The 57,671-nt window shown below is 47.0% G+C and carries 43 protein-coding genes (1 of these 43 only partly in view); 16 read left to right on the forward strand and 27 right to left on the reverse strand.

The window, feature by feature from the left end; all coding sequences use genetic code 11:
• The first annotated feature begins 273 nt into the window (after window positions 1-273).
• From DXD25_RS01965 to DXD25_RS01980, 4 genes are all read left to right on the forward strand, one after another.
• Entirely contained in the window at window positions 274-780 is a 507-nt protein-coding gene (locus DXD25_RS01965; RefSeq protein ID WP_117661557.1) for a very short patch repair endonuclease, read from the forward strand.
• A 27-nt stretch (window positions 781-807) separates the two neighbouring features.
• Window positions 808-1,260 carry a hypothetical protein gene (locus DXD25_RS01970; protein WP_147327820.1) on the forward strand — a complete coding sequence of 151 codons (453 nt, stop codon included), beginning with the start codon at window positions 808-810 and terminating at the stop codon, window positions 1,258-1,260.
• Window positions 1,261-1,349: 89 nt separating this feature from the next.
• Window positions 1,350-1,712: a type II toxin-antitoxin system HigA family antitoxin gene (locus DXD25_RS01975; RefSeq protein ID WP_117661559.1), complete on the forward strand. Its 363-nt coding sequence runs from the start codon at window positions 1,350-1,352 to the stop codon at window positions 1,710-1,712.
• A gap of 10 nt (window positions 1,713-1,722) precedes the next feature.
• Window positions 1,723-2,229, forward strand: a complete 507-nt coding sequence (locus tag DXD25_RS01980; protein WP_117661560.1) for a very short patch repair endonuclease — start codon at window positions 1,723-1,725, stop codon at window positions 2,227-2,229.
• On the opposite strand, the gene DXD25_RS01985 is transcribed toward DXD25_RS01980, so the two are convergent.
• From DXD25_RS01985 to DXD25_RS02000, 4 genes are all read right to left on the reverse strand, one after another.
• Window positions 2,226-2,477, reverse strand: a complete 252-nt coding sequence (locus tag DXD25_RS01985; protein WP_117661561.1) for a hypothetical protein — start codon at window positions 2,475-2,477, stop codon at window positions 2,226-2,228. The genes DXD25_RS01980 and DXD25_RS01985 overlap by 4 nt on opposite strands.
• Complete coding sequence (locus DXD25_RS01990; protein ID WP_117661562.1) at window positions 2,458-2,946, reverse strand: DUF3990 domain-containing protein; 489 nt, start codon at window positions 2,944-2,946, stop codon at window positions 2,458-2,460. Before DXD25_RS01990 ends, DXD25_RS01985 begins: the two co-directional genes overlap by 20 nt.
• Window positions 2,946-3,191 carry a DUF3791 domain-containing protein gene (locus DXD25_RS01995; protein ID WP_117661563.1) on the reverse strand — a complete coding sequence of 82 codons (246 nt, stop codon included), beginning with the start codon at window positions 3,189-3,191 and terminating at the stop codon, window positions 2,946-2,948. The genes DXD25_RS01990 and DXD25_RS01995 overlap by 1 nt, the downstream gene beginning before the upstream one ends.
• A gap of 244 nt (window positions 3,192-3,435) precedes the next feature.
• Window positions 3,436-4,188 carry a NigD-like protein gene (locus tag DXD25_RS02000; protein WP_117661564.1) on the reverse strand — a complete coding sequence of 251 codons (753 nt, stop codon included), beginning with the start codon at window positions 4,186-4,188 and terminating at the stop codon, window positions 3,436-3,438.
• Between the two features lie 196 nt (window positions 4,189-4,384).
• Here DXD25_RS02000 and DXD25_RS02005 point away from each other — a divergent pair, with 196 nt between their 5' ends.
• Together DXD25_RS02005 and DXD25_RS02010 are read left to right on the forward strand one after the other, a co-directional pair.
• A complete protein-coding gene (locus DXD25_RS02005) occupies window positions 4,385-5,521 on the forward strand; it encodes a metallophosphoesterase (RefSeq protein ID WP_117661565.1) in 1,137 nt (378 codons plus the stop codon).
• A gap of 349 nt (window positions 5,522-5,870) precedes the next feature.
• On the forward strand, window positions 5,871-6,476 hold the full coding sequence (locus tag DXD25_RS02010) for an epoxyqueuosine reductase QueH (RefSeq protein ID WP_187360414.1): 606 nt from the start codon (window positions 5,871-5,873) through the stop codon (window positions 6,474-6,476).
• A gap of 127 nt (window positions 6,477-6,603) precedes the next feature.
• Here the strand turns inward: DXD25_RS02010 and DXD25_RS02015 are convergent, their stop codons facing one another.
• The 7 genes from DXD25_RS02015 to DXD25_RS02045 form a co-directional block, all read right to left on the reverse strand.
• Window positions 6,604-8,268, reverse strand: a complete 1,665-nt coding sequence (locus tag DXD25_RS02015) for a formate--tetrahydrofolate ligase (RefSeq protein WP_089542867.1) — start codon at window positions 8,266-8,268, stop codon at window positions 6,604-6,606.
• 296 nt (window positions 8,269-8,564) lie between these two features.
• Window positions 8,565-10,931, reverse strand: coding sequence for a beta-galactosidase (locus DXD25_RS02020; protein WP_117661566.1), 2,367 nt, complete (start codon window positions 10,929-10,931; stop codon window positions 8,565-8,567).
• 119 nt (window positions 10,932-11,050) lie between these two features.
• Complete coding sequence (locus DXD25_RS02025; protein ID WP_187360418.1) at window positions 11,051-12,610, reverse strand: glycoside hydrolase; 1,560 nt, start codon at window positions 12,608-12,610, stop codon at window positions 11,051-11,053.
• Between the two features lie 69 nt (window positions 12,611-12,679).
• Window positions 12,680-14,434, reverse strand: coding sequence for a glycoside hydrolase (locus DXD25_RS02030; RefSeq protein ID WP_117661568.1), 1,755 nt, complete (start codon window positions 14,432-14,434; stop codon window positions 12,680-12,682).
• A 97-nt stretch (window positions 14,435-14,531) separates the two neighbouring features.
• Window positions 14,532-16,148, reverse strand: coding sequence for a RagB/SusD family nutrient uptake outer membrane protein (locus DXD25_RS02035; RefSeq protein WP_117661569.1), 1,617 nt, complete (start codon window positions 16,146-16,148; stop codon window positions 14,532-14,534).
• A 57-nt stretch (window positions 16,149-16,205) separates the two neighbouring features.
• The gene (locus DXD25_RS02040; protein WP_117661570.1) at window positions 16,206-19,223 is read right to left on the reverse strand and encodes a TonB-dependent receptor; all 3,018 of its coding nucleotides are present in this window, start codon (window positions 19,221-19,223) and stop codon (window positions 16,206-16,208) included.
• A 50-nt stretch (window positions 19,224-19,273) separates the two neighbouring features.
• Window positions 19,274-20,740, reverse strand: a complete 1,467-nt coding sequence (locus DXD25_RS02045; RefSeq protein WP_233522163.1) for a hypothetical protein — start codon at window positions 20,738-20,740, stop codon at window positions 19,274-19,276.
• A 281-nt stretch (window positions 20,741-21,021) separates the two neighbouring features.
• Here DXD25_RS02045 and DXD25_RS02050 point away from each other — a divergent pair, with 281 nt between their 5' ends.
• The 3 genes from DXD25_RS02050 to pflA all read left to right on the forward strand — a co-directional run bounded on the left by DXD25_RS02050 (window position 21,022) and on the right by pflA (window position 28,531).
• On the forward strand, window positions 21,022-25,077 hold the full coding sequence (locus DXD25_RS02050) for a two-component regulator propeller domain-containing protein (protein ID WP_233522164.1): 4,056 nt from the start codon (window positions 21,022-21,024) through the stop codon (window positions 25,075-25,077).
• A 400-nt stretch (window positions 25,078-25,477) separates the two neighbouring features.
• Window positions 25,478-27,724 carry a formate C-acetyltransferase gene (gene pflB / locus DXD25_RS02060; RefSeq protein WP_117661663.1) on the forward strand — a complete coding sequence of 749 codons (2,247 nt, stop codon included), beginning with the start codon at window positions 25,478-25,480 and terminating at the stop codon, window positions 27,722-27,724.
• Between the two features lie 75 nt (window positions 27,725-27,799).
• Complete coding sequence (pflA, locus tag DXD25_RS02065) at window positions 27,800-28,531, forward strand: pyruvate formate-lyase-activating protein (RefSeq protein WP_117661572.1); 732 nt, start codon at window positions 27,800-27,802, stop codon at window positions 28,529-28,531.
• Between the two features lie 41 nt (window positions 28,532-28,572).
• Here pflA and DXD25_RS02070 read toward each other — a convergent pair whose 3' ends face one another.
• The 10 genes from DXD25_RS02070 to DXD25_RS02110 all read right to left on the reverse strand — a co-directional run bounded on the left by DXD25_RS02070 (window position 28,573) and on the right by DXD25_RS02110 (window position 41,830).
• A complete protein-coding gene (locus DXD25_RS02070; RefSeq protein WP_117661573.1) occupies window positions 28,573-29,031 on the reverse strand; it encodes a two-component system response regulator in 459 nt (152 codons plus the stop codon).
• A 24-nt stretch (window positions 29,032-29,055) separates the two neighbouring features.
• Window positions 29,056-30,312: a nucleotide sugar dehydrogenase gene (locus tag DXD25_RS02075; protein WP_117661574.1), complete on the reverse strand. Its 1,257-nt coding sequence runs from the start codon at window positions 30,310-30,312 to the stop codon at window positions 29,056-29,058.
• Between the two features lie 57 nt (window positions 30,313-30,369).
• A complete protein-coding gene (locus DXD25_RS02080; protein WP_117661575.1) occupies window positions 30,370-31,686 on the reverse strand; it encodes a glycosyltransferase in 1,317 nt (438 codons plus the stop codon).
• Window positions 31,687-31,708: 22 nt separating this feature from the next.
• The gene (locus DXD25_RS02085; protein ID WP_147327821.1) at window positions 31,709-33,319 is read right to left on the reverse strand and encodes a hypothetical protein; all 1,611 of its coding nucleotides are present in this window, start codon (window positions 33,317-33,319) and stop codon (window positions 31,709-31,711) included.
• A 13-nt stretch (window positions 33,320-33,332) separates the two neighbouring features.
• Window positions 33,333-34,502: a multidrug transporter gene (locus DXD25_RS02090; protein WP_117661577.1), complete on the reverse strand. Its 1,170-nt coding sequence runs from the start codon at window positions 34,500-34,502 to the stop codon at window positions 33,333-33,335.
• Window positions 34,499-35,911, reverse strand: a complete 1,413-nt coding sequence (locus DXD25_RS02095) for a hypothetical protein (protein WP_147327822.1) — start codon at window positions 35,909-35,911, stop codon at window positions 34,499-34,501. Before DXD25_RS02095 ends, DXD25_RS02090 begins: the two co-directional genes overlap by 4 nt.
• A 129-nt stretch (window positions 35,912-36,040) precedes the next feature.
• Window positions 36,041-38,491: a DUF5074 domain-containing protein gene (locus DXD25_RS02100; RefSeq protein ID WP_147327823.1), complete on the reverse strand. Its 2,451-nt coding sequence runs from the start codon at window positions 38,489-38,491 to the stop codon at window positions 36,041-36,043.
• A 141-nt stretch (window positions 38,492-38,632) separates the two neighbouring features.
• Window positions 38,633-41,053 carry a hypothetical protein gene (locus tag DXD25_RS02105; RefSeq protein WP_117661580.1) on the reverse strand — a complete coding sequence of 807 codons (2,421 nt, stop codon included), beginning with the start codon at window positions 41,051-41,053 and terminating at the stop codon, window positions 38,633-38,635.
• A 390-nt stretch (window positions 41,054-41,443) separates the two neighbouring features.
• Window positions 41,444-41,575: a PIN domain-containing protein gene (locus DXD25_RS17505; protein ID WP_367379911.1), complete on the reverse strand. Its 132-nt coding sequence runs from the start codon at window positions 41,573-41,575 to the stop codon at window positions 41,444-41,446.
• A gap of 6 nt (window positions 41,576-41,581) precedes the next feature.
• Complete coding sequence (locus DXD25_RS02110) at window positions 41,582-41,830, reverse strand: hypothetical protein (RefSeq protein ID WP_117661581.1); 249 nt, start codon at window positions 41,828-41,830, stop codon at window positions 41,582-41,584.
• A gap of 315 nt (window positions 41,831-42,145) precedes the next feature.
• On the opposite strand from DXD25_RS02110, the gene DXD25_RS02115 reads away from it, so the two are divergent.
• Window positions 42,146-43,015, forward strand: coding sequence for a GIN domain-containing protein (locus DXD25_RS02115; RefSeq protein ID WP_117661582.1), 870 nt, complete (start codon window positions 42,146-42,148; stop codon window positions 43,013-43,015).
• 177 nt (window positions 43,016-43,192) lie between these two features.
• On the opposite strand, the gene DXD25_RS02120 is transcribed toward DXD25_RS02115, so the two are convergent.
• The 4 genes from DXD25_RS02120 to pyrB form a co-directional block, all read right to left on the reverse strand.
• Window positions 43,193-43,939 (reverse strand): DUF5020 family protein, encoded by a 747-nt coding sequence (locus tag DXD25_RS02120; RefSeq protein WP_117661583.1) that lies wholly within the window; start codon window positions 43,937-43,939, stop codon window positions 43,193-43,195.
• A 145-nt stretch (window positions 43,940-44,084) separates the two neighbouring features.
• Window positions 44,085-45,365: a serine hydroxymethyltransferase gene (gene glyA / locus DXD25_RS02125; protein WP_117661584.1), complete on the reverse strand. Its 1,281-nt coding sequence runs from the start codon at window positions 45,363-45,365 to the stop codon at window positions 44,085-44,087.
• A gap of 25 nt (window positions 45,366-45,390) precedes the next feature.
• The gene (gene pyrI / locus DXD25_RS02130; RefSeq protein ID WP_089542855.1) at window positions 45,391-45,855 is read right to left on the reverse strand and encodes an aspartate carbamoyltransferase regulatory subunit; all 465 of its coding nucleotides are present in this window, start codon (window positions 45,853-45,855) and stop codon (window positions 45,391-45,393) included.
• A 30-nt stretch (window positions 45,856-45,885) separates the two neighbouring features.
• Complete coding sequence (gene pyrB, locus DXD25_RS02135) at window positions 45,886-46,833, reverse strand: aspartate carbamoyltransferase (protein ID WP_117661585.1); 948 nt, start codon at window positions 46,831-46,833, stop codon at window positions 45,886-45,888.
• Between the two features lie 115 nt (window positions 46,834-46,948).
• Between pyrB and DXD25_RS02140 the strand changes: the two genes are divergently transcribed.
• The 4 genes from DXD25_RS02140 to DXD25_RS02155 all read left to right on the forward strand — a co-directional run bounded on the left by DXD25_RS02140 (window position 46,949) and on the right by DXD25_RS02155 (window position 53,061).
• Window positions 46,949-49,279 carry a penicillin-binding protein 1A gene (locus DXD25_RS02140; protein WP_117661586.1) on the forward strand — a complete coding sequence of 777 codons (2,331 nt, stop codon included), beginning with the start codon at window positions 46,949-46,951 and terminating at the stop codon, window positions 49,277-49,279.
• A gap of 214 nt (window positions 49,280-49,493) precedes the next feature.
• The gene (gene pheT / locus DXD25_RS02145; RefSeq protein WP_117661587.1) at window positions 49,494-51,962 is read left to right on the forward strand and encodes a phenylalanine--tRNA ligase subunit beta; all 2,469 of its coding nucleotides are present in this window, start codon (window positions 49,494-49,496) and stop codon (window positions 51,960-51,962) included.
• 74 nt (window positions 51,963-52,036) lie between these two features.
• A complete protein-coding gene (locus DXD25_RS02150; protein ID WP_117661588.1) occupies window positions 52,037-52,780 on the forward strand; it encodes a YebC/PmpR family DNA-binding transcriptional regulator in 744 nt (247 codons plus the stop codon).
• A 2-nt stretch (window positions 52,781-52,782) separates the two neighbouring features.
• Window positions 52,783-53,061: a TIGR03905 family TSCPD domain-containing protein gene (locus DXD25_RS02155; protein WP_089542850.1), complete on the forward strand. Its 279-nt coding sequence runs from the start codon at window positions 52,783-52,785 to the stop codon at window positions 53,059-53,061.
• A 92-nt stretch (window positions 53,062-53,153) separates the two neighbouring features.
• Here the strand turns inward: DXD25_RS02155 and DXD25_RS02160 are convergent, their stop codons facing one another.
• Entirely contained in the window at window positions 53,154-53,540 is a 387-nt protein-coding gene (locus DXD25_RS02160) for a hypothetical protein (protein WP_117661589.1), read from the reverse strand.
• Between the two features lie 69 nt (window positions 53,541-53,609).
• Here DXD25_RS02160 and lepA point away from each other — a divergent pair, with 69 nt between their 5' ends.
• Together lepA and DXD25_RS02170 are read left to right on the forward strand one after the other, a co-directional pair.
• The gene (lepA, locus tag DXD25_RS02165; RefSeq protein ID WP_117661590.1) at window positions 53,610-55,403 is read left to right on the forward strand and encodes a translation elongation factor 4; all 1,794 of its coding nucleotides are present in this window, start codon (window positions 53,610-53,612) and stop codon (window positions 55,401-55,403) included.
• Window positions 55,404-55,448: 45 nt separating this feature from the next.
• Window positions 55,449-56,048 carry a Crp/Fnr family transcriptional regulator gene (locus DXD25_RS02170; RefSeq protein WP_117661591.1) on the forward strand — a complete coding sequence of 200 codons (600 nt, stop codon included), beginning with the start codon at window positions 55,449-55,451 and terminating at the stop codon, window positions 56,046-56,048.
• Between the two features lie 85 nt (window positions 56,049-56,133).
• On the opposite strand, the gene DXD25_RS02175 is transcribed toward DXD25_RS02170, so the two are convergent.
• Window positions 56,134-57,671 carry the 3' portion of an AMP-binding protein gene (locus DXD25_RS02175; RefSeq protein WP_117661592.1) on the reverse strand. The gene runs 127 nt beyond the window's last position, so the window shows 1,538 of its 1,665 coding nt (coding positions 128-1,665); its start codon lies off the right edge, out of view; it ends in the stop codon at window positions 56,134-56,136.

Raw genomic sequence — 57,671 nt, forward strand, 5'->3', positions numbered from 1 at the left:
GTCGTAAGTAAGTCACTTAGGGGTCGTAAGTAAGTTACTTCTTCAGAAAAAGACGTGAAAATCCGTGAGAAATCGTGAGAAACCGTGAATGGCGGATTCTGAATGTTGTATCTTTGCATTGTGATGTTTTCCACGAGTCTGACTGGGGTTAGCCGATGGCTTACTTTTATGCAAGTTTTTGGGGAATTTCTTTTGTGGTTTCATGAGAAAAGATTAATTTTGTATCGAATGGTGTGATTAGATTAGAAAAAGATGTCTTAATAAATAAAGCGTATGCCAGATAAAATGACCATAGAACAGCGCCACAACAATATGGCGGCAATCAGAGGCAAGGATACCAAACCGGGGATTCTTGTCAGGAAGTTCCTGTGGGCTAGGGGATTCAGGTATCGGCTCAATCATCCTCGGTTGCCGGGAAAACCGGATATTGTGCTGAGGAAGTATCGTACCTGCATTCTAGTGAATGGGTGCTTCTGGCATGGACATGAAGGATGCAAGTATTATGTGGTGCCGAAATCGAACACCCAGTTCTGGCAGGATAAGATCAGGAGAAACCGAGAGAGGGACCATGAGGTGCTGCATCGGTTGGCAGAAATGGGATGGCATACTATTGTAATATGGGAATGCGAACTGAAACCGGCTGTCAGGGAGAAGACTCTGGAGTCGCTAGCCTTTACACTGAACCATATCTTCCTGGAAGATCATCATATCAGGAGGTATGAATTGCCGGAAGAAAAGCCGGCAATGGTGGCGGAGCCGGATCCAAGGCATCGGGATTAGTAACTACTATTATTGGGAATAAGGCTTATGAAAGATATGGATAAATATTGGAAGAACGTGGATTCACTTTTCGATTCTAAAGATACTCGGAAAGTGATTTGGGTAAGTTATGCAGTTGGTCTTGTATTGGTTACTGCTTCCATATTCAGGCTATGCCTTAGGTTATTAAGGCATGAAGAATTTACTTTTGGGAGAATATCTTCATTAATTATAGTGTTAATGGTAGGTCTTTCTTTGGTTTGTTTCCTTTTTTATAGGAAGAAAATATCGATTAAAATTAAGTTTTACCTGTTGTGTCTAATTTTTGTGTGTGGTGGTATCAATATGTTTCTTCATCCAAGAGTTTCAAGAAGAATTTCATCTGAAACATATTGTCAGGTGGTGGGAATAGTGGGCTGTCTCTTCTTTGGGGGAGGCGGTTTGTGGGTATTGTATAATGATTGCAAGTGGCATAGGAGGCGTAGAGACGAGGAGGAATAAAGTGTACCGATGCGCAGACCTTGCGGAACTGTCGGGACACATAGTGAATATGACAAAATTGATTGTTCCACCATTTAATAAAAGCTATTATGGAAAGAATTACCAAAGAACAATATGAGTTTGCACTCAACAGAATTGAAGAACTCCTGCCATTGGTAACGGATGCTACTCCTGCCAATGATAAGAATGCCATAGAACTGACTTTAATGTCGGACATTGTAGAGTCATACGAAAAAAAGCATTACCCAATAGGAAAGCCTTCTGTTTCTGAACTTATTGAATTTTCATTAAATGAAAAAGAAATGACTCAGAAACAATTGGCTTCAGAAATTGGAGTAAGTCCTTCACGTATTAACGATTATGTCACAGGACGTTCGGAACCTACTTTAAAAATTGCAAGATTGTTATGTAAGGTTCTGAACATAACTCCTGCCGCAATGTTGCAATGCTAAGCGGAAACAAATGTCAGATCGCTTAACCATAGAACAGCGCCACAACAATATGGCGGCAATCAGAGGCAAGGATACCAAACCGGAGATTCTTGTCAGGAAGTTCCTGTGGGCTAGGGGATTCAGGTATCGGCTCAATCATCCACGGTTGCCGGGGAAACCGGATATTGTGCTGAGGAAGTATCGTACCTGCATTCTGGTGAATGGCTGCTTCTGGCATGGACATGAGGGATGCAAGTATTACGTGGTTCCGAAATCGAATACCCAGTTCTGGCAGGATAAAATCAGGAGAAACCGGGAGAGGGACCATGAGGTGCTGCATCGGTTGGCAGAAATGGGATGGCATACCATCGTCATCTGGGAATGCGAGCTGAAACCGGCTGTCAGGGAGAAGACTCTGGAGTCGCTTGCCTTTACCCTTAACCATATTTTTCTGGAAGATCATCATATCAGGAGATATGAGTTGCCGGACGAAAAGCCGGCAATGGCGGCGGAGCCGGACCCAAGGCATCGTGATTAATACCCTCTCTGTTTCTCGTAAATGAAATCGTCGGCGATGTATCCATTGCTCATAAGATACAAGCCGGTGCGCTTATCGTGGAGCTGGGCACAGGTCTTGCTGCGATAGAAAAGATCAAGAGCCATAGCTGGAGATATTTTCAGGCGTTTTGATAATTCGTAAGCAACGCCACCTATCTGATAGCTGAGAATCATTTCTTGAATCTCAGGAGTCTTGGTATTTATCTGGTTATATTTTTTCTGTACCATTATAGATTAAGTATTTATTGATGAGATCTTGATTGAGTAAACAAATCTGATTGTTGGGCTTATGAAAAGTTAACTGCTGTAGAGCTGATTCTGTATCGTAAAAGCCTGTCATATATAGGTTTACGGTATCAATCACTCTGTCGTTTGCTATGCCGCCTTCCACATAGTCGTAATCTTTGGCTGGATTTTTTCCTCGTCTGTTGGCTACAATGAAGTCTAGCCAGTCTTTATCGTATGCGGTGAATATCTTGCTGCGAGCCTCGGCGAGAATTGCATCCCTATCCAAGGAATAGATATTGAGTAGGGGTTCTGCTGCTCTTTTATCTGCAATGGTTTTAGCCCATTTTATAGCCTGTTCCTTTAAATCAGTTACGTAGAAACCTTGACCAAAGTCTAACCTTGGTCTTCCTACATGATAAAGTGGAGCTTCTATAATTTCTGTGGCTCCATGATAGACTGTTATTTTCATCAGTTTTTCTTCTCCCAATTAGTTAGACACTCTATGACATCTTCTATAAGATACTCTCTACTTTCGGTATGGAGTGTATCATAATGGGGCAGAATGAACTTGTTGATTAAATCAACCTTTCTCATTCTTTCGTATATTTCAATATATGGCACCCCGAGCTTTCTAGCGGCTCCCTCAACGCATGATGCAGCAAAAGCGAGCTTGATTTCTTCTAGGGGTAATTGTATTCTGTTGTTTTTTTCCATTTTTTCGTACTTTCCTCTTAATTCCTACAAAGATAATGCAAAAATAAGAAATATTTCTCTTTTATGCAAGTTTTTGGGGGATTTCTTTTGTGGTTTCGTGAGAAAAGATTTTTTTGTATCGAATGGGGGCTCTAATGAAATTATTGAAGAGTATGTGGAGATAATGCAAAAACTGATAAAAAATCCCCTGATGGATTCTCTGAAGAGAAGCATCAGGGGATAGGCGTTTTACTTTATCAATCTTTTACTTTATAGCCTTACTTGTCTGGCTGTAGCCGTCCAGCTGCTTGGCATTGGTGATTGCCTTGCGCGAACAGTAGTTGAAATCCACCTTCTTGTCACCATTGCTAGACTTCCAGCGGATGGTGAGCTTCACAGTCTTGCCATTGGTGTCTGGCAGGGCATTGTTGAGGTTGAAGGCTACCAGGGCATCGCCTACACGATACTTGGCATCACCATTCTGATTGTGACGAAGCTCTACCTCGTATGGATTCTCTGGGTTCACACCGGTGAGAAGGTTGATGATGTGTGGCTTCTGACCGCCCCAGAGAGCACGGAAGCGGAGAGTGAGATAACCATCCTCTGCTACTGTTACCCAATCGCGAACGATATCTACCTCATCATTGCCATACTTCGCATCGTTCTCTGCCGGAGTAGAGAGATAAGGTGCTGGCTTCTTGGTGAGAATGCTGTCAATCCAGTTGACATGTACTACCTGAGAATACTTGTCGCTCTTCTCATCGGTAGCTGTATAGTTGACGAGTGCTCTAACCTCCTTGCCATCAAAGACTGGAGTCTTGAGGTTCTTGGCGAGCAATGTGGTGTTGTCATCCAACTGCAGATAGCAGGCATCTGCATTCTGCTTGACAGTTACTAGGGCATTAGGTAAAACCTGATCCCAGTTGGTATCATCATCAGAATCACACGACTGAAAGGTGAATGCTGACATCAGCAGGGCTACTGCGAGCCCGATTTTCTTAAAATTGATCTTTCTCATAACTTTTCCTTTTTAAATCTTTCTGTCTATAAAATGCCCGAAGATGCGAAATCTTGCTTCTGATTTGGCAAAAGAAAGTTAAATGTATTTTTGAGATTCCCATTTATTTTGTAGTGTCTTCAATTTACACTACCTTTGCAGAAAGTTGTTGCGCCCTGACTGGGGATGCAGCGAATAGCTTAATAGAAATAGGTAGATGAATAAGGTTATCAAGAAGTTTTTCAGATCACTTATGTATATAGTAGGCATCGGAGCTATGACACTGGTGCCCGATGCCTGGCTGTGGCATATCGGAGTGGGAGAGTGGCCTCTGCCGCTAGCCATCCTCTGGTGGATTCCCTCTCTGCTCATCATCCTGGCTGAGGTGGGACTGCAGTTGGGTAAGTTTCATCGCACATCGGTGAGAGTGCTTTTCTCTCTCATCCTTTTCTCTGTGATGCCGAAGGTGGTATTCATCCTCTTCGAATTCTTCATGCCTTGGTTCTTCGCCATCCTGCCTGCCCTGGCGGTGATGGGATGGTTCCTCTATGGATTCGTAGAGGGATGGAAGCGACTGGAGGTGAAATATGTGACTTATTCTTCTGCCGATCTGCCTCCTTACTTCGATGGCTATAAGATTCTGCATTTCACGGATCTGCATCTCGGTACCTTTCCGAAGGGTGCCGACTTTGTGAGAAAGGTGGTGGAAAGAGCCAATGCCGAAGGGGTGGAGATGATGCTCTTTACCGGCGACCTGGTGAACAATGCTGCCGATGAGGTGGAACCTTATGTGGAAGATCTGAAGAAGCTGCATGCTCCCGATGGTATCTTCTCGGTTTGGGGTAATCACGATTACTGCGAATATAATACCAACCACAGTCTGAGTGCCTTGAGAAAGAACCGCAGACTCCTCTTCCAGTTGCAGAATGAGATGGGATGGCATCAGCTGATGAACGAGCATTTTACGGTATCGCATGGTATGGCTTCGATAGAAATCATCGGTGTGGAGAATGCCGGACAGCCTCCGTTTACCAATCGCAGTAACCTGAAGAAGGCGATGAAGGGAGTGGCGAAGGATGCTTTCAAGATAGTGCTTACCCACGATCCGCACCATTGGAGAAGGGAAGTACAGAAGACCGGAGTTCACCTGACCCTGGCGGGACATACTCATGCCGGACAGTTGAAGATTGGTAACTTCACTCCTGCCCACATGGCTTTCAAGGAGTGGGGTGGAGAATACTGGCTGGGTAGGCAGCTGCTCTATGTTTCTGCCGGATTGGGCGGTTCATTCCCTTTCCGACTGGGTGCCTGGCCGGAGATGACGGTCATCACCCTGAAACGTGATTTGGGTTAGAAAACAGACTGGTAGTCAGACATCTCACAGTTCCCGAAGAATTGAATAAAAACGTTAATTTGCTGATGCAAACTGTTAAGTTTTGGTTAAAAAATCGATATTTATTCATTTAGACGAAAAATTATCGCTTAAAAATTTGGTAACTCAAAAATTAATCGTATCTTTGCATCAGTTTTCGCATATATTTGGGCAAATGGGGGGTGTCGAGAGACTGTACTCCATTTGTTTTTTTTGTCCAAAAAGCGAAATCCCGCTTTTTCCGCTCACTTTATCATTAGAAATAAGCAAGGTATTCGCTAAGAATACTCATCATAAAGTTCAAAGTTCAAAGTTTAAAGTTCAAAGTAAAATGAAGATTCCTGTAGAAGAACAATATAAATTCGTGAAACTTACTCTTCCGGATGGAAGCAAGGCTGAAGGAATGTCGGTGTTGCTGCATGCCTGTTGTGCACCCTGTTCATCGGCTATCGTAGAGTGTATGCTTCGCAATGGCATGAAGCCAACCGTGTATTTCAGCAACAGCAATATCTATCCGCAGCAGGAGTTCGATATCCGCAAGCACGAGCTGATGAGATTCCTGGAGGCGCAGCAGGTGCCCTATGTTGAGGATGAGTACGACCATGAGGAGTGGCTGGCTACCATCAGGGGATTGGAGAAGGAACCGGAGCGGGGAAGCCGCTGCTCGGTGTGTTTCCAATATCGTCTGACTCATGCTGCCAGGTATGCCCAGGAACATGGATTCCATCTGCTTACCACCACGCTGGCTTCATCGAGATGGAAGAATATTAAGCAGATAGATGCCGCAGGACATATTGCGGTAGAAGGATGCCCGGATGTAGAGTGGTGGGATATGAACTGGAGAAAGGGTGGTTTGCAGAACCGCCGAGGAGAACTCTTGAGAATCAATGAATTCTATAATCAGTTATATTGTGGTTGCGAATTCAGTATGAGATAAAGTGTTTTTCTGCGCTGTGATATTTTAGGCACGGATTACACGGATTACACGGATTTATGACGCTCATGATAAATCCGTGTAATCCGTGTAATCCGTGCCTTTTCTATATTCTAGGCTAGATGCTTATTTATGAAAGACCTGTAATCTCACCATTCACCACATCGATGCGCTCAGCCTGTGGGCTCTTTGGCAAACCTGGCATACGCATGATAGGACCCGCGATGACTACGATCATCTCGGCACCCATATTCACGGTGATGTCGCGAACGTGGAGCTCGAAGCCTTCTGTAGGACCGTATGCCTTGGCATCGGTAGAGAAGCTATACTGAGTCTTGGCGATACAGATAGGGAACTTCTCGGCACCCAACTTCTTGATTTCCTCGATCATAGACTTGGCAGAATCGCTCAAGGTTACGCTGCCGGCACCATAGAGGTTGAAGGCAACATCCTCGATCTTCTTCTCTACAGGCTCATCGTCATCGTAAGTGAAGTAGAGAGGAGCAGATGGATGCTCATCGATGGTCTTCACTACGAGCTCAGCCAACTCCATTGCACCCTTGCCACCTTCGGCGAAGGCACTGTTGACAGCGAATCCGCAGCCCATCTCCTCGCAGTGCTTGCGCAATACCTCGATTTCCTCATCGGTATCAGTAGCAAACTTATTGAAGGCGATGACTACAGTCTGACCAAAGCTCTGCAGGTTCTTCACATGCTTGTCGAGGTTCCAGTAACCAGCCTCCATGCCAGCTACGTTTGGCTTCTTGATGTCTTCCTGAGCTACGCCACCATGCATCTTCAAAGCCTGGAGAGTAACGACGAGAACAGTAAGGTCTGGCTGCAAACCAGTCTTGCGGCACTTGATGTTGTAGAACTTCTCTGCGCCGAGATCAGCACCGAATCCAGCCTCTGTGATGGCATAGTCGCCATATTCGAGAGCTGCTGCTGTAGCCATCACAGAGTTACAGCCATGAGCGATGTTGGCAAAAGGACCGCAGTGAACGAAAGCAGGAGTTCCCTCTGTGGTCTGAACCAGGTTTGGCTTCAGGGCATCGAGGAGGAGGGCAACGATACTGCCACCTACACCCATATCCTTGACGGTGAATGGCTTGTCATCCTCTGTGATACCCAGGAGAATATTGTCGATGCGACGACGGAGGTCGTCAACACTTGTTGCAAAACACATGATAGCCATGATCTCTGAAGCTGGAGTGATGTCGAATCCAGCCTCTGTCTCGATACCGTTCTTGTCACCGATACCGGTAATGATGCGGCGGAGACCACGGTCATTCACATCCATCACGCGGCGCCAGAGAATCTTCTTGAGCTTGAAGCCCTCAGCTTCGTGCTGGAAACGGTAGTTATCGAGCAGGGCGGCAATCATGTTGTTAGCCTCTGTGATAGCGTGGAAGTCGCCAGTGAAGTGAAGATTGATCTTATCCATAGGCAATACCTGGGCATAACCGCCGCCGGCAGCACCACCCTTCATACCGAAGCAAGGTCCGAGAGATGGTTCACGCAAGGCAACGACTGCTTTCTTGCCAATCTTCTGCATACCGAGGGCGAGACCTACAGATACGGTGGTCTTGCCATTGCCTGCCTTGGTAGGGCTGATAGCAGTGACGAGGATGAGATGATGGTTTTTAAACTTGTTGGTGTCGATCTTGTCCGTAGTAATCTTAGCGATGTAACGGCCGTAGTTCTCTACTTGGTCTTCATGGATTCCAAGTTCAGCTGCAACCTCATTGATGGGGCGCAATTTTACTGATTTAGCTATTTCAATATCTGTCAACATAAAAAATGTATTTGTATTTTGCTGCAAAGATACGCAAAAGTATTCACATAATGGCATATCAATGTATAAAAAAACAAAAAGTGAGGGAGAAGGAGTTTATTATATACAAAAAAAGGAGTTTTAATATATACGAATAAAGGAGTTTAATATAAACGAAAAAAGAGGCAGATTCACATCTACCTCTTTTTTGCAATCTAACTAACTTTCTATTCTCCAATAGAAATACTACATTTTAAACTATATGTGTTAATTATCCACAGTCAGCCTGTGGCTGACCAAACCTATGAACTATCTTTTTATTTTCTAACGTAGAGCTTAAAGCCCTTGACGCTGCCCGGTGCCCCCTGCTCGGCACGTGGCAGATACTCGAAGGCTGAAATGGTAACCTCCTTACCCATATCCACGATTCCCAGATGTGGGAAGTTGGCGCCCTTCTCGGTCTGCCAGTAGGTGCTTTCCTGAAGGTCGAACATCTTGTCGAGAGTAGAGTTACCCTTCTCGCTGTCTGCGTAGTAAGCCACCCAGTTGTTGCGGTCGATGCGGTTGCCCTGTGCGTCCTGGAGATAAACCTCGGCGATGGCAATCTGGCTGTCACCACTCTGGCTGCTCTCTGCCTGGATGGCGAAGTAGCGACCGGTTACAGGCTTGTCGAGCTTGATGGTCTGCCAGCCGTTGCCAGCCTTGAACTCGCCTTTCAATACTGGAGTCTCTGAATTGAGATCCATGCGATGACCTGGCTCGTTGTGCTTGTTGCTCTTTTCGAGATTCAGTTTGTCTAGCTCCGGATGATCCTGGCAGAAAGCGGTAGGAGCCACGGTAGAACCTGGCTTTCCTGCTTCACCCTTAGGACCTACAACATCGAGAACAATCACCTCGTTCTTGCCCTTCTTCAACCAGCAGCCTGGAAGATATAAGGTCTGTTGAGGACCAATCTGCCAGAAGCGGCCGAGGGCATGACCGTTTACGTAAACTTGTCCCTTGCCGAATGCCTCCATATTAATAAAGGTGTCGCCCACCTTCTTCAGGTTGAAGTAGCCACGATAGTAACCCGCCTTGGTCTGGAGACCGCGCATCTTGTTGGTTGGCATAGCGAGTGCCTTGACTGCTGTCTGATAATCATCAGCGATGCTGCTGTTGTTCCATCGGGTAGGGGTGAGGGCAAGTTCGCAATCCTCTTTCTGAGTAGTGAGGGTTACGTTGCCGATGATACCCTTGTAGTCTTTGATGGCACGACCGAAGTTGATTCTTCCCATACCTTCTACCACGATGGTGAGCTGTGCCCCCTGTGGCATGGCTGGCAATTCGAGTGATTTCTCATTCTTCACACGGTCAATCTTACCCATATACTTTCCGTTCACATATACCTGAGCAAAGTCGTGGAACTCGCCGGTCAGGGTTGATATGCTTTCGATGGCAGGAACGGTAGTCTCGTAAACCATGGTACCCCATCCCATATCCATATCCTCGAAGCACTGAGGAGCCTGGGTTTCCTTCTCCTTTCCGATACCATAGCTCAATGGCTTGTATTCGGTAAACTTGAACTCTGGCACCTTGATGATCTGCATCGGAGCCTTAGGTACAGCTGGCAACTTCTTGCCGTCGTTGTATTTTGCCATCATCTTCTGCAGTTCGTAGAACTTAGGAGTAGCCAATCCCCATTCGTTGATAGGGGCATCGTAATCGTAGCTGGTTACGTCTGGCTGGAAACCAGGAGAGTTGGCACCTGCCCAATGGCCGAAGCTGGTTCCGCCGTGGGTCATATAGAGAGAGAAGCTGATGCCTTTGCTCAGCATCTCGTCCATTCCTTCTACCATATCCTTGGCAGGACGGGTCTCGTGGCGTGCTCCCCACTTGTCGAACCAGCCGCTCCAGAACTCTGAACACATCTTAGGAGCATTCGGACGAACCTCGCCGAGACGCTTAAACTGCTGGTCGATGTTGGCACCTGTACCGAAGTTCATGGTCCAGGTCAGGTCATCGAGACCATTGTTCAGGAAGTTGGATGACCAGTCGCACTGGAAGAGACTTACCTTATCGAAGCCGCTCTTGCGGACGATGTCGCGGATGGCACTTACGTATGGCTTGTCCTTACCGTAAGAACCATATTCGTTCTCCACCTGAACCATGATGATAGGACCACCATTCTGGATGGTGAGTGGAGCCAACTGCTTGCCCACTTCCTTCTCGAAGATTTCTACTCGCTGCATGAAGTAAGGATCCTGCTCACGCAGACGGATATCCTTCTTCTTGAGGAGCCACCAAGGCAGACCACCCATTTCCCATTCAGCACAAACGTATGGACCTGGGCGAACGATGACATACATGCCGTTCTTCTGAGCGAGGCGGCAGAAAGCAGCCACATCGTTGTTGCCAGTGAAGTCGAATTTGCCTTCCTCCTGCTCATGGATATTCCAGAATACATAGAGGCAGACGGTATTCATGCCAAGAGCCTTGCACATCTTGATGCGATGCTCCCAGTAGGCACGAGGAATACGAGGGTAGTGCAACTCGGCAGCCTTAACCACGAAAGGTTTGCCATTGAGAAGGAATGTCTTGTCGCCGGTAGTGAAGGTGCCACCTTTTTGTGTCGCCATCATCTGAGCCGGTGCCAGTGCCAATAGTGAGGCAAAGGCTAATGTCTTGATTGAAGTTGTTACTGTCATTATACTTATTTTTTTAGTATTCTTGATAAAACATTTGCAAAGATAACGGAAAATCTCCTTTATGAAGGATAAAAATCGTTCAATAAAGGGGATTTTTCGTTAAAAAGGGACTATTTCAATCATTTTTGCATAAAAGTCGTAATGCTTCGTGGAGCCAATTGGGTGGTTCCATCGCAACTTCCAATAGGCGCTAAACTCTCGGAAGAGATGTCACTGGTACGATACATCTGCCAGCTTTTCTGCTCATGATTATCGAGTTGAAAGTTGACAGGCTTCACATCCTCAGAATAGTTGATTGCCACAATCACCCATTTGCCGTCGGCATTCTGATAGGCAGAACACATTACACCGTAAGGGTCGTTGTAGCCTTCCTCTATCTGCTTTCCATCGGCAGAAGTGGTAGCGATATCGTAGCGCTGGGCACCAGGACGGATAAAGCGGGAATAGTTGCCGAGTGCCCACATCAACTTGGAATCTACTGCCCAGCCGCTCTTCCATCCATCCTTGCTGTAGATGCGGATGAGTCCATCGCGGTAGTCACCGCCTGCAGAACGCCACCAGCTCCAGCTCTCGGCATTGGCATATACCAGGTCATGATGGATGACACGAGCCACATAGAGGGCTGTCTTCATCGAGAAGTCGTAAGGAGTTCCGCCGCCAATCTCCTCATCGTTGCCCATGATGCAGAGTTCTGTTTGCCAGAACTTGATGTTCTTCTGCTTACACGCTTCCCTAATCTTCATTCTGATTTCTCTCATGTATGGGATAGGGGTATTGGTCCAGTAGCTGTGAGCACCGATGAGAGGGAGGAGTCGCTTCACGTTGCCCAGGTAGGTCTGCGTACTGTCTTTGGTGAAGAAGGAGTTGATTTCGTAGCCTCGCTGCCAGTCGGCCATGTGGGTGCCAAGCATGCAGCGATAGTCGCTCGACTCATTGATGAGAATATCGGTGTTGAGCTTGTTTTTTACCAATGCTTTGCTTACCTCCTTTGCCACCTTGGCAAACTCGCGGTTGGTGGCTGGGGTTCCTTCCTGTTTCGGTCCTGTCCAGTTCCAATGTCCATCCGGCTCGTTGATAGGGCTGATGTAGTTGAAGTGGATGCCATCGTGCTCTTCGATGCCTTTGAGAGATGTGGCGATGAACTTTCCGAATTTGCCGTAGCAATCATCCTTCAGATTGATGGTGCCGCCGCGCCCTGTGTTGGTTGCGAGTCCGTTCTTGGTATAGAACACGGGTGCTGAGTTGCAGAAGGCGAGGAAATAAGGCACACCTCTCTGCTTGGCGAGCTTGAGAAACTTGCGCTGTCCAGCCTGTTTGCTCCAGTCGTAGGTGCCGTCAGCATTGAGAAAGCATTGGGTTCTTGTGCCCGGCTGAATCTGCGAAGCCTCTCCCTGTTCCTCGCTTCCGGCTCCCAGATTGAATCGCCAGATAGACAAGCCGATGCCTTTAGGTTTGCCTAAGGCATCATTCTCGGTAGAGAAGAGCCAGTCTGCAATCTGCTCCTGCTGTTTCTCTGACCATAGACCGAGAAACTGCATACTCCAGGCATCGCTGGCACCGAAGTGCTGGATGTGCTGTTCCGGGCTTTGGGTAAGGATGGTATAACGGGTTGTTCCTTCCTGTGCTGCCTGCATGTTGATGCTGGCGATGAGCAATGCAGATAAAGCACCGTATTTCATATAATTATGTGCCATAATAGAATTTTTTGTTTGATGAGTTGTTCAAAAGGCAGATGGATGCCCTTGCTGTTATTTTATCACGAATTTCTTTCCGTTTTGGATATAGATACCCTTGGCGAGTCCTTCTGTAGAATCTGCATGTTTGCGAACCAATTTGCCCTCGATGCTGTAGATGTTATTGCTACCGGCCTTATCTGCCTTGATATGGCTAATGCCAGTATTGATGGCATCTTCGAAATCAATCACGATGGTTACAACGCTCTTGGTTGGGATGGCAATCAGCTTATCCAGACTGAAACTGCTCTTGATGTGCTTCAGTTTTTCTTTCGCAGATGTGCGGTAAACGTTGATATCCTTGGCTACCTTCTGTCCCTCAATGTTGATGCGTACACTGTTTTGTGATGCCATCATGTTTACATATACCAAAACGATTCGTTTGCCATCTGGAGAAAGATAGGCAGATCCCAGAAGCTTATTGAGATCTTCTTCCTTATTGGTGATATGGTCGATACGCTTGTAACCAGGGCGGATGAAACGGCTGTAGTTGCCGAGTACCCAGAGGTTACTGTTGTCGGTGATGGTACCGCCGTTCTGGATATCACCATAGCTCTCGTTGTTGTTATCGCCCTGGGCATTCATTCGCAAGAGATAGAAGCGGTTCTTCTGTCCCCATTTCTCTTGTGCGAAAGAGGTCCAGTAGCTCCATGATGCCATATTGCCGTAGGTGAGATCACAGTGGATAAGCTTACCCATATAGAGCGAGATGTCCATATAGCTGGCTGCATCGTAACTGGAAGGGAAACCTGCTGAAGTGGATGGCTCCTTATCGAGCATGCTCCATTCGGTTTGATATACATCGAGATTGTATTCCTGAGCCTTGTTCCATACGTTCTGACGGATGTCCTTCAGGTCGGCATTCGTGCCGAAGGTCCAGTAGCTATGACCAGCGATGGCTCTTTTCAGGTTTTTCAAGTCGCCGATGTAGGTGCTGTTGTTGCTGGTATTGAAGAAAGCCTCTATCTGGTTGTTGGCTCTTTTCTCGGTTCCGTCTTGATAGAGTGCCTTCCATTGGCAGGCTTCCGGCAGGAGTATCTGGGCAGAGAGTCCCTGGTCGGTAATGCTTTTGTCTAACTCTCGGGCGAGCTTGGCGATGCACTCGTTGGTCCATGGTGAACCTTCCTGACCTTCTGTCCAATCGTATTGTGGCTCGTTTACCGGATCAATGAGGGTTATGTTGTAGCCTTCGTCGGTGAAGTGCTTGGTTGTGGTCGTGAGGAATTTGGCAAAGTCGGCATAGTGATTGTCTGCGAGATTGCTTCCGCTCACACCCTTGTTGGCGCATGCCTTGCCGTTTTTGGTATACTGTACTGGGGCTGAATTGGAGAAGAGCAGAAAATGATCTACTCCATATTTCTTGGCTTGCTGCATGAAGTATTGTTGACCTGCCGACTTGGTCCAGTCGTAGTTGCCATTGGCATCCAGATAGCAGTAGCCGCGTCGGGTGATGTCTTCGATGCCACTTTGGCTGCCTTGTTCTGCTGAACCGGCACCCAGGTTTACGCGCCACATCGAGAGACCGATGCCTTCTGGGTTACCGTCGGCATCCATTTCCTGGCTGAAGAGCCATTTCGCCGATTTCTCTTTTTCTGCATCACTGAAATATTTGCCCACAAAATCGGCTGTCCAACAGTCGCTTGATCCGAAGTCTGCTATGGTCTGATAGCAGATGTTGGGATTTACGGTGACCGTATATGATGATTGCGCATATAAGTTGGCAGTCATCATCAAGGCAGCTGTGAGGCTGAAGATGGATGTTTTTTTCATTTGCTGAGGCTTTATATATAATAAGGTGTATGGATAGCAATATTTTTATGAAAGAAAAGGGGCAGGACAAGAGATTTGTCCTGCCCCCTTTGATATTTTAGTTGTAACCTTCGTTCTGCTTGATGGTTCCGTTACTCATGGTAATTTCTGAGTTAGGGATGGCGAAGAGAAGGTCACGAGGTGCCTGGAAGTTGATACCCTCGTTGCTGTTCTCCTGCTGGTTGGTGGTCTCGTATGGGTCGGTAGATTCCTCCATGTTGTACTTCACGAAAGTACCGTTAGGACCGAATACGTGTTCCATCATTGTCTTTCCATCATCCATCTTCCAGCGGCGCAGGTCGTCGAGGCGGGTTCCCTCAAGTGCCAGCTCCAGACGGCGCTCGGTGCGGATAGCATCACGAAGGGCTGTGCCTGTGGCGGTAACTTCTGGAAGTTGAACACGCTGGCGTACCTTGTTGAGTGCCCACTGTGCCTCACTGTCGTGATTGAGAGCATTCTCTGTCTCTGCATACATCAGCAATACCTCTGCATAGCGGAGCAAGCGGATGTTCATTGGATTGTGAGGTGCATCGTATGGACTAGGACGTCTATTCACTGGGATGAAGAGCTTCATGTTGCAACGGCCAGACTTATGCTTGCTGGCTGAAATCACGTATGGGTTGTCTTCATTCCAGGTTGGGTCGCCAGGAACATCTGTCTGTCCATCGTGAAGGATTGTATAGCGAAGTCGAATCTCATCTCCTGCATCCTCGAAAGCCTTTTCCAGGTTGCTGGTAGGAAGCCCCCATGACCAACCTGCGTCGTCACGTGAACCAACCAAGACTGAGTAGCGCTCACCCAGAGAATACTGTGTATCATCGCTGGTCTGAATCTCGAAGAGACTCTCCTTGCCATTGTTGTAGTCGATGTTCCAAACCTGGCTGAAGTCATCCATCAGTTCATATTCCGGTGTTCCGCTGGCATGAGAGCCACGGCAGGTGAGTTCCTGCAGGATAGGCTCAGCTTCAGCATACTTACCCTGGTAGAGATATGCCTTTGCCAACATACCCTTGGCAGCACCGCTGGTAGCACGACCGATGTCGTTGGCAGATAACTCTGCCTTCTTTGGAAGATCGGCGAGGGCATCCTTGAAGTCCTGCTCAATCTGAGCGTAGGTTTCTGCTGTGGTAGCTCGGGTGATACCCTGAACCTCAGAAGGCATCTTGAGTGACATTACCAATGGTACACCGCCAAAGTTCTTCACCAGTTCGAAGTAGTAGAAACCGCGGAGGAACTTAGCCTCGGCAATCAGGCGCTTCTGATACTTCTCGTCGTTGAATTTCAGTTGTGCAATCTTTTCGATGGCGATGTTGCACTGGGTGATACCCTTGTAGCGATATTGCCAGAAGTTCTGTACGGCATTACCCAAGTCGATGGTGTTGCCGGTAAACATGGCTGCTACTCTATATTCACCCGGGTCCTGTGTGGTGTTACCCATCCAGCAATCATCGGTGGTAATGTTGCAGAGGTTGTAGAATTTGTAAATCTGCCACCAGTCATCACATGCGATGAAGTTGTAGCAACCGGTAATCTGCTTTTCGCATTCTTCCTCGGTGGTGAAGTAGTTCTCCATATCCTGCTGACCGCGGATAGGCTCCTCAAGGAAGTCGGAGCAAGATGTCAAGCCCATGGTCAGGGCAGAAGCCAAGGTCAAACCTATGATATATCTTTTCATAATCTTGTTTCTTATTTTAATGATTACATATATTATAATAATGTATATTCCCTGCGATTAGAAGCTCATGTTCAAACCGAAGAGGAAGGTACGTGGGTTAGGATAACCTGTGTAGTCGATACCAGCCTCTGTTACACTCTTACCCATTGATGCTGCTTCTGGATCTGCACCAGAGTAGTTGGTGATGGTAAAGAGGTTCTGAGCTGAGAATGACAAACGCAAGTTCAGCTTGTTGTTGAACCACTGCTTAGGCAATGTGTAGCCAATCTGGAGCAACTTGCAGCGGAAGTAAGAACCATCCTCTACGAAGAAGTCGCTTACTCGCTTGTAGTTCATGTTGGAATCATTGACAGAGAGGCGAGGGAATTCTGCATCAGTGTTGTCGGTTCTCCAGGTCTTGTCGTAAGTGCCGGCATATACATTCAGACCGTCGGTTCCTGCATAACGACCGATGTTCTGATTGAAGATGTCGTTGCCGAAGGTTCCGTAGAAGTTGGCTACGAGATCGAAGCCCTTGTATGCCGCATTCAGGTTCAAACCTACCATGAGGTCTGGGAATGGATTACCGATATGAGTCTTGTCGTTGCTGTCGATGACACCATCATTATTCAGATCCACGAAGCGGAGGTCTCCTGGTTTGGCATTTGGCTGCAATGACTCGCCATGCTCGTTGGTGTATGACTTCACCTCTGTCTCGTTCTGGAAGATACCTGCTGTCTTGTAACCCCAGAACTGGCTGAGAGATTCACCCTCGGCATTGCGAACGATGTAGTCGCCGCTGAATCCACCTGTCCAGATGTAATCGCCATTCAATTTCACTGCCTTGTTCTTTACCTGAGAAAGGTTCAGACCTATGCCGTAGGTGAAGTCTTGGATCTGGTCGTTCCAGTTGATACCAAGTTCCCAACCAGATGCCTTCATTTTACCTACGTTCTCCCACATCTGTCCGTTCCACATTGGGTAACCGAGGATGAGGAGGTTGTCTTTCTTCATCAGCATATCGTGAGATGTCTTCTCGAAGTAATCTGCTGTTACCTTCAGGCGGCTCTGGAGAAGAGCGAGGTCAAGACCTACGTTCCAGTCTTCCACGGTTTCCCACTTCAGGTTAGTGTTTCCGATACCGCTCACGGTAGAACCGATGATGCGGTTTGGAGTTCCACCGAATACATAGGTTGTTGTACCGATAGAGCTGAGATATGCCGAGTTGTCAATGTTCTGGTTACCAACCTTACCCCAACCAGCACGGATCTTGATGTCATCAAACACCTTCTGGTTCTTCATGAACTCCTCGCCGGTAAGGCGATAAGCTCCAGATACAGATGGGAAGGTAGCCCACTTGTTGTCCTTGGAGAACTTGGAAGAACCATCCACACGGATAGATGCTGTGAGGTAGTACTTCTCTGCATAGTTGTACATCACACGTCCCAGGTAAGATACCAGCGAAGTGAAGCTGTCGGTACCCGTAGCTGCTGGGTTCTTGGTTCCTGAGCTAGGGTAGCGCAGAGACTCATCATTATTTGGAATATTCTCTGAGTAAGCATTAGCCCAGTAGTCCTGGAAGCGCTCCATAGTGTAACCGCCCATCAAGTTGATGTTGTGTTTCTTGTTGAGGGTTGTCATGTAGTTCACGGTGTTGGTCCAGTTCCAGTCCACCCAGTTCTCCATCTTTCTGGTAGCGTTGTTGTTCTGGTTCTGCTCCAAGTTGTCGATGAAGAAGTTTACGTTGAACGAATCAGTTCTGCGGAAGCGGGCGTTCAAGCCGAATGCAGATTTGATGGTTAGTCCCTTGATAGGGGTGAGACTTACGTATGGAGTTGCGAGCAATCCATATTCGCTGGCACCAGAGTCCATACGAGCCATTGATGCTACAGGGTTGTACTCCTGGTTGTTGTGAGAACGCTCATAGTTGCTGTATGGATTGCTGGTCCATTCACTCTCTGCACGCATTACTGGAGTTGTTGGATCCATCGCCATGATGGCACTCATCAGATTTGGTGTGTCATCCCACTGCTCGTAGCGAGGAGTGAAGTCAACACCTGCCTTGACAATCTTATTGAAATTGTATTCGGTAGAGAAGCGTGCAGAGAGTTTCTGCCACTGACCTACCTTGTACTGAGAGTCCTGCTTGTAGTAACCGATACTTCCTGAGTAGATCATCTTGTCGTTACCGCCAGAGAATGAAAGGTCGTAGTTCTGCTGTACGGCTACATCGTTGATGCATTCTTTCCACCAATCGGTATAGGTATCTGCACTTCCCTTGAAAGGAGAAACGTTGCCATCGTTGGTATAACGAGTATCAAACACTTTCTTGTATTCCTGAGAGTCTGCCATATTCTGCTTCTTCAATGTTTGGAGACCTACGGTGGCTGTTACATTGAATTTGGCATCTCCCTTCTTACCTTTCTTGGTGGTGATCAAAATCACACCATTCGAAGCACGGGTACCATAGATAGCTGATGCAGAGGCATCCTTCAATACCTGCATGCTCTCGATGTCGTTCTGGTTGAGGAAGTTGATGTTGGTACCTACAGGCATACCATCTACAACGTAGAGAGGATCAGAACCATTCACGGTAGTGACACCACGGATGATGACACGAGGAGAAGCACCAGGACCACCGGCGCCACTGATCTGTACACCGTTCACCTGACCCTGGAGGGCGTTCATCACGTTACCGGTAGAGAGCTTTTCCAGCTTATCACCCTTGATGGCTGAGATAGAACTGGTGAGGTCGCCCTTCTTTACCTGACCGTAACCGATGACAACCACCTCGTTCAAGTCGTTGGCATCGTCCTTCAGTACAAAGTTGATCTGTGAACGGTTGCCAACCTTTTCTTCCTGGTTTGCCATACCTACGTATGAGATAACGAGGGTAGCGTTCTTGTCGGCATCGATGGTATAATGACCATCCAGGTCGGTAACAGCACCTTTGTTGCTACCTTTCACCTTGATGTATGCTCCAATAACTGGTTCGTTGTTGCTGTCCACGACATTACCCGTCACTTTCACGCTCTGAGCGTTCATATTGAGGGCAAAACTGGTTGCCATGGCTGCTATGATATATTTCTTGTTCATATTACTATGTTTCTAATATTCTAGATGACTGTTCTTTCACACGTGTTATACTATTTGATAGGGATGATGCGAGAACGCAAGAGAGCGTAGTCGAACTCGAAGAGATACTTTCCTGTAGCAGGAACCTTTACCTTCTTCATGTTGTCACCGCCGTTGAGCTTGTTGGTCTCGTTCTCATCCGAACCGTCGAAGCGCCAGAATGGTTCTGGCCACCAACCCCACCAGTGAGTCTGGCTGATGGTGAATTCAACTTCGTCACCTGCCTTGAGGTTCATTTCGCGATAGAGGCGATATGGGTTGTTCTCGTCTTGATTCAGGATAAATGCACCTGCGTTCTGATTGGTTGTCCATTCGCCGGCTCCCTCTGGCAAGTAACCCTTACCTGCCAGGCAAATCTGTGCAGGCTGTGCGCCAGAACCGTCGTTGAAGTCAATCGTGGTAGAACCGTTGAGGGTCATCTTCTTAGTTGTAGGGGTATATTCCTCTACCTTGTATTCACCTGTGATGATGTTGAAGTTGATTTCGTAGTAACCCACCTTTTCCAAGATGATAGGCTTTGCATCGTTAGCCTTGCGGGTGAGCAAACCTGTCTTCTCGTCAACACCGAAGCAGAGAGGAACGAAATCGGTCTTCTGTGGAATGAAGCGTATGCCTGTGCCTGGCTTCTGGTTGTAGTAGCGGGCACGATACTGGAATTCGCCTACGTGATCAACCAGCATTGGTACACCATAAACATCGCTTGTCAGTTCTGCTGCTGAGTTGACATCTGCAAGATACATCTTCTCAAAGTCAACCAAGTCGCTGACGATGATGGTGCTCTTCTGCTCGGTCATGTTGTCCATACTGTCATACACCTTGATGCTCATCTCGTAATCGGCATCTTCTGATGGGAATGTATATTCCTCGCTGTATTCGTACTCGGTACCGGAGAGTGTTACCTCGTCGTGCTTGTTGATGCCAGGAATATCAATGACCAACTTCTTCAACGACTTGTTGTCGGATACGGCAACATTGAGCAGGAATGTTGGGTCTTCCTTCATCACGTTCACCTTATTAGATGGTGCTACTGTGAATACCGGGAAGGTAAAGTCGCCGTCACCCTTGATGGTGATGTTGGCTGTTGATACTTTTCCCACCACGTCTTCAACGGTCACTTCCAATGGGAAGCTGGAGTTGTCGGTCCAGTCGTCTGCTGGAGTATAAGCATAGTCGAGATTATACTCATGGAGCAGGGAATCTTTGTAGATGTCGAGCAGGTTGATGGTCTTGTCGAGGAGCATTCCCTCGTTCTTGAGTCGGATAGACTTGATACCGTCGGCATCGCTAATCTTACCTGTGATGTTGAAGGTACGTCCTGGTTCGGCATGAATCAGGTCTGATGTTAATGAAATCGTTGGATTCTGACCATCCACTGTAGGATAATCATCATCGCTACTGCATGCCTGGAATGTGAATCCACCCAAAGCAATTGCAGCCCATAAAAGGGCATTCTTTAGATTAAATGGTTGATGTGCCATAAGACATTCTTTTTAGTTCTTTATATTGTTTTGTTTATTATGCGTTAGTTGAGTAACTTTGCGTTAGTTGAACAACTTTCGTGTTGTTTATTCGGTTGCAAATGTACGGCGATTATTGAGAATCGATGGAGAGAAATCATTCAAATGGGGGTATAAATCGTGCAGTGAAGGATTTGTGCCTCTGTTTTTCTCTTTTTTTGCTTGTTTTTGCCCGATTTTTGGCGTTTTTTTGTTAATTTTGCAGCAAATTGAAAATTAAAAACCATATACCTTCGATGAATATGATAGAAATAAAAAAGACACTTTGGGTGGTCTTCATCTGTTTGATGGGGCATATTGTTGCCTTGGCTCAGAAGTATCAAGTCAGACCATTGGATTTGGAGCAGGGCTTATCGTGCAATTATGTTGTAAGCATAGCGCAAGATAAATATGGCTTTCTTTGGTTTGCTACCGAAGAAGGATTGAATCGGTTTGATGGTAATAGCTTCTTTACTTATTACAAGCAAAGAGACAGACAGGGCATCTCTAGCAGTGAATTGAACTGTGTGATTGATGATGCCAAGGAACCTGTAGTCTGGATTGGAACCAAGAATGATGGTCTCAATTCCTTTAACTATCAAACAGAAGAATGGCATAGCTATAAGCATGACGGCAAGAATCCTTCCAGCATCGCAACGAATGATATTACGCATATCACACCCTCTGCCAATGGTAAACTCTGGATTACCACCTATTGGAAAGGTGTAGAACTGTTTGATCCCGAAACCGGCAGGTTTGTGCATTTTGATAAAGATAGAGTGCAAGGTTTGCCTGATAATCAATTGTGGTGTGTGCTCGATTTGGGAAATGGCAATCTTTTGGTGGGACATGTCAAGAGTGGATTATCCATCATAGATACCCAACATTTAACTGCCCGGAATTTTAAGCACAACGCCAAAGACATCTACTCTATTTCGGGTAATGAGGTGATTTGTCTGTATCGCGACAAAAAAGGAACGATATGGATCGGTACTAATGTGGGTATAGATATCTACGACCCACTTAGCCAGCGATTTCTGCATGTGGCGGATCAAACCATCAAGAATCATCGTATTTTTGATTTCTGTGAATTGCCGAATGGTAATATGCTTGTAGCAACCGAGCAGATGGGTATAGCTGTATTGGATGTTGCCAACAAATCATTTACTGCAAGTACTCAGATTCCATGTTCTTTCATCAGCGAGGGGTTGGAAGAATTTAATCTTACGGGTAATAGTGTGCGAAGCCTATTGCTAGATAAATATAATAATGTATGGGCAGGATTTTATGGTAGCGGCATCAATTTCCTGACTCAATCTGTTGCGCCATTCAGTACCATTCGGGCTGGTGTTCCTGATCAGCTGGAACGACTCACGGAGAAATCTGTGATGGGATTGGTTTTCGATAAGAAAGGGCAGCTATGGGTAGGTACTGATGGTAAAGGACTGAATGTCTTCTCGCCAGAAAGAAAACGATTGGCAACCTATGAACATGAAGGTGGCAGTATCGTGGCAGCTGCAACTCGAGATAGTTATGGTAATTTGTGGTTTGGAACATTCTATCAGGGTGCTACCGTAAAGATGGCAGGTGGAGGATTCCGCAAGGTTTTGCCAAATGCGCATGAAGATGTCAGATGTTTCTACGAAGATGACAAGCAGCAGATGTGGATAGGTACTGCTCATGGCATCTATGTGGTTGATATCAAGCGGATGAAGGTGGTAAATAGTTATCATCTTGGCAATGATATGGTACGTGCCATCTGTATGGATGCCCAGCATAGAGTCTGGGTGGGTTATTTCGGCATTGGCATTGAGGTGTATTCGCCTCAAATGAAACGGATTAAGTCGTTTAATTCAACTAAGGGTGAAAAGGAATATATTCCTTCCAATGCGGTGAATCATCTGATGCGCGATTCCCAAGGTCGTATTTGGGCAGCTACTAACGAGGGAGCCGTCTGCTTTGATGTAAAGCATCAGGATAGACACGTGATTTATGACCAGAGACAGGGAATGAGCAATATTCATGTGCGTGCCATTATAGAAGATGAGATGCACAACATCTGGATGAGCACCAATCGTGGTATCAGTTGCTTAAAGGCAGGACAAGTTGGTAGGTTTATCAATTTTAATGAGAAAGATAATGTTGTTAAGGCTAATTTCAACGATGGCAGTGTGGCTCGTTCCGAGCAGGGGATTATTTATTTTGGTTCGGCTCAGGGATTATGCTGTTTCCTGCCAAGAAAAGTCTTGTCTGTCAACCGAGCACCTAAAACGATTATAACTTCGTTGCGTCTGATTCGTGGAATTGAGCAGACTGATAGCGTCATCAATCTTGCCTTGCGCAACCACATCTCGTTGGCGTATGATGAAAATTCCTTTGCGGTAAATTTTACCGTGCAGAACTTTGCCCTGGAGAACTATGTGGAGTATAGCTACATGCTCTCTGATTTGCAGAATGATTGGATTATTGCTCAGTATGGAACGATTACTTTACGCGATATTCCACCTGGAACCTATCAGTTGCAGGTACGAGCTCGCTTGCATAACCAGCCATGGTCTTCTGAAATAGCTGAGTTTACCATCACCATTCGGCCTCCGTTCTGGCTTTCATGGTGGGCTAAGTTGTGCTATACCTTATTCGTTTTGGCGATTGTGTATCTGGCTTTGAGAATATATCAGCGTCATCTCCGCTTGAAATTCGAGTTGAAAGCAGAAAAGGTAAACCATGAGAAGGAACAGAAACTCAACGAGGAGCGCCTGCGCTTCTTTACTAATATCACTCATGAACTCCGCACTCCGCTTACGCTGATTCTCGGTCCGCTCGACGACATCTCGCATTCGTCGGATATTACGAAGGCTGTGAAGCATAAGCTGGCGGTGATACATCAGAGTGCGGTGAGATTGAACGAATTGATAACGCAGATATTGGAATTCAGAAAGACGGAGACCGACAACCGTCAGCTTCGTGTAGTGAAGGCAAACGTGGTGGATGCCGTGCATGAGGTTTCTTTGAAGTACGAGGAATTGGCACAGAAGCCTGACGTAGCCATCAAGTTTGTGGCTCCAGAGAATCCTATCATGATGTATATCGACAAGGAGATCATCGCCATTATCTTGGATAATCTGGTATCGAATGCCATCAAATATACCGATCAGGGGAATATTGATATCAGTGTGGAGCGTCGTCGCAGCGGGGAACGTCATCTGGTGGATATCACGGTGAGTGATACGGGTCATGGCATCTCTGCAAAGGCATTGCCGCATATCTTCGATCGCTATTATCAGGAGAATGGAACCCATCAGGCTTCCGGCACAGGCATCGGTCTCTCGCTGGTCAAGAATTTGGTGACCCTGCATCATGGTGAGGTGAAGGCAGAAAGCAATCTGGAGCAGGGTACCAGTTTCATCGTTACTCTGGATGAGAATGATATTTATCCCGATGCCTTGCGAGGTGATGAGAATGCTTCAGCTACAATGCAGGGTAATGATGCTGCATCTGATGTCCTCAATTCGGAGGAAGCCGTGCTCTGTGTGGAGAAAGGCAAGCCGTCGCTCCTCGTGGTAGAGGACAATAGGGAGATTCTCGACTATGTGGCAGAATCGTTTATTGATGAGTTTGATGTGTTGAAGGCTGGTGATGGTCGTGAAGGATTGGCATTGGCATTGGATAAGGTGCCAGACGTGATCATTTCGGATGTCATGATGCCGAATATGGATGGCAATGCCATGTGCAGGGCCTTGAAGAAAGATGTGCGTACCAGTCATATTCCAATCATTCTTCTTACGGCGAAGGATTCTTTTGAAGCCAAGGAGAAGGGCTATGATTCGGGAGCCGAATCGTATATCACCAAACCTTTCACGCATTCGCTCTTGCGTAGCCGAATCCTTAACCTCTTGCAGCAGCGCCGACGTGACAAGATGCTGATACAGGAATCGAAGGAAACCAATTTGGCACAGAAGAAAGAGCAGTTGAGGGAATCGCTCAATAAGGTAGATCAGGAATTCTTTGACAAGTTGAATAAGCTGATCGAAGAGAATATCAGTGGTGATGTGGATGTTAACTTGATAGCCAGTAACTTGGCGGTAAGTACAAGTACGCTCTATCGAAAGATGAAGGCGCTCACGGGTATATCTACCAACGAATATATCCGCAAGTATAAGATGCAGTATGCCGAGCATTTGCTTCTGGAGGGCAAGTATAGCATCAGTGAAATCTCATTTATGGTAGGTATGAATAGCGTGGCTTATTTCCGCCGGTGTTTTAAGGCTGAATATGGGGAGATACCTTCTGAATATCTCAAGAAATTGCAGAAAATGTAATATGGGTGTGGCACAAACATTATGATTTGCGCTGGTGGGATACCCAATAATAGGGATTTTAAGAGAAAGAGAAGAAAATCTTTTGGTTTTCTTCTCTTTTCTCATTTTATTATCGTATCTTTGCACTCGAAATTAAATTCAAAGAGAATGATCAAGTCAATAACGATAAATATAGGCTATCAGGCCAAGCAAGATAATGCTGGTGGGAATGGACTCATCGGTAACAGCAACGTACAGACACCTTGCGGACAAGGTGTATAAAAACCCGGGCACAAACGTGTTCGGGCTTTTTTTATCCCCACTATATATAATAAGGTGGAAATTGACTGGTTTAAAAGAATGACAGTGTGTACAATTATATATATTTATTAACTTATAAAATAAAGGATAAACGAAAATGATGAAAACAGAATGGAGAGGTTTCAAGGGAAACCAGTGGCAGAGTGAAGTGAATCTTCGTGACTTCGTTCAGAACAACTACACTAGCTACGACGGCGATGAGTCGTTCCTGGCAGAACCTACTCAGGCTACCAACACCCTTTGGGGTATGTTGAAGGAACTCCAGAAAGAGGAGCGTGCCAAGGGTGGTGTGCTTGATATGGAGACCGAGGTGGTTTCTGGATTGACAGCTTACGGTGCTGCCTATATTGGCGAGGGTACTAAGGAGTTGGAGAAGGTAGTTGGTCTGCAGACCGATAAGCCTTTGAAGCGTGCCTTCATGCCTTACGGTGGTATCAAGATGGCAGAGCAGGCTTGTACTACATACGGCTACCAGCCATCAGAGAAGTTGCACGAGATTTTCCACAAGTATTGCAAAACTCATAATGACGGCGTGTTTGATGCTTATACCCCTGAGATGAAACTCGTGCGCCATAACCACATCCTCACTGGTCTGCCTGATACATACGGTCGTGGCCGTATCGTAGGTGACTACCGTCGTGTGGCTCTTTATGGTATCGATTTCCTCATCAAGGAGAAGCAGAACGACCTCGCTAACATGGGTGACCGTGAGATGATCGACGAGGTAATCCGTCTTCGTGAGGAGGTTTCTATGCAGATCAAGGCGCTCAAGGGCTTGAAGGAGATGGCTCAGTTGTATGGCTACGATATCAGCCAGCCTGCTAAGAATGCTCGTGAGGCTGTACAGTGGTTGTACTTCGGTTACCTCGGAGCTGTGAAGACTCAGAATGGTGCTGCGATGTCTGTAGGTCGTATCTCTACCTTCCTCGATATCTATATCCAGCGCGACTTGAACGAGGGTACTCTTACCGAGGATGAGGCTCAGGAGCTTATCGACCACTTGGTTATGAAGTTCCGTATGGTTAAGTTCGCCCGTATCCCTTCTTACAACGAGCTCTTCACTGGCGACCCAGTTTGGGCTACTCTCGAGGTAGGTGGTATGGGTCAGGATGGCCGCTCAATGGTTACCAAGAACGATTTCCGTTTCCTCCACACATTGGAGAACATGGGTCCTTCACCAGAGCCAAACTTGACAGTACTCTATAGCTCTCGCTTGCCAAAGGCATTCAAGCACTATGCTTCTCTTATCTCAGTAAAGACAAGCTCTATCCAGTATGAGAACGACGATGTAATGCGCCCAGTTTGGGGTGACGACTATAGCATCTGCTGCTGTGTATCAGCTACACAGACTGGTAAGGAGATGCAGTTCTTCGGTGCACGTGCCAACTTGGCTAAGTGCTTGACATACGCTGTTTCTGGCGGTGTTGACTCAAAGACACGCGAGCAGTGCGGTCCTAAGTATCGCGCCGTAGAGGGTGATGTATTGACATACGATGAGTTCATGCCACGTTTTATGGATATGATGGACTGGTTGGCTGGCGTTTATGTGAAGACATTGAACCTCATCCACTACATGCACGACAAGTACTTCTACGAGGCAGCAGAGTTGGCGCTCATCGATACTGATGTTCGTCGTACTTTCGCTACAGGTATTGCTGGTTTCAGCCACGTGGTTGATTCTATCTCAGCTATCAAGTATGCCAAGGTAAACATCGTCCGTGATGAGACCGGTTTCCCTCTCAGCTTCAAGACCGAGGGTGACTTCCCACGTTACGGTAACGATGATGAGCGTGCTGATGAGATTGCAGTATGGTTGCTCAAGACCTTCATGAACATGATCAAGAAGCACCACACATACCGCAATTCTGAGCCAACTACATCTATCCTGACTATCACATCAAATGTAGTATATGGTAAGTTCACCAGCAACATGCCTGATGGTCGTCCAGCCGGTGCTCCTTTGGCTCCAGGTGCTAACCCATCTTACGGTGCAGAGAAGAACGGTCTTTTGGCTTCATTGAACTCAGTAGCTAAGTTGCCATACGAGTATGCCCTTGATGGTATCTCTAATACTCAGACCATCAGTCCAGGTGCTCTCGGTCACAACGACGAGGAGCGTGCCCAGACATTGGTAGGTGTATTGGATGGTTACTTCAACCAGGGTTCTCACCACCTGAACGTGAACGTATTCGGTATCGACAAGCTCAAGGATGCGATGGAGCACCCGGAGAAGGAAGAGTACCAGAACTTCACCATCCGTGTAAGTGGTTACGCAGTTAAGTTCATCGACTTGACACGCGAGCAGCAGCTCGACGTAATCGCTCGTCAGGCTCACGAGAGACTCTAATCAATTAGAAGATAAATATTGCCCGCTAGATTTTCTTTCCGAGGATATTTAGCGGGCATTTTTAGCTTAATTGTTATGCATAAAGGTTTTGTTCACAGTATAGAGAGCTTTGGTTCTGTAGATGGACCAGGCATCCGTTTTCTGATTTTTCTGCAGGGGTGTCCGATGCGCTGTCAGTTCTGCCACAACCCGGATTCGTGGAAGACGGGAGTGGGAGAGGAATGGACAGCTGATGACCTTCTGGACAAGGCAGAGCGATTCAAGAGTTATTGGGGAGACAAGGGCGGTATTACCGTGAGCGGTGGAGAAGCCCTGATGCAGATAGACTTTCTCATCGAACTTTTCGAGAAAGCCCATCAGCGTGGCATCAATACCTGTCTCGATACATCAGCCCAGCCTTTCAGAAGAGATGGAAAGATTTTTGAGAAATTTGAGCGTCTGATGGCTGTTACTGATACGGTTCTTCTGGATATCAAGCATATCAATGATGAAGAGCATCGTAAGTTGACGCTTCATAGCAATAAGAACATACTCGATTGTGCCCGCTATCTTAGCGAGATTCACAAACCGGTATGGATACGTCACGTCCTCATTCCAGGTATTACCGACAAGGATGAATACCTGGAAGAATTGCGCGATTTCCTCTCTACGCTCAGCAATATCCAGCGCATAGATGTATTGCCTTATCATACGATGGGCATCTACAAATATGAGAAGCTGGGAATCCCTTATCCGCTAGATGGCATAGAACCTCCTGGCAGAGAACGTGTGGCTCATGCCGAATCTATATTGCAGAAGGCATTATAGACCCGGCAGAGCGTATTTCTTATGATATGCAGTAGGGGCAATTACATTCCGAAGATTGCCTGATTATCATTATTCTTATTATGCAATGCTACCATAGTTGGGCTTGCCTTGGGGGTAGGCTCAACTATGTTTTCTTTATGGGTTTCTACAGAGCTGACCAGCTGTGCCTTGATGATAGGCTTGCAGATATAGTCGTTCACCCCCATCTCATAGCAGTCGTCGATGTTGTCCTTGTTGTTGAGCAGGGAAACCACAATGATTGCCATCTCCGATTTGTCGTAAGAGGCTCTGACGTACTTGATGACGTCCCAGCCGTTTACCTGGGGCATCATCAGGTCGAGCAGGATGATGTTGGGCTGGAAGCTATCTACCAGTTCGATAGCTTTAGCTCCACCATCCGCTTTCTGAATCTCAACGTCTAAGCCTTTCAGCATATCAGCAACTAATTCAATATTCTCGTGAATATCATCTACTACTAATACTTTACATTTACTATTCATTTCTCGCAACTTATTGCGACAATCCTAAGCCTTTACCTTATGGATTCCGTAGATATCACACACGAAACCCTTATCGGTGAGAATCTTATTCATGTCTAGGTTATTAAATATTTTATGATTGGTACCGATGACTACGATTTCATACTTTTGATCGAGCACGGAAGGGTTGTCGGTAATCTTGATTTCATATTCTTCTTTTACTTCTTCTGTATCCACCAATGGGTCGTAGAGGGTGGTCTTGTATCCCGTGCCAACGAGATTGATGTACAGGTCGGCTACTTTGGTGTTACGGATGTCATCACTGTCTGGCTTGAACGAGAAGCCCAGGATGAGTACGTTGGTCTCTGCCGGAACGAAGTTTCTTACCTCGCTGGCACTCTTGATCTTTCCTGCCATCCATATTGCCATCTGCTCATTCACCTCGCGAGCCGTAGAGAGGAGGGATGGAACCACATCCACCTCCTGTGCCTTGTTGATGAGATAGTAGGGATCCACAGCGATGCAGTGACCGCCCACCAGTCCTGGGGTAGCAGGCACGAAGTTCCATTTGGTACTTGCGGCAGCCGTAACGTCCTGGATGCTGATGCCCATCTTGTCGTATATCTTCTGCATTTCATTGAAGAAGGCAATCTGAACGTCGCGCTGGCAGTTTTCCATCAGCTTGCTAGCCTCTGCCACCTTGATGCTCTTTGCCTTGAAGGTTCCGTGGGTCAGCACAGATGAGTAGAGCGAATCGATGATCTCGGCAGCTTCGGGGGTAGAACCGCTGGTTACCTTCACGATATTCTCGATGGTGTGTACGGTATCGCCCGGATTGATGCGTTCCGGAGAGAAGCCTACATAGAAATCCTGGTTGAGCTTCAAGCCGGATGTTGCCTCCAGCAGTGGAGCGCATACTTCCTTGGTGAGCCCGGGATATACAGTCGATTCATATACCACGATATCGCCTTCTTTCAGAATGGCACCTACGGAGCGGGTGGCACATCTTACGCAGCTGATGTCTGGCTTGTTCGACTTGTTGACAGGTGTAGGAACCGCAATGATATACACATTGCACTTCCTGAGCATTTCTATGTCGCTAGTCAGTTTTAGTCCCTGAGCCAAGGCCTTCGATAGCATTTTGTTCTGATTAATCTGCGTTTGGACAAGTCTGTTTACCTTTTTCGCATTGTTATCATAACCCCATGTATCGTATTTCTTTGAGAATAAGCATGCTAGGGGGGTACCTACGTAGCCCAGTCCTATCACTCCAACCTTAAACTCGTAAGGTTTGTTTGTCATATATCTATATTGTTTTAATTATTATTATTACTACTATTTTCTGGTTTACTTTTTACCTTAGATTCCTTCCAGCTGTGCGTAGCGCGATGTCTTCTTCGGGTTCCACTCATCCTTGTAAGAGGTGCGGAAGAACAGTTCCTGAAGATGCGCCTCCAGTCGGGCAAAGCGCAGGAAGTAGCCTGTGTATGGCGACATGAGTGGCATAAACCGATAGAGGAACCAGGCGGTTTTCTTTCTTTCCGTTACCAGCAGCACCAGGATGAATGCCAGCTGCGACAGGCATACACGGATGAAGTAGCCCAAGAGCAGCACATCCACGATGTGGGTGTTGAAGGTGATGGCAAGCTGAATCATATATCCCAGCCACAGGAAGTTGAATACGCAGTCGAACACCACGCTTTCCATATTCGACAACCAGTTGAGGATGCTCCAGTTCTTGGAAGGCAGCAGGATGTCGAGGTGCTTGCGCAGGCGGAATCTCACGAGTGATCTCGACCATCTGATGCGCTGACGGTACAGTTTGTACCATTTGGTTGGCACATTGGTCATGCAGATGGCATCTTCGGCGAATTTCACCTTGTAGCCTGCCTTGCGGATCTTCTGCGTGATATCACCGTCGAGTCCCGGACCGATGTCCCAGAATCCCACTTCCTTCAGTGTCTTGCGCTCGAAAGCGCCGAAGGCACCCGAAATGATGTGGTAGATACCCAGGGCACTGGTTACGGAGCGGCCCACCTGTATTCGCTTCAGGTATTCGAAAGCCTGGAGCGATGAACAGATTGTCTCCTTGTAGTTTCTCACCTCGATGCAACCTCCCACGGCTTTCACCTCACTGTCGAGGTAGAAGGGCAGGAGTACATTCTCCAGTGCGTCACGGTCGAGCGATGAGTCGGCGTCGAGACTTATGATGTATTTTCCCCGTGCCATGTTCGCTCCGTAGTTGGTGGCAGCAGCCTTGCCGCCTCGGGTCTCCAATCTCAGATAGTGCGTGATGAGTCCCGCACGGTAGAGGTCGGTGCATATCAGTTTGGTGTCGTCGTTGCTACCGTCATCCACCACGATGATTTCGTAGTGCCGGTAAGTCTGTTCATTCAGCGACTTCACCATCTTATAGATATTCTTGCCTTCGTTCTTACCCGGCACCAGGATGCTGATGAGCGGGTTTTCTCTATAGAGATAGAACCGGGCAAGCTCCTTTTCCTTGTATCTCTTGTTACGGCTCATCAACCGGTTGAAGATCACCAGATACTCCAGCAGGTAGTATCTTGGAACCTCGATGAAGAAGAGGAACCAATAGATGTTGGCAATGCTCGAAAACGAGAGTGTGCCAATCCAGTCCCAGAATCGGTTGATCGTATCTACTATACTAAACATTTCTTCAGTTTCCTTTCTTCTCTTATCTCAGTACGGTGAGTGCCATGATGGCGATGAGGACGAGAATACCGGCGATAGCGACGAGTATTCCTACCAGTTCCTTGTAGAGTTTCACTCTCTTCAGAGCCTTGTCGGTTTCGTCTTCTTCCGGAGCTATGTCGAGTCGCTCTTCCTGCTGCTTCACGGTATCTTCATCTGTTATCGGATTCTCCGAATATCCGCAGTAGTCGTCTGGAGTCAGCTCTATGAGATTCATTTTGTCGAAGAAGTCATCATATTGTCCGCTCATTCCCTTATGTTTGGTATTGAGTACGCAGCAGATCAGCTCATCGGGTTCTATCATGTTGCTTACCTTTCGGATAGCCTTCGACATGTCCTTGCTCAGGTGCTGCTGCGCTTCATTCTCAGACTTCTCGTCATATCCCGTATAGGTAACGTAGAAGATATTGTTATTGTACGATACCTTGTGACTGTGGAAGATGCGGCAGAACTTTGCCTGCATCGATTCCTTGATCTTGACGGTCTCCTGTTGCGGGCTGAGAATCCAGATCTTACCTACGATTACTGATACCTGTTCTTCGCGGTAGGTTTCCAGAAGCTGGCGGCGCAGACGGTTCTGCAGCAGACTATACTCCATATAGTTATCGTAAGTATTGGTCATGTTGCTGAAGAGCATTCCGCTCTGGGTCAACGTACGGATACCTTCTTCTGTAATCTCGTAGTCCTCCACATCACGGGGAACCAGTGCATTGACAGGGAAGGTATTCTCGCAATAGCAGCAGGTTGCTTTGGTGATCGGAGTGGTAAACGAGTTCTCACAGTCGTTGCAGGAATAGATCACTGCTGGTCGGTCGTAGTCCACACCGATGTGTCTCAGTCTCTTGTGGCACTTCGGACAGATGAGCATTCCTCCCACATTGTATGCACTTTCCGGAGCCACGTTGGCACAGGAAAAGTGGTGGATAATGTTCTGGATCTTCAGATTCGAACTTCCGCACTTCGGGCAGCACTCCGTGTATAGCAGGTGACTGTGGTTGCACTTTGGGCAGAGATGCTCCTTGATGAGGTATTTGTGCTTGCGCAGTGCGCCATATTCCTCTAGCGTATCCACGTAGGCGAACATCTCGGCAAGATGAAACTGGCCCATGCTGTGGTAGTGTTCGAAGATAGGATTGATGTATCCCAATGACGATTTCTCCAGAAGCACGTGAGACAGAATTCTCTGGTCTCTGGAGAGCAGAAACCTCAGGATGTTGGAGAAGAGCTCGTTGGGCTGAGTGGGGCGTGCCACCTCCTGCTTGATGCCGTATTTCTCCTTGGCAGCCTTGATCTTGTCAATGATCTCATATACTTTCTCATTGCTCATATCGCTGACAAAAGCATCGATGATGAACTCTGTAATCTGCCCCTTGCCCGATACCGCCGTGTTGACGAATATCGGCTTGTAGCTGCATTTGTACGATAGGATAGGGCTGGCTCCATACAGGATAGCAAGGAACGTTCGCTCACTCTTCGTATTGATATATATGCAATCGAAGTAGTCGGACTGGATATCTGGTGTTGAGTCTATATCAACATAGCTGTCGATGGTGAGCACCATGTCTCCACGTTTGTTTCTTTTTAGTCCAATCATTTCTTCTGGTTCTTTATTTTGGTTTGTCGGTCGAAATCAGCTTCGAACTTCTTACGACATTTTGATTCTTTTCCACTGGGATGGTGTACATCGGCAGTGGTTTCGGATCGAGCATAGCGCTGATCTTGTTGATTCTCACTCTCACTGGCAACTTGTTGCTCATCACCCATGCCGGAACTCTCTGGTTAGGGTTCAGGGTGAAGACGGCAACCACTGCATTGGCATCATGCGAAAAGTTACTCTGCAGATGCTTCGGAATTTCCTCTACTCTCAGACCCGCCATCTGTAGCTTGGCTTTCAGCTCCAGATCCTTGTTGATGATGACGTCTGCATCGTCAGGACTCTCCATATACTTCACCTTGTCGTTGGGCACGTAGATGATTACTCCCAGATGGCATGCAGCGTAGTCGGTATGCTGGATAGTCATGACTTCCTGGCTCTTGAATACCAGCGTCCTGTCGCTTACATTGATCTTGGTGATATAGGCATCGGCTGGAGCGCAGCAGTAGTGTATCAGTCCCTGGCTGTAGATGCTCGTGTTGCTGGAGTAGGGCATATCCGCATTGTTGGTGGCAGCACCTCTTCTAGCCATGAAGTTGTAGGTGGTGTTCTTTGCCCTGGCGTAGATTTCCACCTTGTTTGCCTGCTTCCTGAGTTCTTCTTCCACTTCGGCAATCTCTGCATCCAGGGCATTGCGCTTGGTGTTGTCGGTGAGTCCGTAATAGATATCCGAACTCTCTGAAGCCTTCTGCTTTTTCAGTTCTGCCAGACGGGTACGGAGCACCGGAATTTCTTCCTTTGCCAGCTGTGCCTGTACCTCCATATCGTGCGTTTCCTTTACAGCCGAAGGCAGGATGTTGGGGTCATACTGGTTCACGATGTTTCCCAGCAGCACGTAGGAGTAGAGGGTGTCACCCTTGTGTACCACCTCGCCTATTTCCTTGTTCACCTTCAGAATGTAGATGTCGTCAACTGCCGAAATCGGGTTCTCATCAATGGTGATGTATCCGTCGTAGATGACCCATATCATTCTTGTGATGATATAGTATGCCGCCAGTGCGATGACGAGCAGGAAGATCAGCGCGAAGATAATCTGCTGTCTTGCCAGTCGGTGGCTCTGCGACTTGAGCATGTCTGACATTGCCTGTTCCTGCGGCGTGCTATTAAATTGAAACTCATTCATAGTTCTATTTCCCTGAAAATAGTATTGTTGTCGTAGATGCTGACTGCCTTCTCGATATTGATGATGGCAAGTCCGCGGTTTAACATCAGCTTATACATTCTCTCCATGCTTTCGAGGAATCCCGTATATTCGTCCATTCTCATCAGGTAGTTGTACCCCTGCTTCTGGTTCTTGTAGGCAAATCTTCTCATGTCGATGTATTTGCCGGTCTGTTCTATATGGAACGCCTCGGTGGCGATGGCGTGGTTCAAATTCTCTATTCTCTTCAGCAGGATGCCTACCGACTGCTTGATTTCCTTGACATCGGTGCTTCTGCTGCTTCTGATGATTTCCTTTTCTGTTTCGAGAGCCTTGCGCTTGCGTGGATTCTCGTTGTAGATCGGGATGGTGAATCGCACTCCGATATCACCGTTGTTGCTTATCTTGTTGTTGCTTTGCCAGTAGGATGACCATCTGGCGAAAGGCGTGATTCTTGTTGTCGATAAGTAATTCGCCAACTTGCTGTCGTTGTCGGCAATCTGTTCTTTTACCATCACGATTCTTGCGTCGATGCTTTCCTCGTCGATGTGGTGCCAGAGAGCTGTTGTATCTACCAGAATCCGGGTTGGTTTCATGCGGTAGATAGGTTTATTGGAGATGTCGCGGTCGGAGCAGAGAATGGAGATATCGTATTCTGCCGCCAGTTTCTCGTTCATCACCTTCAGCATTTTGTCGTTGCTGATTCGGTCTTTCTCCAGCATGTATTGGTATGCCTCGTTCATGATGTCGAGGTTGTCCAGTCGGTGAGCGATGATGGTACCGATGTAGAAGTTATATTGTTCGGTCAGCTCTTCAGCTGCCTTTTCATAGATGTCTGCAGTCATTCTCTTCTTGCTTTGCAGCCTGGAGAGTTCGTTAGCCAAAGCTACTTTGGCTTTCTTTTCCTTGCCCTGGTAGAACTTGCTGTTGATGATGTTCCATCCCAGTTCTGCCTGGGTCTTTACCTTGTATTTGGATACCTGGTCTTCGTTGTCGTTGTCGGCATCGAAGTAGGCATCGGGTCTGGCATACACCTGTCCGGTTACTTCCAGTCCGTGGTGTCTTGCTATTGCCAGTTGCTCGTGGGCAGTCTTAGCCCAGTAGAGCGAGTCTGTGTTTCTGATGTCAGCCGTATGCTGACTGTTGAGTCCCAGCTTGATGACTGGCGACTGTACCCAGATAGGGTGGTTGAGTAGGGTATCGAGTTGTGCGAAGCGATTCTTGAAGTGCTTGAGTACATTTTCATTTTTCAGATTTTCATAAACGAGCATCTTCGGGCTGAATGCTTTTTTCAGGGTCTTTTGCTTCAGATTTTGAGCCATAACACCCCTTCCTCCGATATTCATCAGAAGAACAGCTGTAGTGTATAGTATCAATTTTCGCTTCATCATTCTCTTAGTTTAAACACTATGAATGCAGCTGCAAGCTGTTGCAGCTGCATTCAACCAGTGTCTTTTGAATTCTATTGCTCAATGATAATTATTATCTATTTCTTATGAATTGAACATATATCAGATTCCTTATTTAGTATAAGAAACCTCAGGATCGGCATTCTTGAGCTGGAATACCTGCAGTCTGCTCTGTCCGTAGGCTACGTAGATATAGCCATTATATTCTATAACATAGTTGGCAGAGTGGGCAAGGTTGCGGTGTGCAACCACCTTGTGAGTTTCCTTGTCGAGAACCACAAGTCCGAATCCGCCGTATGCGATATATACATACTTCTTTCCTACGTAGCAGCCATTGGCATGACCTTTATACTTTCCGGCATTTTCGCCTTCCGTGATAGTAGGGCTAGGCATCTGGTAGTGCCAGAGTTCATTGCCTTCCATATCGTAAACATACATACCGGCAGCACCACGGCAAACGTAAATCTTGTTATCATCCACACGAACCACGTTCTTACCGTTGTTTGGCTCAATGGTGCTGATAGCGAAGCTCTTGATTGGGTTGCTGAGGTCTTCTGCCTTCTGGTCGAAGATTTCCACGGTAGCAGGGATAGCCTCTGTCTCGTTGGTAGCTGCTCTGTCCAGATAAACAGTAACGATCTTACCATTACCGATAGCTACGTGCTTTACCTTTCCTGGCTTGTTGATCTTGTCAAGCTCATTATAGGTATCTGCATTGTAAACCAGATAGCCCTTGGTGGTTGCAACGATCAGATGGTTGGTTTCGTCGTTATAGACCACGCAGTTCTCATCATAACCCTTTTTCGCAAATTCTGCTGTTGCAGGATTCATCTGGATGAACTGCAATGGCTTCTCGTAGATCACGGTGTCCTTGCCATTGATGGTTGTTGTGATAGACTTTGATTGGTCTGCCAGCAGATGATTGTCCTGGATAGGGATGTATGCGAGCATTGCACCCTTCTTGTTGGAACTTCCCGGTAAGTAAACCATGCGCTTGCCAGACTTGAGCTTGACAGCCAGCAGATGGTTGAAGTCGAGGTCTTTCTGGTCATCGCAGAGATACTGCTCCAGTGTTACCTTGTTGTTTTCTACAGGACTGAATACCTCAATACAGCCACCGTGTTTCTTGTCACGGGTATGGTAAGACATATACAATCTGCCATTGTGTACCTGTACGCAAGTCGCAGAGATGTCATGGTCGTGATTATAGTCGATACTTGAAATCAAGTTGAGTGTAGGCTCCTTTTCAGACTCTTGGTCTGCATTGTAACCGTTAGGATTGCACTCAGTCTTCTTGATGACGTAGTTCTTGGCTTCTGGATTATCCTTGAAGAGGACATCGGCATTATTGTTCCATACAATAGTTGTATTGTCATCTGTAATCGGAGTGGTAGCCCCCTCAGATCCATAGATAACATTTGTATCCAAGATGATATGGGCATTATCTCCTGATGTGGAGAAAACAGAGCAATCTACCGTCTTGGCTCCACCTGGATTCCAATCACCTTGTTTTCCTGGCGCATTGTAGTAGAAGGCATCTGCCTTGATCACAGCTACACCGTCCTTGTCTGGTAAGTCTGCATAACCTTGTTTTTGGTTCAGATTCACGTATTTGCCTTCGATGTCAACCATACTCTGGTCTCTCAAGTGAAGGATTGCACCAGAATCTTGCCTGTAGTTCTTTGCCTTCAGATACATGACGTAGAGGTTTGTGCCATAGGTGGTGTAAACATCTCCTTCTACCTTGAGGGCACAACCGCTATGGAGCTCTGTTGTATTTTGAATCTTTACGCTGGTAGTTGTCATGATGTTTACCCAGGCGTATGACTGGTCTGACATTTCGAACGCTCCAGTCAAGGTAGCATTGTCTGTTACAAACAGATTGGCTTTTTGGGACATAGTAACTTTATCAGCAAAGAGGGAGTTTTTGACATAGAGCTGAGAGCCTTCTACCATTTTCAAATCGTGTCCTTTTATATTTAAATCCCCAGCATTCTGATAAAATGTATTCTTGATGATATATTCTTTTTGGTTGGCTGGAAATTCAATTGTGCCCCAGTTGGATACCTTTGTATCTCCAAATACTTCAGTGTGATTTTTCGCAATCAGTTTACCACCGCTCAATACATTGATTGTGGCATCAGAACCGTTGGCATTATTAAAATCTAATGTACCTTTCACATAGATGGTCATTCCTTTTATGTTGTAACCATCTGCTTTGAGGGTTTCACCAGCTGGTACTACATAGGTTCCTGGATGTTCTTCCCCTTTTTTATCTGCTAAGGAAGAAAGATTAGGAGTTCCTGCAGGAACGGTTGGCTCAGAACCCTCTGCTCTGGTTGCCAGAGCTCTGGTTTTTGTAGTTGTATTAGCGTATGCACCTTTATAGTTCCATACTCTGGATGCCAGCTGGTCTGCATACTCTGCGGTTACGTCTGTACCAACGATAGTAGCAGCTTTACCGATAGGGTCTATGACTGAATCGTTGCCGGAATCGCTACAAGATGCCAAGAGCATTGCAGCAAATGAGAACGTTGCAAGTTTAATATTTATAGCTTTCATATTCATTTACTTAACTTTTATCGTTAACATTCTTGTTGAATGTATTTCTTGTTTCAGCTAGTCAACTTAGCTCTAATAAGGTGAATGTTCCCTCCCACTCGCAGGAGTGGGAGAGAACAAGGATTATTTCTTTTATTCGTATTACTTCTTGGTATTTGTAAGCTTGAATACCTGTACACGGCTCTGACCATATGCAACGAAGATGTTGTTGTCGTTATCGCCTGTTACGAAGTTGGCAGACTTGCCGTTGTATGCCTTGCGGTGGCAAACTTCTTTGCCATTCTTGTCGAGAACAACCAGACCGTATGAACCGCAAGCTACAAATACGTTGTTAGCTGTAACGTAAACTCCATTAGCGCAACCCTTCACGTATTCCTTTCCTGCTTCCAAGTTCTCAGCTTTATTAGATGCCTTGAATGTTGGGCAATCGAAGAACTGGCTAACTGTACCATCGGCAGCAATCTTTGAGATACCATTCTCGCCCTTGCAGACGTAAATTTCACCTTTGGCTTCATCTACTGCAATCACAGCCTTGTTGCCCTTAGGAGAGATTGCACCGACATTATATGTTGCTGCAACGTCCTGCATTTCATTGTCGTTATATGCTGTCAGTGTGCCATCAACTGTCAATGCGTAGAGCTTGCCGTTTGCTGCAACAAGATACTTGCCCTCTGTGCTACCCTCGTTCCACTTGTTCATCTTTGCATTGAAGATAGTGAATCCATTTGTTGTAGCAACGATGTGGTTATTCTTGAAGTTAGCTACACAGTTGGCATCCATACCTTTGGTCTTTCTGTTGATGGCAGAAATCTGAATCTTGTTAGCGATTGTTCCATCGCCGTTCAGTGAAATCTGTCCCATGAAAGGACCTACACCTGTTACCTCATCAGCATGGCTCTTGTTTCCGCTCTGGCTACCTGCTACCCAAAGGGTGTTGCCATCTACCAGGATGTGGTTGTAGTCATTGGTTGCATTGTCTGATTCTACACTCTGATTGATAGTCAGGGTGTTGTTTGCCAGACTGATAGCCTCGATAGCTCCATTAGAAGCCTTGCCGTTTGTATGGTAAGCTACATAGAACTTGCCGTTTACTCCTGGCTGGATGCAAGTAGCAGACAAACCATTGTTTGGAGTCTTGTCTTCTGCAACCAAGTCAAGCTTTGGAGCAGCGATGATTTTAGCTGGATCACCAGCCCACTCATAGCCATAAGCCTTGTAGTCTGGACCATCTGCTTTCTCCTTGACACCCTTACCATCAGTTGCCTTGTCGTAGTCGAGGTAAGAAGCTGCAATGTCGAGATCCTCGAAAGTATTCTCCTTAGTTGTACCAGTATAGCACTCTGTGAACTGGAGGAGGAAGGTTGCGTTGTTGCCAGATGTAGCCAAAGCCTTAATCTGGTTGTCACCATTGTTGGTGAATTTCTTAGCCTTGATAACAGCGATGGCGTTGTCATCGTTCAAGGTAATCTGACCAGCACTTGCGTTATCAGTTACGATATTGTTGGTATAGATATCGCTCTTGTTATTGATATTGATCTTGCAGTTACCCTTCAGATTGAGAGTAGCGTTGCCGTAGGTAATGCTTCCATCTTCGTTCTTCTTGTTATCGGTAACGTTGATGTAATCTGCAGTGATGCTTGAACCTGCCTCTGCGTTGAATACCTTTGAAGCCTTGATGGCAGAATGCTCGCTGGCAATCATCTCGCCCTTGACGTTCAAGGTCTCTGTTCTCAAGAAGCCACCGAACTGCAAAGCACCATCTACGTTAACTGTTGTAGCGTTCATAATGTGCTTGGTTGCGTTTACGGTAGCGCCTTCCTCGATGTTCAACTCAACGGCGCGGATAGAACCGCCGATGTATGCCTCAGAACCATTCTTGAATGTGATGTTGTGCTTTGGTGTGATGATGGCCTTCTTATCGTTCTTGTCATAAGCGTTGATAGAACCGATACCGCCCTTTTCATTTGTATATTTAGCGTACAGCTTACCAGCTACGGTAATATCGTTTTCTGCAATGATAGAACCGCCATCGTTGATGATGGTTGCGTCAGCAGGAATTTCCAAGGCACCTTTGCCCTTGTACTCCAATGTGGCACCGCCGTCAACGTAAATGGTACAGCCTGCAATAGAACTGTCGAAAATCAACTTTGAACTACCCTTGATGAAGATGGTAGTACCAGCGACTTTGTGACCGCTCATGTCGAGTGTTTTCTTGCTGGTGATCAAATATGTCTTGCCGGCAGTCATGTCTTCTGCATCGCCGGTCCACTGTCTTGCATTCTCTGGAACAGCAGGGATAACAACTTTGTCGGCAGAAGCAAATGCTCTAGTCTGAGTTGCTCTTGAGAAGAAGAACTTTCTTGCATTAGCTGTTGTGTTCTTGTAGTTTGAAACGCGAGCAGCGAGTTCTGCTGCAGAGCTGCTTGTAAGATTTGCAGTGATAGTCTCTGCAAGTTCCACGTTAGGGGTTGGACCAGTAGGATCGCTGTTGCTGTCGCTACATGATGCGAAAACAAATGCCGCCAAACCGATGGCAGCAAGCTTGGAATTGATTACCTTCATATCTATTAATAGTTTTAATTTTATTTTAGACTTTATTATCTTTACTTCATCATTACCTTGTGTTTCATTATTACCTTTACTTTTACTTATTTTTTAAGTTCTGTTCGAATAATCGCTTTTTAAGTTCAGTTCGGACACTTATCTTTAAGTTCAGTTCGAATAATAAATGTTTTTTTAGCAGGTGTTAGGGCAACTGCAAAGTGCGAATGCTAAGCCATTACTCTTCTATCTGCATATTCACGGTGCAAATATACTGTAATTATTGCAAATAGAGTAGATTTACGGGTTAAATATCCTTAAAGCGGAAAATCTTTTGTACTGAGTGCTATGGAGTTACCTTTTGTTGGCGGTAACGGAGTTGTGAAAATGTCTAAAATCCGGGTACGTTTCTTAAGCTGCTGCGTGTAATTCTATCTTTTGGTTGATCGCTAAGCTCATGATGATTGCTGCATCATCGTAAAACCCTGTTCTGTTTCCAAGATAATCAATTATCACGTTTGTATCTAAGAAAACCTGTATCATATCAGCTTATTTTATATAGTCCTTGTAGTATTCATTTTTGTAGTCGAATGTCTCAGGCGTATGAATGCCTTTGGTCATAGCTGCAATTCTTGGGTCTATAACTAAGTCTGCCTTGGTTATTTTCTTAGCCTTTGTTTTGTTGGGAGACAATATTTTCTTGAGTGCTTTGACTGCCTTGCTAATTGTCTCGTAGTCTTCGTTAGCTATTATGCTGACGAGTGACTGGTATTCTGATTGTAACTCTAATGCTGTCATAGTGTATTGCTTTTAAAATTCCTGCGGCAAAAATACGATTTATTTCTTGAACTTGCAAGTTTTTGGGGATATATTTTCATTCCTTTGCATGTTTTTCTTGTTTCAAAAGAGTCTTACTTGCTGTCCAAAAGAGCCTTACGTAACGTTCAATTAAGCCTAACGTAAACCTTAATTGAGGCTTAATTGGATGGTAAGTAAGGCTCTATTGCAAGGCATTTGTGGCTCTTTTTGCAATCTTTTTGGGCTTTTTTGCAACCTTTCGGGTTTCTTTTGCGTCTAAGCATCAGAATATAGGAAATTTAAAATCGAAAAAGTATGAAAACAATGAGTATTTGGGTTGCTTCGGCAACTTTGTTTCTTGCCTCTATGGGCATCTGTTCCTGCAGTATGGGTTCTACTACCTCTTCTGAAATGAGAGGAAGCCTGGAGTTTACGCAGGATGATTTGAGAGAGAAGCCTTTCAAGGCTATCGACGTGGATATGGTTGCCAGTGTCTATTATACACAGAACGACGGCGATGAATGCAGCGTTCGACTGGATTACTCTGCCATCAAGGATGCTGAGTTCGTTCAGAAACTCAAGGAGAAAATCAAGGTGGTGTATCGAGACGGCGAGGTGAAGATCGGTCTGACGGGAAGACTCAAGGTGCCTGCCAGCTGTAATTCTGAAAAAAACAGATTGAAGATTTATATCACCAGTCCTGATCTGGTGAAGATTACCCAGGAAGGGGTAGGGGCTTTCTATGCCAAGTCTATCAACAGCGACCGCCTGGAAATCGATAATGAAGGCGTAGGCTCTGTCAGTATCAATAAGATTCTTGCCAACAAGCTGGATGTTACCAACGAGGGGGTAGGCTCCGTCAGCATTGATCATGCCAAGGGCGACGTGATGAAGATTGACAACGAAGGTGTAGGCTCCGTAAAGGTTGGCAATGTGGCGATGAGCGACCTGAAGGTGGATAACGAGGGTGTAGGCTCCGTTACGCTCGATTTCTTCAAGGGCGGAAACCTGAAGATCAACAATGATGGCGTGGGTAAGGTAAGCGCCAAGGTTGATTGCCAAGTGTTGAATGTTGATCTGGATGGTGTTGGCGGCGTGCATCTGAGCGGTGTCACCGGCAAATATACCCGTCATAAGGACGGCGTTGGAAGTATCTCTGACGGAGGTCTGAAGGTTGGCAGATAATCGGGAGAATTTTTTAGAAAATGCAACTTTTGCACCCCGTTACATACTTGTTATATTTTTCTTTTATATATTTTCTTTTTAATATATATGATTAATATATAACGGGGTGCAAAAGTTGCTTGGATTTGGGCAAGAGACGCTCTTTTTTCAGAATCTCTTGCCTATATTTTCGGAGCTTTAGAAGTCCCATTTCACACCCAGGCAAGGGCGAACCTTTGCTCCATCGGTGCTGCCGAAGTTATTGGTAATCTCTACCTCACCACCCAGGCTCAGGTTCTCGCAGCCGAAGTGCTGACCTACCTTGTACCACAGCTGTGGCTCGGTGATGAATACCGTGTGGCGGGTCTTAGCCTTGCCGTCGCCATCTACGGTTCCGTGGGTTTCCCACCAGAAATCAGCGAAGCCGTCAAACTTCAGTCCCTTTACGCCGAAAAGGTCGTTGCAGGTCCATACGGCTGTCAACTGCATCGGAACATTCTGGTCGGTCTTGCGGATGGTCTTGTAGAGAACGTCCAGATTCAGGGTGTTCTTGTAGGTAGCATCGTGAATCAGATACTCCACACCGAAGAGCCAGGCATTGTTGATAGGGTAGTTCTTGGTGATACCGCCATTGTACTCTACGTGCAGGCTCCAGTTTTTCATACTGCTGTTCTGCCAGAAGTTCAAGGCACGTGAAATCTCGGTATAGGTGCCGCCCTGTGCTACGTTTGGACTGTTAGGGTCCATCTTGTCATAGTTGAAGTCGTGGTCAACGAAGAAGTAGGTGCTTCCCCATTTGTCCTGCTTGAACATCTCCAAAGTCAGGGTTACATACTTACGGTCGGTACCGAAATCATAAAGAATCTGTGCGTTGGTCTGTGCAAGAGTCTTGCTTGCTGGAAGCAATGCCAATGCCATCAGCAGGAGGCTTTTTAATTTTCTCATAACAATGTTTTCTTGTTTTTGATGATGAAGTTTAAAATATGATTTGAAACTAAAAAATAAAATATGATACGGAATTAAAAAAGACTGCGAACTTGATACCCGCAGTCTTTTTTGTAAATATATATCGAATCGAATTTTTCTTTGCTTAGTAAGCGAAGAGAGGATAATCCTTCATGGTCTCGTTTACCTTCTCACGAACGCGGGCGATGACCTTCTCATCCTCAGGTGAATTCAATACTTCCTCGATGAGCTCTGCGATGAGATGCATCATATCCTCCTTGGCGCCACGGGTTGTCATGGCAGCTGTACCCAGGCGGATACCTGATGTCTGGAAGGCAGAACGGCTATCGAATGGAACCATGTTCTTGTTCACAGTGATGTCTGCTGCAACAAGCGCATTCTCAGCTACTTTACCTGTGAGGTCTGGATATTTACTTCGGAGGTCAACGAGCATAGAGTGGTTGTCTGTACCACCGCTTACGATACCGAAACCACGACCCATCAGATCGTCAGCAAGAACGGCTGCGTTCTTCTTCACCTGCATGGCATACTCCTTCCAGGATGGCTGCAGGTTCTCATTGAAGGCAACAGCCTTGGCTGCGATGACGTGCTCCAGCGGACCGCCCTGCTGACCAGGGAATACGGCAGAATTCAAGAGCATGCTCATCTTCTTAACCTCGCCCTTCTTGGTAGTTAATCCCCATGGGTTGTCAAAATCCTTACCCATCAGAATGATACCGCCACGAGGACCACGGAGAGTCTTGTGGGTAGTAGAAGTAACGATGTGGGCATACTTCAATGGGTTGTCGAGCAGACCGGCTGCAATCAGACCAGCAGGGTGAGCCATATCAATCATGAGGAGGGCACCCACCTCATCGGCAATCTTGCGCATGCGGGCATAATCCCACTCACGGCTGTAAGCACTACCGCCACCGATAATCAGCTTAGGCTTGTGCTCCAGAGCCAGCTTCTCCATCTCGTCGTAATCCACACGACCCGTCTCCTTGTTCAGGTTGTAGCCGATAGGATTGTAGAGAATACCAGAAGTATTGACGTGGCTGCCATGAGAAAGGTGACCGCCGTGGTCGAGATTCAATCCCATAAAAGTATCACCCGGTTTCAGTACGGCGAGCAATACAGCAGCGTTAGCCTGAGCACCAGAGTGAGGCTGCACGTTGGCATACTCAGCACCAAAGACTTTCTTCACGCGTTCGATGGCAAGGTTCTCTACGATATCCACCACCTGGCATCCACCATAGTAGCGCTTGCCTGGCAGACCCTCTGCATACTTGTTGGTAAGGTAAGAACCCATAGCGTTCATCACCTCGTCACTCACGAAATTCTCAGAAGCAATCAGCTCCATGCCTTTCAGCTGACGCTGATGTTCTCTTTCGATTAAGTCGAAAATCTCTTGATCTTTAACCATTCTTATTTATTTTATGTGATTGATGCTACTTACAAAGCTCCACTTTGCCCAGTTGCTGCTCCTTATCGCAGTAATGGCAGCGTACGATACCGAGTACCTTATCTACGGTGTGGAAGAGGGTCTGCATAGGCTCGTTGTTGGTGATGCACTTAGGGTTGTTGCACTTTACGATGCCCCTGAGCGTATCTGGAGTCTCTACGGTCTTCTTCTCCACGATCTCATAGTCCTTGATGATACTCAGTCCGATGTTAGGAGCCACCACAGAGAGGCGGTTGATTTCCTCATCGGTAAAGTACTTGTTGGCAACCTTGATGATGCCCTTCTTGCCGATCTTCTTGGAAGGCAAGTTGTAGCCGATGGTAACAGGAGTGTCCATCTTCTCCAACTGGAGCAGGTTGACTACCTGGTAGGTTTTCTCGGCTGGTATATGGTCGATTACGGTACCGTTCTCGATAGCCGCAACCACTAATTGACTTTTATTGTTTCCCATAATTAATCACTAATAAATAATCACTAAACACTACTCAATAATGGTCTTGTCATTCTTCACATCCTCCAGCGTGATACCGAGGCAGTGGCAGAAGATAGCCTCACGGGCATAGAGACCATTCTGAGCCTGCTGGATGTAGTATGCATGTGGATCATCATCTACATCGTATGCAATCTCGTTGACACGTGGCAGTGGGTGCATGATCTTCATGTTCTCCTTTGCCTTGCAGAGCATGTCTCGCTTCAGGATATACACGTTCTTCACACGCTCGTACTCCATCAGGTCGCTGAAACGCTCCTTCTGTACACGGGTCATATAGAGAATATCGGCGTCGGCAATCACATCCTCGTTGAAATCCTCGTGCTCCGCGTACTTGATGTTGTGCTCCTTGCAGTAGAGTTTGTACTCCTCTGGCATGGCAAGCTCCTTAGGTGCGATGAAGTGGAAGGTAGGGTTGAAGTGGCGCATAGCGGTGATAAGTGAGTGAACGGTGCGGCCATACTTGAGGTCACCCACAAGATAGATGTTCAAGTTCTCCAGGGTGCCCTGGGTCTTGAAGATAGAATAGAGGTCGAGCAAGCACTGGGATGGATGCATGTGGGCACCATCGCCGGCATTGACGATAGGCACTGGAGCTACCTCGCTGGCATACTGGGCTGCACCCTCGATGAAGTGGCGCATGGTGATGACGTCGGCGTAGTTGCTCACCATCAGAATGGTGTCCTTCAGCGTTTCGCCCTTGGTAGTGCTGGATGTCTTGGCATCAGAGAAGCCGATGACACGTGCGCCAAGGCGATTGGCAGCTGTCTGGAAACTGAGTTGGGTACGAGTAGATGGTTCGAAGAAAAGGGTCGCTACGACCTTTCCCTTCAACAACTCCCTGTTGGGATGCTTTTCAAACTCTTGCGCCATTTCGAGGAGGTACATGATTTTCTCCTTCGAGAGGTCGGCAATCGTCACAAAATTATGTTTTTCCATACGAATTTTGATTGAATGTTCTGAAATCGCCCCCAAAGTTACATATAATTTCTGATTTATGTGCGATATTTCAAAACTTTTATGTAATTTTGCACAAATAAATGAAGAAATAGAGATGAGAAAACATTTTATCTATACATTATGGGGCATTTTTGCCACTTTTGTCGTGTCGGCTATGCTCGCCTTCTTTGCCATCTGGAACGGATGGATCGGTTACATGCCGGACATCGAGGATTTGCAGAATCCTATCAGCAGATTCGCCACTCAGGTGTATTCGTCTGATGGAAAGGTGCTGGGTACATGGAACCTGAACAAGGAGAACCGTATCGTGATACCTTACAAGAAGATGTCACCTTATTTAATAAAGGCACTGGTTGCCACGGAGGATGAACGATTCTATGAGCATTCGGGCATCGACTTCCGTGCGCTCGGTCGTGCCATCGTGAAGCGTGGACTCCTGGGGCAGACCAATGCCGGAGGTGGATCTACCATCACCCAGCAGCTTGCCAAGCAGCTCTATTCAGAAAAGGCATCGAGTACCTTGGAGCGACTGCTGCAGAAACCGATAGAGTGGGTCATCGCCATCAAGCTGGAGCGATACTATACCAAGCAGGAAATCCTGGCACTCTATCTCAACTACTTCGACTTCCTGCACAATGCCGTGGGTATCAAGACGGCTGCGAATACCTATTTTAATAAGGAACCGAAGGATCTTACCCTCACCGAGGCGGCTACGCTCATCGGTCTCTGCAAGAACCCTTCGCTCTTCAACCCAGTGCGCTATCCGGAGCGTGCCCGCGACAGAAGAAACGTGGTGCTCTCGCAGATGGAGAAGGCGGGCTATCTGGATCATGCTGAATACAGCCAGTATTCGGCAGAACCGCTCACGCTCAACTTCCACCGTACCGACCATAAGGATGGTTCGGCTACCTACCTGCGCGAATATCTGCGCAAGTATCTGATGGCTACCCGTCCGGAAAGAAAGGATTATGCATCGTGGAACTATGCTCAGTTTGTTACCGATTCCATCCTCTGGAATACTGATCCTCTGTATGGATGGTGCAACAAGAACTTCAAGAAGGATGGTTCTCCATATAATGTATATAGCGATGGCTTGAAGGTGTTTACCACCGTGGACAGTCGTATGCAGCGATATGCCGAAGAGGCTGTATATCAGCACGTGGCACGCTATCTGCAGCCAGCCTTCAGCAAGGAGGTTTCCCGCAAGCCAAGTTCGCCATACAGTGACAAGCTGACCCCTAAGCAGATCAAGGCTATCCTGAACCGCAGCGTTACCCAGTGTGAGCGCTACCGACAGATGAAGGAAGCGGGATGCTCGGCAGAAGAGATTCACGATACCTTCCGCAAGAAGATTCCGATGACCGTGTTTACCTATCATGGCGACATCGATACGCTGATGAGTCCGCTCGATTCCATCCGCTATTACAAGACCTTCCTGCGCAGCGGATTCATGAGCATGGATCCTAAGACGGGTGCCGTGAAGGCATACGTGGGTGGATTGGACTATACCCACTTCATGTATGATATGGTAAGTTTGGGAAGAAGACAGGTGGGTTCTACCATCAAGCCGTTCCTCTACAGTCTGGCGATGGAGAATGGATTCTCGCCTTGCGATCTGGCACCTAACCGCCAGCAGACCTATATGGTGGCTGGCAGACCATGGACGCCGCGCAATGCCAACCATTCGAGATACGGACAGATGGTTCCGCTGAGCTGGGGATTGGCACAGAGTAACAACTGGATCAGTGCCTATCTGATGAGTAAGCTGAACCCATCGCAGTTTGTCCAGCTGCTGCATGACTATGGTATCAACAACCCTGATATTCACGCATCTCTGAGCTTGTGTCTCGGACCGTGTGAGGTGAGCGTGAGCGAGATGGTGAGCGCCTATACAGCCTTTGCCAACCATGGTATCCGTACGGCTCCGATGTTTGTGAGCCGCATCGAGGATAACGAGGGTAACACCATCGCCACCTTCCAGCCGAGAATGAACGAGGTGATCAGTGCCGACAATGCCATGAAGATGCTCACCATGATGATGGGCGTAGTGGATAATGGTACGGCAGGAAGACTGCGCTACCGTTATAAGCTGGAGGGACAGATAGGTGCCAAGACGGGTACCACCAACAACAACAGTGATGGATGGTTCATCGGCTTTACTCCGCAGCTGGTAAGTGGCTGCTGGGTAGGCGGTGAGGATCGCGATATCCACTTCGACTCCATGAGTATGGGTCAGGGTGCCACCATGGCGCTGCCAATTTGGGCTATCTTCATGAAGAAGGTATATGCCGATGTCTCGCTGGGCTACAGTCCGGAGGTGAAGTTTGATATCCCTGCCGATTACAACCCATGCTATCATGTGGGCAGCGGTGGCGAGCAGGATGATTTCGAACAGGTAGATGCCATCGACGAAGTATTTGAATAATTCCTCGGGAAGTGCTCCCGATGCCGTCATCAAAAGACTATCCGCCATTTTTGCACTCATTTCTTTTAAATAGTGCAAAAATGGCGGATGTTTTTTGCTTATCTCCATTATTTTTTGTATTTTTGCAAAGTTTTAGGGCTCTTGTGCCACAAATGCGTGATGACGAGGAGGTTCCCAAACACTTGATAAAGAGAAAATAAAAAAAAACATTATAATGAACGTTTCATACAAATGGCTTAAAGAATACGTCGATTTCGACCTGACACCACAGGAGACAGCCGATGCGCTGACCTCTTGCGGACTCGAAGTGGACGCTTTGGAGGAAGTACAGTCTATCAAGGGTGGACTGAAAGGTCTTTACGTAGGTAAAGTGTTGACATGCGAGGCGCATCCTAACAGCGATCACCTCCACGTAACAACCGTTGACCTGGGCAAGGGTGAGCCACAGCAGATTGTCTGCGGTGCGCCTAACGTAGCTGCCGGTCAGAAGGTAATCGTTGCCGATCTGGGCTGCGTGCTCTACGACGGCGACCAGAGTTTTACCATCAAGAAGAGCAAGCTCCGCGGTGTAGAGAGCTTGGGTATGATCTGTGCTGAGGATGAAATTGGCGTGGGTACATCTCACGATGGTATCATCGTGCTCCCTGAGGATGCTCCAGTGGGTCAGCCTGCTGCCGAGTACTATCACCTGGAGAGCGACTGGCTCATCGAGATTGATATCACTGCCAACCGTGCCGATGCACTCGGTCATTGGGGAGTAGCACGCGACCTCTATGCCTGGTTGAAGCAGAACGGTTATGAGACCAGCCTGCATCGTCCATCTTGCGATGAATTCGTAGTAGACAACGAGGATCTTCCTATCGATGTAGAAATTGAGAACACCGAGGCTTGCAAGCGCTATGCCTGCGTAAGCATCACCGACTGCGAGGTGAAGGAGAGCCCTAAGTGGTTGCAGGACAAGCTGAACATCATCGGCTTGCGTCCAATCAACAATATCGTGGATATCACCAACTACATCATGATGGCATACGGTCAGCCATTGCACTGCTTCGATGCCGATATGGTTACCGGTCATAAGATTGTGGTTCGCACCCAGCCTGAGGGCACCAAGTTCGTGACCCTGGATGGTGAGGAGCACACTCTGGGTGAGCACGACCTGAGCATCTGCAATGCTGAGGAGCCAATGTGTATCGCCGGTATCTTCGGCGGCAAGGGTTCCGGTACTTACGAGACCACCAAGAGCGTGGTTCTGGAGAGTGCTTACTTCCACCCAACTTGGATCCGCAAGAGCGCTCGCCGTCACGGTTTGAGCACAGATGCCAGCTACCGTTTTGAGCGTGGCGTAGATCCAAACGGACAGATTTATGCATTGAAGCAGGCTGCCATCCTCTGCAAGCAGTTGGCTGGCGGCAAGGTTTCCATGCAGATCAAGGATGTATATCCAGAGCCAATGCAGGATTTCCCAGTTCGCCTGAACTATGAGTATGCTCACCGCCTCATCGGTAAGGAGATTGGTGCTGAGACCATCAAGAGCATTGCTACATCTCTGGAGATGAAGATCGTGAAGGAGGATGCTGAGGGCATCGACCTCCTGGTTCCTGCCTATCGCGTGGATGTTCAGCGTCCTTGCGATGTAGTAGAAGATATCCTCCGTATCTACGGATATAATAATGTGGAGATTCCAACCCAGTTGAAGAGCTCTTTGACTGTTCAGGGTGATGAGGACAAGGCTTATCATAGCCAGAACCTCGTGGCTGAGCAGTTGGTAGGCGAGGGCTTCATGGAGATTCTCAACAACTCTCTGAGCAAGTCAAGCTACTATACCGACCTGGAGCTGAACAAGTATCCTAATGAGACTACCGTGAAGGTGATGAACCCATTGAGTGCAGATCTCGGCGTGATGCGTCAGACCATGCTCTTCGGCGGTTTGGAGAGCGTAGCCCGCAACATCAACCACAAGAGCCAGAACCTGAAGTTCTTCGAGGTGGGTAACACCTATATATATAATAAGGAGAAGTGGAGCGAGGAGAGTCCTATCAAGGCTTACTCTCAGGAGGCTCACATGTCACTCTTCATCACCGGTAAGCGAGTAGAGGGCAGTTGGGCTCATGCAGATGAGCAGAGCAGCATCTACGAGCTGAAGGCAGTGGTAGAGAATATCCTCCGCCGTGTAGGTATGCCACAGAATAACCTGGTTATCAAGCACAGCGACAACAACATCTTTGCCAAGGGCGTGAACTACGAGACCCGTGCCGGCAAGGTGTTGGTAGAGATGGGTATCCTGAGCAACAAGCTGAAGAAGGCATTCGACATTGAGCAGGATGTATTCTATGCTGATGTTCACTGGGATAACCTGGTGAAGACCGTGAAGAAGGTGAACCTTACTTACACAGATATCAGCAAGTATCCATCTGTGAGCCGCGACCTTGCACTGCTCGTTGACAAGAACGTAGAGTTTGCACAGATTGAGCAGATTGCCCATCAGACTGAGAAGAAGCTCCTGAAGAGCGTGGTTCTCTTCGACGTTTATGAGGGTAAGAACCTGCCAGAGGGCAAGAAGAGCTATGCCGTGAACTTCATCCTCCAGGATGAGGAGAAGACATTGAATGACAAGCAGATTGATGCCATCATGAAGAAGCTCATTGCCAACCTCACAGGTAAGCTCAACGCAGAACTGAGATAATGCAGAATGCGATTGACGCAGAATTGAGATAATATTATAAACAAAAAACGATAAATATTTAAAATTTTATTCCAATGGGAAGAGCATTTGAATATCGTAAAGCTACAAAGCTGAAAAGATGGGGCCACATGGCCAAGACATTTACTAAGTTGGGTAAGCAGATTGCCATCGCTGTAAAGGCAGGCGGTCCAGAGCCAGAGAACAACCCAACCTTGCGTGCTATCATCGCTAACTGTAAGCGTGAGAACATGCCTAAGGACAATATCGCTCGTGCCATCAAGAACGCTTGTGGCAAGGATACCAGCGATTACAAGGAGGTAACATACGAGGGATATGGCCCTCACGGAGTTGCTGTGTTCGTTGATACATTGACAGATAACACAACCCGTACAGTGGCTGACGTTCGTTCTATCTTCAACAAGTTCAGCGGTAACTTGGGTACAACAGGTTCTTTGTCTTTCCTCTTCGACCACAAGGCTGTGTTCACATTCAAGAAGAAGGATGGTCTGGATATGGACGAGATGATTCTCGACCTGATTGACTATGGCGTAGAGGACGAGTTCGATGAGGATGAGGAGAACAACGAAATCACTATCTACGGTGCTCCTACAAGCTTCGGCGAGATTCAGAAGCACCTGGAGGCTGAGGGCTTCGAGGTAACTGGTGCTGAGTTCACCTACATTCCTAACGATTTGAAGGATGTTACTGCTGAGGAGCGCGAGACTATCGACAAGATGGTTGAGAAGTTGGAGGAGTTTGACGATGTTCAGACTGTCTATACCAACATGAAGCCTGAGATTCCTGCAGACGCAGAATAATGATGTTGCAGCAAGAGAAACAGGATAAGTTGACCAAGGTTACTTATCAGACTCATGGTACCTGCTCTAAGTACATCTGTATCAGTGTTGATGAGGATGGAAAAGTGCAGGATGCCCAGTTCATCGGCGGTTGCGATGGCAATACCAAGGGTGTTTGTGCCTTGATTCAGGGTATGAAGGCAAAGGAAGTCATTGCCCGACTGAAGGGTATCACTTGTGGTAACAAGCCTACAAGCTGTCCAGACCAGCTGGCTACAGCCTTGCAGGAAATGGGATATTAAAACAATAAATCCGCAGAACTGAAACGGATGATACGGAAAGATGATGATTCCGTTGATTCCCGTTTGAGTTCTGCGGATTTTTCGTTTAATCGCTAATACTTGAAGACATCATCCAGCAAAATCTCCTTCGGATTCTTAGCTGAATAATAAACGAAGCGGAAGGTGAAGTGGGCATCCTTGTAAACCTTCAGGCCAGGGTTGTTGTCCAATGCCTCTTTCTGAAGTTTGTGGAGCTTATCCTTGTTGGCATCAATCGCCTTCTTGTTGTCCGCTTTGTTGCGAAGAGTCATGTAATAAGAGAATACGCGGGTGTTCTTGTCAAACACGGCGCTGTCTGTTCTGCTGTCATTTACATATGGGGTAGGGCAGTATTTCTCTGTGTATTCCTTAGCCTCACGAACCGCCTTATCTTCCAGACTTTCAGTGCAAGATACGACCAAACTAGCCAAAAATATACTATAAATTACTTTTTTCATCATTATTATATATTTTTTTTGCAAAGATACGAAAAAAAATACTATCTTTGCACTCCAAAGAGAGAAAATTGTATGGAGAATATAAATAAGATAAGAAATTTCTGCATTATTGCACATATTGACCATGGTAAAAGTACCTTGGCAGACCGATTGTTAGAGAAAACTCAGACCATCAAGATTACTGAGGGTCAGATGCTTGATGATATGGATCTGGAGAGGGAGCGTGGTATCACCATCAAGAGCCATGCCATTCAGATGGAATACAAGGCAAAGGATGGAGACACTTACATCCTCAACCTCATCGATACTCCGGGACACGTCGATTTCTCATACGAGGTTTCTCGTTCCATCGCAGCGTGCGAGGGAGCGCTCTTGGTTGTGGATGCCACCCAGGGTGTCCAGGCCCAGACTATCTCTAACCTCTATATGGCTATTGAGCATGACCTGGAGATTATTCCGGTCATCAACAAGATTGATATGCCTTCGGCTATGCCGGAGGAAGTGGAAGATGAGATTGTGGATCTCATCGGTTGCAAGCACGAGGATATCCTCCGTGCATCCGGTAAGACCGGCGAGGGTGTCGAGGATGTTCTGGAAGCGGTGGTAAACCGTGTTCCGGCTCCTAAGGGAGATGACAAGGCACCACTCCAGGCTTTGATCTTCGACTCTGTATTCAACTCATTCCGTGGTATCATCGCCTACTTCAAGATTGAGAACGGTGTAATCCGCAAGGGCGACAAGGTGAAGTTCTTCAACACCGGAATGGAATATGATGCAGATGAGATTGGCGTACTGAAGATGGATATGATTCCCCGCAAGGAATTGGGTGCCGGTGAGGTAGGTTACATCATTTCGGGTATCAAGAATGCTACCGAGGTAAAGGTGGGTGATACCATTACCCACATCGCACGTCCTTGTGAAAAGGCGATTGCAGGATTCCAGGAAGTGAAGCCAATGGTCTTTGCCGGCGTTTATCCTATCGATCCTAGCGATTACGAGAATCTGCGTGCCTCATTGGAGAAGCTGCAGCTCAACGATGCTTCGCTCACCTTCTCGCCTGAGAGTTCGGTTGCCCTGGGCTTCGGTTTCCGATGCGGATTCCTCGGATTGCTCCACATGGAGATTGTACAGGAGCGTCTGGACCGTGAGTTCAACATGGATGTCATCACCACCGTTCCTAACGTATCCTATATGGTATATGACAAGCAAGGTGGTGAGAAAGAGGTACATAACCCATCGGGACTGCCAGATCCAACGCTCATCGACCATATCGAGGAGCCGTATATCCGAGCTACCATCATCACAGCTACCAATTATATCGGTCCTATTATGAAGCTCTGTCTCGACAAGCGTGGAGAGCTTATTAATCAGGAATACGTGAGTGGTAACCGTGTGGAGCTGCATTTCATGCTGCCATTGGGCGAGATTGTGATCGATTTCTACGATAAGCTGAAGAGTATTTCCAAGGGATATGCTTCGTTCGACTATCACATCGATTCCTTCCGTCATTCCGACCTGGTGAAGCTGGATATCCTCTTGAATGGAGAGCCGGTGGATGCCCTGAGTACTTTGACCCATCGCGACAACTCTGTGAGCTTCGGCCGCAGAATGTGTGAGAAGCTGAAGGATCTAATTCCACGTCAGCAGTTTGATATTGCCATTCAGGCTGCTATCGGTGCGAAAATCGTAGCCCGTGAAACTGTGAAGCAGGTGCGCAAGGATGTTACTGCCAAGTGTTATGGTGGTGACGTGAGCCGTAAGCGTAAGTTGCTGGAGAAGCAGAAGAAGGGTAAGAAACGTATGAAGCAGATTGGTAACGTAGAGGTGCCGCAGAAGGCATTCCTTGCGGTGCTGAAGCTTGACTAAGAGATTCGACGAAATAAATTTTAATAACTAGGAGGAACTTAAATTATGAGTGATTTTAAGGTTATCACCCCTAAACGCGACATAGCCAGAGAGCTTGCCCGTAGGTATAGTACGATGACTCATGACGAGTTGGATGTACTGGAATCTATCCTGGAACCCATCAAGTATGGCAAGGGAGAAAAGATTCTGGTAGAGGGTGAAGTGTGCAGAAACATTTCTTACATAGAGAAGGGATTGGTGCGCCAGTTCTATACCAAGTATGATAAGGAGGTAACAGAACACTTAGGTGTTGACCATACTATCTTCATGTGTATTGAGAGTCTGTTCCGAGAAACCCCTTCTTACCTCCAGGTTGAGGCTTTGGAGCCTACCTTGGTGTATGCTTTGCCGAAGGCGAAGCTCGAGGCGGCTGCCATAAGAAATGTAAACATCCAGATGCTTTACCGTAAGATTCTGGAAGAAAGTTTGATTCAGTCGCAGGTACATGCCGACCTGATGCGATTCGAAACTGCGCCTAATAAGTATAAGCGTTTGTGCGAGCTGAATCCGCAGGTGGTGCTCCGTGCGCCGCTTACGTATATCGCAAGCTATCTGCAGATGACGCCTGAGACTTTGTCTCGCATCCGATCAAACACTTTGTTGTAATGATTATCATAAAAAAATGGTGTAACTTCTTTTTGGGAAGCTACACCATTTTTTTGTATTTGTATTTCTCTTTATTCAAGTTCTGTTATTCTGCTGTATAGAGGAATCGCTTGATACTCTTCTTAGGAGTCTTCTCAAATTCCTCATCGTGGATGCGGATCTCGCTTACCTTGCTGTAGGCAGGAACCATCGTATTGAGCTCCTGACGGTTCTGCTCCATAATCTCTTCCAGTTCGCTTCTGCCCAGGTTCAGAGACTGAGCCTCGTCGAAGTCTGGATATACCAGAGCCACCAGCTTGTCGCCCTTCTGAACAACCACGCTCTCTGCAACGAGGGCGAGAGAATTGAGCTTATCCTCGATTTCCTCAGGATAGATGTTCTGACCGCTGGCACCGAGCAACATGTTCTTGCTGCGGCCCTTGATGAATACATTGCCGTCGCCATCCATCGTTCCGAGGTCGCCGGAATGATACCATCCGTTCTCATCGATGGTCTGCTTGGTTGCCTCCTCATTCTTGTAGTAACCCAGCATCACGTTAGGACCCTTGGCAAGGATTTCGCCTGGTACGTTCTCCGGATCCGGACTGTTGATGCGAACCATCATGTGGAGCGCAGCCTTACCGCAAGAGCCCGGAACGAAGTTCTTGTAATCTTCGTAGCAGATGATAGGCGCACATTCTGTAGCACCATAACCCACTGTATATTTGAAGCCCACGCCGTGGAGGAATCTTTCTACTTCCTGGTTGAACGCAGCGCCGCCGATAATCACCTCATAGAAGTTGCCACCGAAGGCATTGGTTACCTGTTCGCAGATCTTCTCCTTCACCTTCTTGCTGATAACAGGCATGTGGAGGAGCATGCGCATACGGTTGTTCTGAATCTTAGGGAATACCTTCTTGCGTATAATCTTCTCGATAACCAGAGGTACAGCGATGATAACTGCTGGCTTGATGCGTCCAAATGCCTCGGCGATGATCGCTGGGCTAGGGATGCGGGTGAGATAGAAGATGTGGCAGCCCTTGATGAACTCGAAGATAAATTCGAACGACATGCCATACATGTGTGCCATCGGCAGGATGCTGATGACAGAATCTCCAGCCTTGATCTTCTTGCCCAATACATTCTCGGCAAAGTCGGCATTGCCCCACAGCGCACGGTATGGAACCATCACACCCTTGGAGAAACCGGTAGTACCACTGGTATAGTTGATCATAGCCAACTCGTCAGGATCCTGTTCGATATAGTAGTTGACGTGGTTCTTGCGGAAGTACTTAGGGTACTTGATACCGAACATCTCGTTGAGGTGCTCGCGGGCATAAGTCAGCTTGTCGGTACGTGAAACCACGAGTGAGTAATCTGGAATGTAGATGATACCTTCCAGACCCGGCATCTTGGTTGCATCTACCTGTGTAGCAACAACGTCGCCCACGAAGAGCAGCTTGGCGTCGCTGTGGTTCACGATATTGTGAATCTGTTCTGGCATGAACTCATGCAGGATAGGCACTGCGATGGCACCATAGGTTAGGGTAGCGAGGAAAGCCACTGCCCAATTGGCACTATTTCTACCGCAAAGAGCAATCTTGTCGCCCTTTACTACACCGGAGTTCTCAAACATGATGTGCA

The organism is Prevotella sp. TF12-30, assembly GCF_003436715.1.
Taxonomy (GTDB): Bacteria; Bacteroidota; Bacteroidia; order Bacteroidales; family Bacteroidaceae; genus Prevotella; species Prevotella copri_A.

Coding starts and splice junctions, on each gene's coding strand:
- DXD25_RS01965 (WP_117661557.1), top strand. CDS start 274: ATGCCAGATAAAATGACCATAGAACAGCGCCACAACAATATGGCGGCA.
- DXD25_RS01970 (WP_147327820.1), top strand. CDS start 808: ATGAAAGATATGGATAAATATTGGAAGAACGTGGATTCACTTTTCGAT.
- DXD25_RS01975 (WP_117661559.1), top strand. CDS start 1,350: ATGGAAAGAATTACCAAAGAACAATATGAGTTTGCACTCAACAGAATT.
- DXD25_RS01980 (WP_117661560.1), top strand. CDS start 1,723: ATGTCAGATCGCTTAACCATAGAACAGCGCCACAACAATATGGCGGCA.
- DXD25_RS01985 (WP_117661561.1), bottom strand. CDS start 2,477: ATGGTACAGAAAAAATATAACCAGATAAATACCAAGACTCCTGAGATT.
- DXD25_RS01990 (WP_117661562.1), bottom strand. CDS start 2,946: ATGAAAATAACAGTCTATCATGGAGCCACAGAAATTATAGAAGCTCCA.
- DXD25_RS01995 (WP_117661563.1), bottom strand. CDS start 3,191: ATGGAAAAAAACAACAGAATACAATTACCCCTAGAAGAAATCAAGCTC.
- DXD25_RS02000 (WP_117661564.1), bottom strand. CDS start 4,188: ATGAGAAAGATCAATTTTAAGAAAATCGGGCTCGCAGTAGCCCTGCTG.
- DXD25_RS02005 (WP_117661565.1), top strand. CDS start 4,385: ATGAATAAGGTTATCAAGAAGTTTTTCAGATCACTTATGTATATAGTA.
- DXD25_RS02010 (WP_187360414.1), top strand. CDS start 5,871: ATGAAGATTCCTGTAGAAGAACAATATAAATTCGTGAAACTTACTCTT.
- DXD25_RS02015 (WP_089542867.1), bottom strand. CDS start 8,268: ATGTTGACAGATATTGAAATAGCTAAATCAGTAAAATTGCGCCCCATC.
- DXD25_RS02020 (WP_117661566.1), bottom strand. CDS start 10,931: ATGACAGTAACAACTTCAATCAAGACATTAGCCTTTGCCTCACTATTG.
- DXD25_RS02025 (WP_187360418.1), bottom strand. CDS start 12,610: ATGAAATACGGTGCTTTATCTGCATTGCTCATCGCCAGCATCAACATG.
- DXD25_RS02030 (WP_117661568.1), bottom strand. CDS start 14,434: ATGAAAAAAACATCCATCTTCAGCCTCACAGCTGCCTTGATGATGACT.
- DXD25_RS02035 (WP_117661569.1), bottom strand. CDS start 16,148: ATGAAAAGATATATCATAGGTTTGACCTTGGCTTCTGCCCTGACCATG.
- DXD25_RS02040 (WP_117661570.1), bottom strand. CDS start 19,223: ATGAACAAGAAATATATCATAGCAGCCATGGCAACCAGTTTTGCCCTC.
- DXD25_RS02045 (WP_233522163.1), bottom strand. CDS start 20,740: ATGGCACATCAACCATTTAATCTAAAGAATGCCCTTTTATGGGCTGCA.
- DXD25_RS02050 (WP_233522164.1), top strand. CDS start 21,022: ATGATAGAAATAAAAAAGACACTTTGGGTGGTCTTCATCTGTTTGATG.
- pflB (WP_117661663.1), top strand. CDS start 25,478: ATGAAAACAGAATGGAGAGGTTTCAAGGGAAACCAGTGGCAGAGTGAA.
- pflA (WP_117661572.1), top strand. CDS start 27,800: ATGCATAAAGGTTTTGTTCACAGTATAGAGAGCTTTGGTTCTGTAGAT.
- DXD25_RS02070 (WP_117661573.1), bottom strand. CDS start 29,031: ATGAATAGTAAATGTAAAGTATTAGTAGTAGATGATATTCACGAGAAT.
- DXD25_RS02075 (WP_117661574.1), bottom strand. CDS start 30,312: ATGACAAACAAACCTTACGAGTTTAAGGTTGGAGTGATAGGACTGGGC.
- DXD25_RS02080 (WP_117661575.1), bottom strand. CDS start 31,686: ATGTTTAGTATAGTAGATACGATCAACCGATTCTGGGACTGGATTGGC.
- DXD25_RS02085 (WP_147327821.1), bottom strand. CDS start 33,319: ATGATTGGACTAAAAAGAAACAAACGTGGAGACATGGTGCTCACCATC.
- DXD25_RS02090 (WP_117661577.1), bottom strand. CDS start 34,502: ATGAATGAGTTTCAATTTAATAGCACGCCGCAGGAACAGGCAATGTCA.
- DXD25_RS02095 (WP_147327822.1), bottom strand. CDS start 35,911: ATGATGAAGCGAAAATTGATACTATACACTACAGCTGTTCTTCTGATG.
- DXD25_RS02100 (WP_147327823.1), bottom strand. CDS start 38,491: ATGAAAGCTATAAATATTAAACTTGCAACGTTCTCATTTGCTGCAATG.
- DXD25_RS02105 (WP_117661580.1), bottom strand. CDS start 41,053: ATGAAGGTAATCAATTCCAAGCTTGCTGCCATCGGTTTGGCGGCATTT.
- DXD25_RS17505 (WP_367379911.1), bottom strand. CDS start 41,575: ATGATACAGGTTTTCTTAGATACAAACGTGATAATTGATTATCTTGGA.
- DXD25_RS02110 (WP_117661581.1), bottom strand. CDS start 41,830: ATGACAGCATTAGAGTTACAATCAGAATACCAGTCACTCGTCAGCATA.
- DXD25_RS02115 (WP_117661582.1), top strand. CDS start 42,146: ATGAAAACAATGAGTATTTGGGTTGCTTCGGCAACTTTGTTTCTTGCC.
- DXD25_RS02120 (WP_117661583.1), bottom strand. CDS start 43,939: ATGAGAAAATTAAAAAGCCTCCTGCTGATGGCATTGGCATTGCTTCCA.
- glyA (WP_117661584.1), bottom strand. CDS start 45,365: ATGGTTAAAGATCAAGAGATTTTCGACTTAATCGAAAGAGAACATCAG.
- pyrI (WP_089542855.1), bottom strand. CDS start 45,855: ATGGGAAACAATAAAAGTCAATTAGTGGTTGCGGCTATCGAGAACGGT.
- pyrB (WP_117661585.1), bottom strand. CDS start 46,833: ATGGAAAAACATAATTTTGTGACGATTGCCGACCTCTCGAAGGAGAAA.
- DXD25_RS02140 (WP_117661586.1), top strand. CDS start 46,949: ATGAGAAAACATTTTATCTATACATTATGGGGCATTTTTGCCACTTTT.
- pheT (WP_117661587.1), top strand. CDS start 49,494: ATGAACGTTTCATACAAATGGCTTAAAGAATACGTCGATTTCGACCTG.
- DXD25_RS02150 (WP_117661588.1), top strand. CDS start 52,037: ATGGGAAGAGCATTTGAATATCGTAAAGCTACAAAGCTGAAAAGATGG.
- DXD25_RS02155 (WP_089542850.1), top strand. CDS start 52,783: ATGTTGCAGCAAGAGAAACAGGATAAGTTGACCAAGGTTACTTATCAG.
- DXD25_RS02160 (WP_117661589.1), bottom strand. CDS start 53,540: ATGATGAAAAAAGTAATTTATAGTATATTTTTGGCTAGTTTGGTCGTA.
- lepA (WP_117661590.1), top strand. CDS start 53,610: ATGGAGAATATAAATAAGATAAGAAATTTCTGCATTATTGCACATATT.
- DXD25_RS02170 (WP_117661591.1), top strand. CDS start 55,449: ATGAGTGATTTTAAGGTTATCACCCCTAAACGCGACATAGCCAGAGAG.